This window comes from Gluconobacter vitians (assembly GCF_015244565.1).
Lineage (GTDB): Bacteria > Pseudomonadota > Alphaproteobacteria > Acetobacterales > Acetobacteraceae > Gluconobacter > Gluconobacter vitians.
In genome coordinates, this window is the sequence record NZ_JABCQG010000016.1 from 1 (window position 1) to 57,671 (window position 57,671).

The 57,671-nt window shown below is 60.2% G+C and carries 42 protein-coding genes and 1 riboswitch (1 of these 43 running past the window's edge); of the genes, 13 read left to right on the forward strand and 29 right to left on the reverse strand.

Annotation, left to right across the window (positions count from 1 at the left end; translation table 11 throughout):
• Positions 1 to 254 precede the first annotated feature (254 nt).
• Together HKD24_RS11695 and HKD24_RS11700 are read left to right on the forward strand one after the other, a co-directional pair.
• Complete coding sequence (locus HKD24_RS11695; RefSeq protein WP_194260440.1) at positions 255 to 737, forward strand: MarR family winged helix-turn-helix transcriptional regulator; 483 nt, start codon at positions 255 to 257, stop codon at positions 735 to 737.
• A 15-nt stretch (positions 738 to 752) separates the two neighbouring features.
• A complete protein-coding gene (locus HKD24_RS11700; protein ID WP_194260441.1) occupies positions 753 to 2,924 on the forward strand; it encodes an FUSC family protein in 2,172 nt (723 codons plus the stop codon).
• Between the two features lie 3 nt (positions 2,925 to 2,927).
• On the opposite strand, the gene HKD24_RS11705 is transcribed toward HKD24_RS11700, so the two are convergent.
• The 12 genes from HKD24_RS11705 to HKD24_RS11760 form a co-directional block, all read right to left on the reverse strand.
• A complete protein-coding gene (locus tag HKD24_RS11705; protein WP_194260481.1) occupies positions 2,928 to 3,620 on the reverse strand; it encodes a GntR family transcriptional regulator in 693 nt (230 codons plus the stop codon).
• 71 nt (positions 3,621 to 3,691) lie between these two features.
• On the reverse strand, positions 3,692 to 7,300 hold the full coding sequence (putA, locus tag HKD24_RS11710; protein WP_194260442.1) for a bifunctional proline dehydrogenase/L-glutamate gamma-semialdehyde dehydrogenase PutA: 3,609 nt from the start codon (positions 7,298 to 7,300) through the stop codon (positions 3,692 to 3,694).
• Between the two features lie 89 nt (positions 7,301 to 7,389).
• A complete protein-coding gene (locus HKD24_RS11715) occupies positions 7,390 to 8,403 on the reverse strand; it encodes a P1 family peptidase (RefSeq protein WP_194260443.1) in 1,014 nt (337 codons plus the stop codon).
• Positions 8,404 to 8,416: 13 nt separating this feature from the next.
• Positions 8,417 to 9,181: an ABC transporter ATP-binding protein gene (locus HKD24_RS11720; protein WP_194260444.1), complete on the reverse strand. Its 765-nt coding sequence runs from the start codon at positions 9,179 to 9,181 to the stop codon at positions 8,417 to 8,419.
• A complete protein-coding gene (locus tag HKD24_RS11725; RefSeq protein WP_194260445.1) occupies positions 9,178 to 9,996 on the reverse strand; it encodes an ATP-binding cassette domain-containing protein in 819 nt (272 codons plus the stop codon). The genes HKD24_RS11720 and HKD24_RS11725 overlap by 4 nt, the downstream gene beginning before the upstream one ends.
• Entirely contained in the window at positions 9,993 to 10,829 is an 837-nt protein-coding gene (locus HKD24_RS11730) for an ABC transporter permease (RefSeq protein WP_194260446.1), read from the reverse strand. The genes HKD24_RS11725 and HKD24_RS11730 overlap by 4 nt, the downstream gene beginning before the upstream one ends.
• Entirely contained in the window at positions 10,826 to 11,779 is a 954-nt protein-coding gene (locus HKD24_RS11735; protein WP_228124364.1) for an ABC transporter permease, read from the reverse strand. The genes HKD24_RS11730 and HKD24_RS11735 overlap by 4 nt, the downstream gene beginning before the upstream one ends.
• Complete coding sequence (locus tag HKD24_RS11740) at positions 11,776 to 13,272, reverse strand: ABC transporter substrate-binding protein (RefSeq protein WP_194260447.1); 1,497 nt, start codon at positions 13,270 to 13,272, stop codon at positions 11,776 to 11,778. Before HKD24_RS11740 ends, HKD24_RS11735 begins: the two co-directional genes overlap by 4 nt.
• 83 nt (positions 13,273 to 13,355) lie before the next feature.
• Positions 13,356 to 13,931: a PqiC family protein gene (locus HKD24_RS11745; RefSeq protein ID WP_194260448.1), complete on the reverse strand. Its 576-nt coding sequence runs from the start codon at positions 13,929 to 13,931 to the stop codon at positions 13,356 to 13,358.
• Positions 13,932 to 13,987: 56 nt separating this feature from the next.
• Positions 13,988 to 14,950, reverse strand: a complete 963-nt coding sequence (locus tag HKD24_RS11750) for an MlaD family protein (RefSeq protein WP_194260449.1) — start codon at positions 14,948 to 14,950, stop codon at positions 13,988 to 13,990.
• Positions 14,950 to 15,717: an ABC transporter ATP-binding protein gene (locus HKD24_RS11755; protein WP_194260450.1), complete on the reverse strand. Its 768-nt coding sequence runs from the start codon at positions 15,715 to 15,717 to the stop codon at positions 14,950 to 14,952. The genes HKD24_RS11750 and HKD24_RS11755 overlap by 1 nt, the downstream gene beginning before the upstream one ends.
• A 5-nt stretch (positions 15,718 to 15,722) precedes the next feature.
• Positions 15,723 to 16,889 carry an MlaE family ABC transporter permease gene (locus tag HKD24_RS11760; RefSeq protein WP_194260451.1) on the reverse strand — a complete coding sequence of 389 codons (1,167 nt, stop codon included), beginning with the start codon at positions 16,887 to 16,889 and terminating at the stop codon, positions 15,723 to 15,725.
• Between the two features lie 296 nt (positions 16,890 to 17,185).
• Here HKD24_RS11760 and HKD24_RS11765 point away from each other — a divergent pair, with 296 nt between their 5' ends.
• Entirely contained in the window at positions 17,186 to 18,112 is a 927-nt protein-coding gene (locus HKD24_RS11765) for a glycosyltransferase family 2 protein (protein ID WP_194260452.1), read from the forward strand.
• Between the two features lie 36 nt (positions 18,113 to 18,148).
• Here the strand turns inward: HKD24_RS11765 and HKD24_RS11770 are convergent, their stop codons facing one another.
• Positions 18,149 to 20,239 (reverse strand): DUF6311 domain-containing protein, encoded by a 2,091-nt coding sequence (locus HKD24_RS11770; RefSeq protein ID WP_194260453.1) that lies wholly within the window; start codon positions 20,237 to 20,239, stop codon positions 18,149 to 18,151.
• Positions 20,240 to 20,425: 186 nt separating this feature from the next.
• Between HKD24_RS11770 and HKD24_RS11775 the strand changes: the two genes are divergently transcribed.
• On the forward strand, positions 20,426 to 21,592 hold the full coding sequence (locus tag HKD24_RS11775) for a serine hydrolase domain-containing protein (protein WP_194260454.1): 1,167 nt from the start codon (positions 20,426 to 20,428) through the stop codon (positions 21,590 to 21,592).
• Here HKD24_RS11775 and HKD24_RS11780 read toward each other — a convergent pair.
• From HKD24_RS11780 to HKD24_RS11795, 4 genes are all read right to left on the reverse strand, one after another.
• Positions 21,589 to 22,179, reverse strand: a complete 591-nt coding sequence (locus tag HKD24_RS11780; protein WP_322783313.1) for a hypothetical protein — start codon at positions 22,177 to 22,179, stop codon at positions 21,589 to 21,591. The two genes, HKD24_RS11775 and HKD24_RS11780, sit on opposite strands and share 4 nt — an antisense overlap.
• A 35-nt stretch (positions 22,180 to 22,214) precedes the next feature.
• A complete protein-coding gene (locus HKD24_RS11785) occupies positions 22,215 to 22,964 on the reverse strand; it encodes a C1 family peptidase (protein WP_194260456.1) in 750 nt (249 codons plus the stop codon).
• A 78-nt stretch (positions 22,965 to 23,042) separates the two neighbouring features.
• Positions 23,043 to 23,543, reverse strand: a complete 501-nt coding sequence (locus HKD24_RS11790; RefSeq protein WP_194260457.1) for a hypothetical protein — start codon at positions 23,541 to 23,543, stop codon at positions 23,043 to 23,045.
• Between the two features lie 98 nt (positions 23,544 to 23,641).
• Positions 23,642 to 23,977, reverse strand: a complete 336-nt coding sequence (locus HKD24_RS11795) for a hypothetical protein (RefSeq protein ID WP_194260458.1) — start codon at positions 23,975 to 23,977, stop codon at positions 23,642 to 23,644.
• Positions 23,978 to 24,192: 215 nt separating this feature from the next.
• Between HKD24_RS11795 and HKD24_RS11800 the strand changes: the two genes are divergently transcribed.
• Positions 24,193 to 26,319, forward strand: coding sequence for a M3 family metallopeptidase (locus tag HKD24_RS11800; protein ID WP_194260483.1), 2,127 nt, complete (start codon positions 24,193 to 24,195; stop codon positions 26,317 to 26,319).
• 142 nt (positions 26,320 to 26,461) lie between these two features.
• Complete coding sequence (locus HKD24_RS11805; RefSeq protein WP_194260459.1) at positions 26,462 to 28,150, forward strand: M28 family metallopeptidase; 1,689 nt, start codon at positions 26,462 to 26,464, stop codon at positions 28,148 to 28,150.
• A gap of 20 nt (positions 28,151 to 28,170) precedes the next feature.
• Here HKD24_RS11805 and HKD24_RS11810 read toward each other — a convergent pair whose 3' ends face one another.
• The gene (locus HKD24_RS11810; protein ID WP_172493224.1) at positions 28,171 to 29,082 is read right to left on the reverse strand and encodes a LysR family transcriptional regulator; all 912 of its coding nucleotides are present in this window, start codon (positions 29,080 to 29,082) and stop codon (positions 28,171 to 28,173) included.
• 105 nt (positions 29,083 to 29,187) lie between these two features.
• On the opposite strand from HKD24_RS11810, the gene HKD24_RS11815 reads away from it, so the two are divergent.
• Positions 29,188 to 30,003: a DODA-type extradiol aromatic ring-opening family dioxygenase gene (locus tag HKD24_RS11815; protein ID WP_194260460.1), complete on the forward strand. Its 816-nt coding sequence runs from the start codon at positions 29,188 to 29,190 to the stop codon at positions 30,001 to 30,003.
• Positions 30,004 to 30,041: 38 nt separating this feature from the next.
• Positions 30,042 to 30,653, forward strand: a complete 612-nt coding sequence (locus tag HKD24_RS11820) for a YceI family protein (RefSeq protein ID WP_194260461.1) — start codon at positions 30,042 to 30,044, stop codon at positions 30,651 to 30,653.
• A gap of 61 nt (positions 30,654 to 30,714) precedes the next feature.
• Here the strand turns inward: HKD24_RS11820 and HKD24_RS11825 are convergent, their stop codons facing one another.
• The 4 genes from HKD24_RS11825 to HKD24_RS11840 form a co-directional block, all read right to left on the reverse strand.
• Complete coding sequence (locus tag HKD24_RS11825) at positions 30,715 to 32,007, reverse strand: MFS transporter (protein WP_194260462.1); 1,293 nt, start codon at positions 32,005 to 32,007, stop codon at positions 30,715 to 30,717.
• 131 nt (positions 32,008 to 32,138) lie between these two features.
• Positions 32,139 to 34,073 carry a hypothetical protein gene (locus HKD24_RS11830; RefSeq protein WP_194260463.1) on the reverse strand — a complete coding sequence of 645 codons (1,935 nt, stop codon included), beginning with the start codon at positions 34,071 to 34,073 and terminating at the stop codon, positions 32,139 to 32,141.
• Positions 34,074 to 34,376: 303 nt separating this feature from the next.
• Positions 34,377 to 36,017, reverse strand: a complete 1,641-nt coding sequence (locus HKD24_RS11835) for an ABC-F family ATP-binding cassette domain-containing protein (RefSeq protein ID WP_194260464.1) — start codon at positions 36,015 to 36,017, stop codon at positions 34,377 to 34,379.
• A 109-nt stretch (positions 36,018 to 36,126) separates the two neighbouring features.
• Positions 36,127 to 38,763: a M1 family metallopeptidase gene (locus HKD24_RS11840; RefSeq protein WP_228124365.1), complete on the reverse strand. Its 2,637-nt coding sequence runs from the start codon at positions 38,761 to 38,763 to the stop codon at positions 36,127 to 36,129.
• 169 nt (positions 38,764 to 38,932) lie between these two features.
• Positions 38,933 to 39,011, forward strand: a riboswitch (Fluoride riboswitch).
• 34 nt (positions 39,012 to 39,045) lie between these two features.
• On the opposite strand from HKD24_RS11840, the gene HKD24_RS11845 reads away from it, so the two are divergent.
• Entirely contained in the window at positions 39,046 to 40,386 is a 1,341-nt protein-coding gene (locus HKD24_RS11845; protein ID WP_194260466.1) for a voltage-gated chloride channel family protein, read from the forward strand.
• Between the two features lie 7 nt (positions 40,387 to 40,393).
• On the opposite strand, the gene HKD24_RS15310 is transcribed toward HKD24_RS11845, so the two are convergent.
• Positions 40,394 to 41,410, reverse strand: a complete 1,017-nt coding sequence (locus tag HKD24_RS15310; protein WP_228124366.1) for a superinfection immunity protein — start codon at positions 41,408 to 41,410, stop codon at positions 40,394 to 40,396.
• Between the two features lie 819 nt (positions 41,411 to 42,229).
• On the opposite strand from HKD24_RS15310, the gene HKD24_RS11855 reads away from it, so the two are divergent.
• The 3 genes from HKD24_RS11855 (at position 42,230) to HKD24_RS11865 (ending at position 53,137) form a co-directional block, all read left to right on the forward strand.
• Positions 42,230 to 50,653 (forward strand): GH36-type glycosyl hydrolase domain-containing protein, encoded by an 8,424-nt coding sequence (locus HKD24_RS11855; protein ID WP_228124367.1) that lies wholly within the window; start codon positions 42,230 to 42,232, stop codon positions 50,651 to 50,653.
• A 100-nt stretch (positions 50,654 to 50,753) separates the two neighbouring features.
• Positions 50,754 to 51,620: a DNA/RNA non-specific endonuclease gene (locus tag HKD24_RS11860; RefSeq protein WP_194260468.1), complete on the forward strand. Its 867-nt coding sequence runs from the start codon at positions 50,754 to 50,756 to the stop codon at positions 51,618 to 51,620.
• 164 nt (positions 51,621 to 51,784) lie between these two features.
• The gene (locus HKD24_RS11865) at positions 51,785 to 53,137 is read left to right on the forward strand and encodes an inorganic phosphate transporter (protein ID WP_172493232.1); all 1,353 of its coding nucleotides are present in this window, start codon (positions 51,785 to 51,787) and stop codon (positions 53,135 to 53,137) included.
• A gap of 86 nt (positions 53,138 to 53,223) precedes the next feature.
• Here the strand turns inward: HKD24_RS11865 and HKD24_RS11870 are convergent, their stop codons facing one another.
• The 3 genes from HKD24_RS11870 to HKD24_RS11880 all read right to left on the reverse strand — a co-directional run bounded on the left by HKD24_RS11870 (position 53,224) and on the right by HKD24_RS11880 (position 55,098).
• Positions 53,224 to 54,234: an MYG1 family protein gene (locus HKD24_RS11870; RefSeq protein WP_194260469.1), complete on the reverse strand. Its 1,011-nt coding sequence runs from the start codon at positions 54,232 to 54,234 to the stop codon at positions 53,224 to 53,226.
• A 95-nt stretch (positions 54,235 to 54,329) separates the two neighbouring features.
• Positions 54,330 to 54,710 (reverse strand): VOC family protein, encoded by a 381-nt coding sequence (locus HKD24_RS11875; RefSeq protein ID WP_194260470.1) that lies wholly within the window; start codon positions 54,708 to 54,710, stop codon positions 54,330 to 54,332.
• A 55-nt stretch (positions 54,711 to 54,765) separates the two neighbouring features.
• The gene (locus tag HKD24_RS11880; protein WP_194260471.1) at positions 54,766 to 55,098 is read right to left on the reverse strand and encodes a hypothetical protein; all 333 of its coding nucleotides are present in this window, start codon (positions 55,096 to 55,098) and stop codon (positions 54,766 to 54,768) included.
• Between the two features lie 173 nt (positions 55,099 to 55,271).
• Between HKD24_RS11880 and hpxZ the strand changes: the two genes are divergently transcribed.
• Positions 55,272 to 55,673, forward strand: a complete 402-nt coding sequence (gene hpxZ / locus HKD24_RS11885; protein ID WP_194260472.1) for an oxalurate catabolism protein HpxZ — start codon at positions 55,272 to 55,274, stop codon at positions 55,671 to 55,673.
• A gap of 11 nt (positions 55,674 to 55,684) precedes the next feature.
• Here the strand turns inward: hpxZ and HKD24_RS11890 are convergent, their stop codons facing one another.
• The 3 genes in view from HKD24_RS11890 to HKD24_RS11900 are tightly spaced (at most 1 nt apart) and all read right to left on the reverse strand, a layout consistent with a single transcriptional unit that may run on beyond the window.
• The gene (locus HKD24_RS11890; RefSeq protein WP_194260473.1) at positions 55,685 to 56,509 is read right to left on the reverse strand and encodes an ABC transporter permease; all 825 of its coding nucleotides are present in this window, start codon (positions 56,507 to 56,509) and stop codon (positions 55,685 to 55,687) included.
• A 1-nt stretch (position 56,510) separates the two neighbouring features.
• A complete protein-coding gene (locus tag HKD24_RS11895) occupies positions 56,511 to 57,335 on the reverse strand; it encodes an ABC transporter permease (RefSeq protein ID WP_194260474.1) in 825 nt (274 codons plus the stop codon).
• Positions 57,332 to 57,671, reverse strand: partial view of an ABC transporter ATP-binding protein gene (locus tag HKD24_RS11900; RefSeq protein ID WP_194260475.1) — the 3' portion only. The gene runs 641 nt beyond the window's last position; 340 of the gene's 981 nt are visible here — the last part of the coding sequence; its start codon lies beyond the right edge, outside the window; it ends in the stop codon at positions 57,332 to 57,334. The genes HKD24_RS11895 and HKD24_RS11900 overlap by 4 nt, the downstream gene beginning before the upstream one ends.

Sequence of the window (57,671 nt, forward strand, 5' to 3'; positions counted from 1 at the left end):
CAGGTTGACTTCAGCCAGCATCAGAAACCGACCCCAACGCCAACCGCCAGACTGCCACACGTCAGACTGTACGCCAATTCGTCCACAACGCTCCTCGCTCAACCTCACCGAATCCCCTTCAGGTCAGGGGGCGTCGGCAGGTGATTTCGATCAAAAACTGAACTTCCTGACGGAAATGTCAACCTGATCTGTTTTCAATTCTGATAGTGTCATGTAATCAGTTGATCTGTCAACAGATGAGGTGTCACCAGAAAATGGCTGTTCAGTATGATCCATCCATCCTTCGGGACAGCAGTTTTCATGACATGGGGCTGACCTTCCATGTTCTGCGCCTGTCGAGCCTGTGGCGGGCGCAGCTGGACCGTCTCCTGCGGCCCGAAGGCATGACGCTCGCGACCATGCGCCCCATGGCGTATCTGATGGTGATGGGAAACGGGATGAAGCAGAGCGATCTGGCCTCCGTCATGGGTGTGGACAGCTCGGCGCTTGTGCGGGTGCTGGACCATCTGGGTGCAGAGAACCTGATCTCGCGGGAGCCCGATCCGCAGGACAGGCGGTCCAACCTTCTCACCCTTACAGCGGCCGGACGCGAGCGGTGCCGTCAGTTTCACCGCATTGCGGCGGAACTGGAAGCCCGGCTGACCGAAGGGCTTCCCGACGATGCGGCCGAACTGCTCCGCAGCCAGCTCGGCATGATGGAAGGGAGAGTTTCCCTGTCCGGTTTTTCTTCCTCCTGACTTTCCGGATCGGCCATGCGCAATCCTTTTCGCCAGCTTCTTTCTTTCGACCGCAACAGCCTGCGGTGGCGGAATTTCGTCTCCACGGCGGCTTTTACGGCCAGGGTGTTTCTGTCCCTCGGGATTGCGCTCTTCCTCGCCTTCATGATCCAGCTGGAATCGCCGATGAGTACGGTCACGACCGTCCTGATCGTCGCGAACCCAACTGTGGGCGCACTTGTCTCCAAGAGTGTGTGGCGTATGACCGGGACGGTGATCGGCGCGGCCCTGAGTACGGCGGTCATGGCGATGTTCGTACAGTCCGCCGTCCTGTATTTTATGGCGCTGTCGGCCTTTGTGGGGCTGGCCTGCATGACGGCGACGTGCCTGCGCTATTTTCGGGCCTATGCGGCGGTTCTCGCTGGCTACACGATCATCATCGTGGCCGTTCCCGCGTTTGCGCATCCCGAAAATATCTTCATGTCCGCCATGATGCGCGTGTCGGACGTAGCACTTGGGATCGTGGTGACGGCGGCGGTGTTCATGGTGACGTCGCCACGTCGGCGTCAGGGCACGATAGACGCGCTTTCGGGGGCGTTCCGCGAGACGATCCGCCATGCCCTGGTGTTTCATGAAGGACTGATGAACCGCTCCGGGGCGCAGGGTGCTCCGGGCTCGGAACCTGTGGGCACTGAAGGGGCTTTCCGGAGCCTTCCGCAGACAATCTATGACGGGCGGCAGCGACTTCTGGGGCAGCTGGCACGGCTTGGACCTGCCATTGAATACGCTGCAACAGACAACCCCGACATTCATGCCGGCGTGCGGGGATACCGGCTCGCCGTCAGTCGCATGACGGGGCTTGTGGCGTCCTATCATCCGTACTGGCGCAATCTGGGCGTGGCAAATCCGCTCTCGGCGCCCGTTCATCGCGAAATCCGCGATACGCTGAACGAGCTTCTCGCACTGACGGAAACCGCCGGATGGATCGAGCGGCCGCAGGGCGTTTTGGCCTGTCTGGAAGAGTCGCTCGGGCGGCTTGAGGTTCTGGAGGGGGCGGCGACTTCGCCTGCGGTTCAGGCATCTGTCGATAATGTCCGCGATATTCTCCTTCAGCTTCGTGAGACGGTCCTGGACCTGTCCAGCCCGCGCGGCCCGCATGTCCGCGTCCGGGTGCTGCATTATCTGGAATGGATGTCGGCGATCTATAACGGGCTGCGCGGGATGCTGATCGCCTTTCTGGCCTGCATGATCTGGTACATCACCTATTTCCCGACCGGGCCGATGATGATCATGTATGTCGTGGCGGCGTCGAGCCTGCTGTCCACGGCACCTTCTGCGGCACGGGCCAGTCTGCCGATGGCAATCGGGACGGCGCTGTCGGTTCCGGCCTGCTGGCTGTGCCATATCGCCGCAATTCCACGCGTGGATGGTTATCCGATGCTCTGGCTGTCGGTTTGTGCCTGCATGCTGCCGGGCGTGTGGCTCCAGTTTCATCCGCGTTATGGGGTTGGGGCGTTCGGCTATACGGTCTTTCTGGCCATGCAGTTGATGATAACGAACAGCATGGTTCCCGACGATATCACGCTCATCAACACCTGGCTCGCCATCCTGATGGGCTGCGCGCTGCTGGTTCTGGTGTTCCGCGTAATCATGCCGGCCGATCAGCGGCTTTATGCCTCGCGGCTCGTCATTTCCCTTGGCCGCAGCCTCCAGAACCTTTCGGCCCGGCCTGCCGCGAAGGTGCCGTCCTGGATGGTGTGGGAAGGGACGCAGATTCAGAAGGTTTCCATCCTGCTCATGCGGCTGTCTCTGGTAGCGTCTCCGATCGACCGTCAGGGCTATGTCGATGGCGCGTTTGCCGCCCTGTCCCTCGGGCGTCTGCTGATCCGCCTGCGGCAGGCCGTGGAACCGGCGGGGCTGAATGCTCGTGAAAGGGAGGCGCTGGATGTGGCGCTTGCGTCCTTCAGGACCCTGCGACGGGATCCTGTCGGGACGGCTGCGTCTCTCATGTCAGCCGCAGGGTTAATCGGGGCTGGCGAGGCTTCCGGAATGGAAGGGCTGTACCGTGTCCGTCTGGTGTCATGTCTGGAGCAGAGTGCTCATATCATCGACAGTATTCCGGGCTTCTTCCATGCGGATGGCCCGCTGCATCTCTGGTATGACGAGCGGGGGCCTGCGACGCTGGTTGCGGTTAATCCGGTACGGTGAGGATCAGGGCGTTGTCCGCTCGCGGATGACGTCCAGCGAGAGGGACGCGGCTTCGAGAATATGCTGCTTCGTCAGGCGGCCAAGTTCCTCGCCGTCGCGGGCGCGACAGGCCTGAAGGATCTGAAAATGTTCGGCGTCGGTGGCGGCTTTCCGCCCCGGCAGTTCCAGATGGGCGCGGATGTAACGGTCGAGCCGGGAATGCAGGTCATGGATCATGCCGTACAGCCTCGGGCGCTGTGCCGCGGCATAGATGGCACCGTGAAATTCCCAGTTCAGACGGCCGGACTGCTCCATGCCCTGTGCGCCGCCCGTTCCGCTGACAAAGGCCTCATAGGCGTCCTCAATCCGCGCCAGATCGACACGGGTGAGGGATGTCATCGCCAGTCCGGCCGCCATGCTTTCCAGCGAGGCGCGGATGTCCGAATATTCCAGAATGTCTGCCTCGCTCAGCCCGGTGACCACGGCGCCCCGATGGGGCAGGAAGGCGATCAGGCCTTCTGCCTCAAGCTGTTTGAGGGCTTCGCGGACCGGGATGGTGGAGACGCCAAAATTGCGGGCAAGCTCCGACTGTCGCATCGGCTGACCATCGGTCAGGATGCCGTCCGTGATGGCACGGCGCAGGGCGTCCGCGATTTCGAGCGAGGCCGAGCCGCTTTTCGTATCAACAGGTGTAAACTTCGGCTCGGCAGCGCGCATGGGGTCGTCCGTCAGTTGGGGGGCAATCCTCTTAGCATGGCCGGCGCGAACGGCCATGCCGGACAGGACCGTTATCCGATGGTCATCAGGCTGGCATTACCGCCCGCGGCCGTCGTATTCGTGCTGACGACCTTTTCCTGAAGTACCCATTCAGGCCGGATCGGGCTTTTCGCGTCAAGCATGTAGAGCTGCACGATCATGCCCGAACGCGACAGAGCCGCACGGGCCTGTTCCGCCATCTGCTTTTCTTCCGGAGACGCAAGGATCGTCCGGCATCCTGCAACACGCCCGCCCTGCGTGCGGCGGATATGCAGCGCAAGCGCATCGGGAAGGTCGGAAACCCAGTCCGAAGCCACATTCGGCCCCTGAACGAAGGCCGTGTTTCCACCGCTCAGAGCGAGGCCCACGGCGCGGAGCATGGTCTCGCGGTCGCTGGCGATGCACAGGACGGCGCCACGCGGCAGAAGCTGGTACAGGTTGGTTTCGCCGACCGGGCCGGGCAGTTCGCGCGTAGTGCCGCACATGCCATGCTGCATGGCGTCCACGATCGTCTGATAGAGCGGAAAGCTTGTCCGCATCAGCCAGGACAGAAACAGTCGTGCGGGCTCTGGCAGTTCCTGGTTTTCCCAGTCCGTATGGGCCGGGGCGGTGCTCATCAGGCGACGCAGGATCATCGGACCACCAGCTTTCGGACCCGTGCCCGACAGCTTTTCGCCGCCAAAAGGCTGGCTACCCACAACCGCGCCGACCATGTTGCGGTTGACGTAGAGGTTCCCGGCCTCGATGCGGGAGGTGACATGCGCCATGCGGCTTTCGATCCGGGTATGGAGTCCGAATGTCAGGCCATAGCCGGACTGGTTGATCGCGTTGATCAGGGCCTCGAAGCCGCTGGCTTCAAAGCGCAGGACATGCAGGACCGGTCCGAAGACTTCGCCCTGAAGGTCCGCCAGACTGTCGATCTCGATGATCGTCGGGGCGATGAATGTTCCGTTCGATGTCGTGTCCGGAAGGGGAAGGGACCAGACGGCACGGTTCTGCGCACGGGATGCGTCGATATAGGCCTGGATTCCGGATTGGGCTTCGGCGGAAATGACCGGGCCGACATCCGTGTGCAGTTCGGCCGGATTGCCCACGCGCAGTTCTTCGACCGCACCACGGAGCATGGTCAGAACGCGATCGGCACAGTCTTCCTGCACGCACAGGACGCGCAGGGCGGAGCAGCGCTGGCCGGCACTGTCGAAGGCCGAGACCAGAACATCCGCGACCACCTGTTCGGTCAGGGCGGAGCTGTCCACGATCATGGCGTTCTGGCCGCCGGTCTCGGCCACGAACGGAACGGGCTGGCCGTCTGCGCCGGTGCGTCCGGCCAGAGTGCTGGCGATCAGGCCCGCCACGGCGGTGGAGCCGGTGAACATCACGCCGGCAATCCGCGGATCGGCCACGAGGGCCGCGCCGGTCTCGCCAGCACCCGACACCAGCCGGAGAGCGTTTTCCGGAACACCCGCTTCGCGCAGAAGGGCAACGGCGCGCAGGGCAATGAACGGTGTTTCCTCGGCCGGTTTTGCGACGACCGTGTTGCCAGCCGCCAGTGCGACCGAAATCTGTCCCAGGAAAATGGCGAGGGGGAAGTTCCACGGGCTGATACAGGCGACAACGCCGAGCGGCACGCTGCTGCCTGCCTGGGCCGTTTCGCGGGCCTGAACGGCGTAATATCGCAGGAAATCAACGGCCTCGCGAACTTCAGAGAGTGCATTGGCATAGGACTTGCCCGCTTCGCGGACCAGAAGGGCCATCAGTTCGCTCTGATGCTCTTCCAGCAGATCCGCTGCGCGATCGAGCTTTGTGCTTCGTGCGTCGGCGGAAAGAGCCGCCCATGCTGTGCCTTCACTTTCGGCGGCATCAATGGCCTTGCGGACATCCTCTTCGGTTCCGAAACGGACACTGCCGATCCTGTCCGAATGGTTGGACGGATTGCGGATCTCCTGCGTCTCACCCGAGCAGGACAGGTCTTCCAGCGTCTGTTTTTCGGAGGCACAGACGGCTTCGGCCAGGGCCGTGACGGTGTGTTCGTCGGTCAGGTCCAGTCCGCGGGAATTGGTGCGTTCGGGCGCGAACAGGTCTTTGGGCAGGGCGATGGCCGGATGCGAGGCGCCCGGCGGCTGAACGGCTTTTGCGAGCGCGACCGGATCGGCGATCAGGGTCTCGATGGGCAGGCTCTCGTCGCCGATCTGGTTGACGAAGGACGAATTGGCGCCGTTTTCCAGCAGGCGGCGCACCAGATAGGCCAGCAGCGTCTCATGCGAGCCGACCGGGGCATAGACCCGGCACGGGCGGTTGAGCTTCTGCGGGCCGACGACTTCATTGTAGAGCGTCTCGCCCATGCCGTGCAGGCACTGGAACTCGTAATCACCGATCTGGAAGTTCAGGCCAGCCAGCGTGTAGATCGTGGCCAGCGTGCGGGCGTTATGGGTCGCGAACTGCGGAAAGACGACATCACGCGCCGCAAGGAGCTTTTTCGCGCAGGCGATATAGCTGACATCGGTGTAGCATTTGCGCGTATAGACCGGGAAATCCGTCTGGCTTTCAACCTGCGCTTTCTTGATTTCGCTGTCCCAGTAAGCACCCTTCACTAGGCGGATCATGAGGCGGTGTCCGCTGCGGCGGCCGAGGTCGATCAGATAGTCCAGAACCTTCGGCGCGCGGCGGCCATAGGCCTGCACGACGATGCCGATTCCGTTCCAGCCGTCCAGTTCCGGGCAGTGGCACAAATCTTCGATCAGATCGAGTGAGAGGTCCAGACGCTCGCTTTCTTCGGCGTCGATATTGATGCCGATGTCATAGCGGCGGGCCTGGATGACGAGGTCTTTCAGCGTCTGGCCGAGCTCTTTCAGCACGCGCTCGCGCTGGGTGAAGGCATAGCGCGGGTGCAGGGCCGAGAGCTTGATGGAAATTCCGGCCTTCTCATAGACATTCGCGCCGCGTGCGGTCTGGCCGATCACGTCGATTGCTCGCTCGTAGTCGCGGCGGTAGCGCAGGGCGTCGGCTTCCGTCATCGCCGCTTCACCGAGCATGTCGTAGGAGTATTTGAAGCCGCGGTCTTCGGGTTCGGTGCTGACCTTGCGGGCTTCCTCGATGGTTTCGCCAATGACGAACTGCTCGCCCATCATGCGCATGGCGATGTCGAGCGCACGGCGGACGAGCGGCTGCCCGCCACGTCCGACCAGGCGGAACAGCGCGGCGGCGAGGCCTTCATCCGTATCGTTGGTCAGCTTGCCCGTCAGCATCAGGCCCCATGAGGCCGCATTCACGAAAATGGATTTCCTGCCGCCGACATGAGAGAGCCAGTCCCCTGTGCCGATCCGGTCGCGGATCAGGGCGTCGCGGGTCGCGGCATCCGGAATACGCAGGAGGGCTTCGGCCAGACACATCAGGGAGACGCCCTCGGCGGAGGACAGCGAGAATTCCTGCACGAGTGCTTCGACGCCGCCCGGACGACGCTGCGTCCGCAGCGTACGGGTCAGATGGCGGGCGACGTCAAACGTGTTCTGCTGTTCCGTTTCGGTCAGCGTGGCCTGTTCGATCAGGGGAAGGATGCACTCCGCTTCGGGTCTGCGCATGTCTGCGGCGATGGCCTGACGAAGGGAGGAGCGGACAGGATAGGACGACACAAAAGTTGACATGGACTCAGCCTCGGACACGACACTCGGTCTGAGTTCTATAATCGTATACGATCCTAAGTAAAATATATGAAATGAGGGTCAGATCATTTTTATGACGTATCTTTGGATCCGAAACGTTCGTGCCATGTCGGGAATGCGGCGCCACCGGGAAGAGGGGATGCCTCGTACACGCCCCGGGCGATGGCGCGGGCCGTGACCTGCGTGGCGGCATGGAGGATTTCGGTCCATTCCTGACCAAGGGGAGCAGGCTTTTCGCAGGTCGAGACCCCGATCATGGCGTCCCCGTCCAGAGGCAGATGGGCTGGAAACACACCCCGTGCCACGCCGTCCTGCGCCAGAATGGAGAGGCGTTTCGCCTGTGTCTTGGTGAGAGTCGCATCCGTGGCGATAAGGCCGATCGTGGTGCCGGTGACGGAAGCCCATTTGGAACGCAGGCGCAAATCTTCTGCGCTCAGATGCGCGGGCATGCCCAGACCGCCGAATTCGTCACCCTGCTCGAAAGGTGCGCTCCAGAAATGGGGTCCGTCGCCGATCGTGGCGGTTCCGACGGCATTGACGGCGACCAGTGCGGCCACGCGGTGCCCGGCGGGGGTGATTGCGCTCGCCGAACCGAGCCCTCCGCGCAATGTGGCGGTTGTCGCGCCGGTGCCTGCACCAGCCGTGCCCAGTGCGAAAGCGCCGCTTCGGGCGCTGGTCGCGGCCTGATAGCCCAATTCGGCATAAGGCGAATAGCGGTCCCATGTCGTCTGTCCGCCCTGCGGCAGATCGTAAAGACTGGCCTGCACCACGATGGGCACGCGGATGGTGCCCGGCGGCAGAGGCACATTGTCGAACTGCTCGCGCAGCCAGGCCTGAACGCCGGTTGTCGCGTCCAGCCCATAGGTCGAGCCGCCTGACAGGACGACCGCATGGATATGCCCGATCATGTTTTCCGGCTCCAGCAGCGCACTTTCCCGCAGGGCTGGTGCGCCGCCCGGGAAACTGCCGGAAGCGATGACGGGGCGATCGAACAGGACCGCCGTCACCCCTGTGCGCAGGGTCAGGTCCTGACAATGGCCAACGCGGATGCCGGGAATGTCGGTAAGGAGGTTCAGGCTGGTCATGACGCCTCGCGGGTCAGTAGGTGTTTTCGAGAAGCGCCCGTGTCACAGCGTGCGTGGGGGCATTCAGAACTTCGGATGCCGGACCGGATTCGACGATCCGGCCTCGGTCGAGAACGGCGATATGGTGCGACAGGTGCCGGATGACGGCCAGATCGTGACTGACGAAAACATACGACAGTCCATGCCGCTTCTGCATATCCAGCAGCAGGTTCAGCACGATGGCCTGCGTGGAGACATCCAGCGCCGAGACCGCTTCATCGGCGATGATGACGGAAGGCCGGGTGATCAGGGCGCGGGCGATGGCAATCCGCTGCCTCTGGCCGCCGGAAAAGGCTCTGGGATAGCGATCGGCCATATCGGCAGACAGGCCAACTTCTGCGAGCGCCGCCAGAATGCGGGCGTCCCGATTCGGCGCGGGATCGAGCGGTTCGCCCACGATGTCACGGACAGTCTGGCGCGGATCGAGGGCGCCGTATGGGTCCTGAAAGATCATCTGGATCGCGGGTCGGATTCTTTTCCGGATTTGCGCCGGGGCTGTTGCGAGATCCTGACCCTGATACAGAACCTGGCCTTCATCGGGCGCAACAAGGCCGCTGAGGATGCGGCACAGCGTGGATTTTCCGCTTCCGGATGCACCAATGATTCCAAGCGTCTGGCCTGCGGACAGATCGAGGCTGATCTCTTTCAGAATCGGGCTGCTTTTTCGCCGCATGAATGGAAAGGCGCGGCGGTCCGTTCTGCCGTATGTCACAGCCCGCGCCTGCAGGATCGGACTCATGCTGTTGCCCTGAAGACGGGAAGGGGCGTCAGCGGGGTGCGTGCCGCGCCGTGAAGGGACATTGCAAGCAGTGCCTGTGTGTAGGGATGGGCAGGCGCGTCGAATACAGATGTGGTCGGGCCCTGCTCGACGCAGATCCCGTCTTTAAGGACCAGAACCTGATCGGCATGGCGGCGGACCAGCCCGAGGTCATGGGAAATCATCAGGACCGCCATGCCATGCGTCTCGCAACGGCGGGTGACGAGCGCTATCATGGCGGACTGGGTGCGGGCATCAAGGGCTGTGGTGAACTCATCTGCGATCAGGACACTGGGCTGGCAGGCGAGTGCCATGGCCAGCAGCACGCGCTGTCTCTGGCCGCCGGAAAGCTGATGCGGATAGGCCCGCTCGCTGACGCCCGCGTCCAGTAGACCGGTCTGCTCCATCAGGGCATGTGTTTCCGCACGGATTTCGGACTTGGACAGCGGTGTATGAAGGCGGAACGTATCGGCGATCTGCGACCCGATACGTCGGGTCGGGTTGAGCGCCGTCATGGGTTCCTGAAACACCATGCCCAGTTTTCTGCCCCGGATGCGACACCATTCCGGTTCGGACAGCGCCAGAAAATCTGTTCCTTCAAAATCAATCTCTCCGCGCGCCTGAAAACCGGGTGGCAGCAATCCCATCAGGGCGAGGGCGAGCGTCGATTTTCCTGAACCGGACTCTCCTGTGACGGCGAGAATTTTTCCCGGCTCAAGTCTGAAAGATATCGGATGGAGGATCGGACGTACGGCGCTCTGAACATCGAGCGCCCTGACGTGAAGCACGGCGGTCATGGGTTTGGCTCCTGATGCGCAGCGTCCAGACTGTCCCGCAATCCGTCACCGAAAATATTGAAACCCAGAACGAGCAGCATGATCGTCAGTCCCGGTACGGCGACCAGCATTGGATGATCGAAAACGTGGATCTGGTAGGACGCCAGAGCCCGTCCCAGATCAGGGAGCGGCGGGGGAGCTCCAAGACCAAGATAGGATAGTCCGGCATCGGAAAGGAGGGCCAGCGCCAGTGAGGATGTGGCCTGTACCGTAAGCAAAGGCAGGATATTGGGTAGGACGTGCGTGCGCAGGATGGTGAGCGTGCCGCGTCCGGCCAGTCGGGATGCGGCGATATAGTCCTGGATCAGGATGGAGCGCGCGGCCTGTCGGGTGATCCGGATCTGGGCGGGAAGGCCAAACAGGGCGATGGCGAGGATTTCGCCAGATGCGGAGGCTCCGAGGGCTGTAACGAGCAAAGCAGCGATCAGGACGGGTGGAAATGCCAGTCCCAGATCGGCAATCCCCATGATGATGCGGGTCGATCCGGACGGAGATGCTTCGGGATGTCCGGCGGCAATCAGCCCGAGCGCCGTTCCGGCAATCGTCGCAAGGGCAACGCCCAGTGCAGCGATCATCATGCTGTTGAATGCGCCCAGAAGCACATAGACCATGAGATCACGACCGAAAGGGTCTGTGCCCAGCGGATGCGACAGAGACGGTGTTGCATAGCGGTGCATGACGTCAATGCCGGGAGCATGATCGCCATTGAACACTACAATGACAACGGCGGGAAACAGGACGGCGGCAAGCAGAATGCCGCCCGCCCAGAGAGTATAATTCCGCCGTGCCATCATGAGCATTCTTCCCCAAGGCGCGGATCCAGCCAGCGCACAAGGGCTGCCATGAGGACGTTCAGGACCATTATGGCGGTCACGATCATCATGACAAGGTTCTGCACGACGGGAATGTCCCGCTGGTTGACGGCTTCCAGCAGCAGTTTTCCGCAGCCGGGAAGGCTGAAGACACTCTCGACGATGATGCTGCCCGTTACGAGGACTGGCAGCTGGATGCCAGCCAGCGTCAGGACCGGGATCAGTGCGTTGGGCAGGGCGATGCGCCAAAGGGCACTCCGTCTGCTGTAGCCCTGGGCGCGGGCCGTGCGGATGAAATCCTGCGACAGCGTTTCGATCAGGGATGAGCGCATAAAGCGGGCGGTAATGGCCGCCTGCGGGATAGCCAGGGCGATGGCGGGAAGGATCAGCGCTCTGATTGCCGGGAAAAATCCGTTCTCCCATCCCGGAAAACCACTTGCAGGCAACCAATGCAGGGTCAGGGAGAATAGGAACGTCATCATCATCGCCAGCCAGAAATCGGGGATAGATTTGAAAAGCTGCAGCATTCCCATCAGGCCCAGATCAAGCGCTTTTCCCCGGTTTGCGGCTGCGATGACGCCGATGGGGATACCCGCTCCAAGGGAGAGCAGCATGGCAAGGAAGATCAGAGGCAGACTGCTCTGCAGACGCTCGACGATCAGGCTGCTAACCGGAACATCATAGATATAGCTCCGGCCCAGATCTCCATGCAGAAATCCGCTGATCCAGTGCGCATATCGTGCGGGCAGGGGCGTATCCAGCCCCAGTTGATGATGCAGCGCCAGAAGGCTCTCCGGGCTCGCATCCAGCCCGAGCATGACAGTCGCCGGATCGCCGGGCAGCAGGTTCATGGCGGCAAAGATGATGAGGCTTCCGACAAACAGCAGCACCACGCGCCCGGAGACCATGCGCAGGATTGTGACTCCGATCATGGTGCCCAAAACACGTCAGCAACCGGGAAGCCGGCAATGGGCTGGCTGGCCCATATCCCCCTGATGCGTCTATCCATCACGCTCTGGCGAGGGATCGAGAACAGGAAGACATTCGGCTTATCCGTGGCGAGCTGTTTCTGCATCTGTACGGAGAGCTGATGACGCCGCGCCGTGTCTGCGGTGTCTTCATACTGCTCCAGCAGATCGTGAAAAACCGGGTTGTGATAATGGAAATAAACGGGTGTGCGGTCATAGATGTTGATGTCATGCGGTTCGGTATGGGCAATGACGGTCATGTCGAACTGGCCCTGTCCGTAAACCCGGCCCAGCCAGGCCGGCCATTCTACGGGCTGGAGCGTCACGGTCAGCCCGACCTGTTCCAGATAGGCGGCAATGAGTTCGCTGCTGTCACGGGCATAGCCGATTGGCGGGAAGGTCAGGGTCAGATGCGTGCCAGGACTGACACCCGCCTCTTTCAGGAGCGCGCGGGCATGTTCCGGATCATACGGATAACGGTCGGGCAAGGAGACGTAATCCGGATCGTCCGGGGCCATATGCGATTGGAGAACGGTTGCGTCGCCCTCTGCCACGGCCTGGATCAGGGCCTTGCGGTCGATGGCCTGTGCAATGGCCTGCCGGACACGCGGATCATTGAATGGGCGGCGGGCATTGTTGAGGGCCAGAATCGCCTTGAAGGGAAAGCTTCCCCTGACGACCTCAAGCCTTCTGTTTCCGGAAAAGCGGCTCAGAAGTTCGCGGGACGGGAAGGATGGATAGACGTCGAGTTCTCCGGCCAGAAGCGCGTTGCTGGCCGAAAGCGGGTCGGGCATGAAGCGGAAGGTGACGGAAGTCAGCGCCGGTTTGCTACCCCAGTAATCCGGGTTGCGACGCAGGGTCAGGTGATCTCCCCGACGCCATTCGCCAAAAACGAATGGTCCGGTCCCGACCGGGTGGCTGATGTTCTGATCCACGGATGCCGGTGAGAGAATGGCCGCGTCGTTCCAGGCCAGCTGATAGAGGAAGCTGCCATAGGGATGCTGGAGCCTGATCCGGACGTGCAGGCTGTCCGGGCAGGATATATCGGCAATCCGGCTGAAAACGGCGGCGTGGGGATTGATGCTTCCCGAGGCGCCTGCACGGAGTAGGGAAAACTTCACGCTCTCGCAGGTCAACACTGTCCCGTCGTGAAAATGGACGCCCTCATGCAACGTGAAATCGTAAGTCAGGCCGTCCGGAGACAGGCTCCAGTCCCGTGCCAGAAGTGGTTTAAGTGCGCCATGTTCATCCAGCCGCATCAGGCCTTCATAGATATTGCCATACGTCACCATCCCGATGGCTTCACTGGAGCCGCGTGTCGGGTCCAGTCCGGGCGGTTCGATCGCCAGACCAACCGACAGCGTATCGCGTGCGCCTTCGGCCCGGGCTGAAGCCGGGCAAAGCAATGCCGAACAGCCGGCTGTGAGAACGGCCATGAAGATGGGCAGGTTTTTCATCAGGCGCTCCGCGAACATGCAGCCTCAGGGCGCAGGATCACGGAAAATAGGGCGTTCACTGCCTCGGAGGAAGGGTCTGTCGTTCAGGGACGCGGAGGCGTGCTGGCAATCCGCGCTGCAAGCTGTTCGACAAGGGCACGCGTCAGGGTGACCTTGCCGGCATCCGTCGCAATGCTGCCCTGTGCCGTGAAAGAGCCCCGGCTGCGCAGGACAGGCTGATGTTCATCGGAAGGGATCATCGCCCAATCAGCTTCCAGCGCGCCCTGACCGCTGCTGTCGAGATCCAGCCGGCTGATATTGACTGCAAGGCGCAGGGCTGGCGTCTCGGCAAGCGGTTGTGTGGTCACGATATAGCTGGACCAGTCTCGCCCCAGATGGGCTGCCAGAAGGTCCGTCACGCCCTGCGACAACCTGCTTCCCCAGCGCCCGTTGGGACTGCGGTTAAGCTGGTCGCCATGACGGGTCAGGATGTCCTGATTGTCCAGATAATCCGGCAGTGTCACATGCGACACGTCCAGGACCGGAGCCGTGGCCGGAAGCGCAGCATTCATCTGTGCAATGGCCGGTGCCCCAAGCGTATAGAACTGCATGGGCGGCGCAGCGCAGCCTGACAGGGCGGCAAGGGCCAGCAGAGCGAAAGGAGCTGCGGATCGTGTCATGAACCGTGTCACGGGGCGGATCTCCGGAAAAATCTGGGGGAGGCGGAACTGTCGGTTCATGGACGCCGTCCCGTCAGCAGGAGCTGTGGATTGCGCTCGACATCTGTTGCAAATCCGCGCAGGGCAGAGGCGGCCGCGGCAATGTCCCGCAGGCTTGCTTCAAGATTGGCGCGGTCGGTAGAGCGCGGAGAGGTCATGTTCTCAAGATTGGCAAGGCTTTTCGTGGCCTGCTGAACGGCAGCGTTGCTGTTCAGCAGAACAGCGTGCAGCTCGCGGCCGCGCGCATCAAGCTGGTTCGTCCCGGTGCTGGCCAGCCGGTCCACACTGACGAGCGTGCGGGTCAGCGTAGGCTCCAGATCCGTCACCATCTTGCGGGCGGCATCGACCATATCGCGGCTGTGATCCGAGGTTTCGTGAATGCTCTGCACCAGTGCCGGCAGATCCCGGTCGAGCTGGTCCGACAGCCGGCGCACAGAGGCCAGGGTGGCATCTGCGTTTTCGCCAATCTGCTTCAGGGGCAGGTCCTGAAGGCTCTTGGTCATGGCCTCGATCGTGGACTGCTTGGTCGGGATTTCCGTGATGTGGGCAATTTCGGGATGCAGAACCGCAGGAGTATTGGGGGCAAAATCCAGATCGATTTCGGATGTACCGGTGACGAAGCTCTTGAGGTTCATTTCACCGCGCAGACCCTGCTGGACAAGATCTTCCATGCTCGGGCGATGATGAAGGCTGCTGTTTGTCAGGACGATGTTATCCGGACGCATCGTGACGAAAACCGGAATATAGGCGTCTTTCGTCGTTGGATTGTACTCGATGACGACGCGGTCCACGGCGCCGACCTGAACGCCCCGGAATGTAACCGGTGATCCCACGGCCAGTCCGGACGAGGCGCCATGGAACACCAGAACGGCTTTTTCCGTCCGGGAAAAGGGGTGGAAATTGCCGAACAGGACGAATGCCGCGACAATCAGGCCCGTCCCCCCAAGGACGAAAGCGCCGACAAGAGCCTGCCTGTTCATCACGTGTTTCCTTCTTCGTCGCGTTCACGGTGCATGAAGGCATGCACCTGTGGATCGGTACAGTGATCGCGCAGATCACGGGGCGAGCCGTGGGCGATCGGGGTTTTTGTCTTGGCGTCCAGAAAGATGCCGTCATCCGCGATGTGGAACAGGCTCGACAGCTCGTGGCTTACGATGATGATCGTCGCGCCAAGCCCGTCCCGCAGGTTCAGGATCAGGTCATCAAGCCGGGCGGAGGTGATCGGATCGAGGCCGGCGGAGGGTTCGTCGAAAAACAGAATGTCCGGATCAAGCGCAAGCGCGCGCGCCAGACCGGCACGTTTGCGCATCCCACCACTGATTTCCGACGGGTAGAGATCAATCGCCTGCAACATGCCGACAAAACCCAGTTTCAGCTCCACGAGCCTGCGGATGACATCGGGTTTGAGGTCCGTGAACATCTGCAGGGGCAGGGCGATGTTCTCGCCGATCGTCATGGAACTCCACAGCGCGCCACTCTGGAACAGCACGCCGAAGCGATGGTTCAGATCCGTGCGGTGCGCTTCGTTTCCGGCCCAGTAGTTCTCGTCACCGACATGATATTCGCCCGCCGAGGGGCGCAGCAGGCCGATCATGCTCTTGAGGAGCGTGCTCTTGCCGCAGCCCGACCCGCCCATGACGGCAAAGATGCTGCCCTTATGGACGTCGAGCGAGATGTTCTTCTGGATGACCTTCGGGCCAAAGGAGAGCGTGATGTCGCGAAGGGAAAGGACGGTCTGGTCAGGCATGTCTGTCAGATCCCCAGCACATCGGCGATGACGGCGAAGATGGCATCAATCGCAATGACGCCCACGATGCCGACGACAACGGCCCGTGTTGCGGCGATGCCGACATCCGCGGCCGAGCGTCCGGCCTTGAGACCGATCCGGCAGCTTGTCAGCCCGATGAAGGCGCCGAAAACGAGACTTTTGGTAAATCCGAAAATGAACTGGCCGATCCCGAAGGCGGTCACGGTCTGATGGAAATACCCTGCCGGTGTGATGTCGAGCATGGAGATGGCCACGACGAACCCGCCCAGCATGCCGATGAGACATCCATAGAGGTACAGGAAGGGCATCGTAATGATGAGCGAGAGGACCGCCGGCAGGATCAAGTAAGTCGAGGTCGGGATGCCGAAAACGTTCAGGGCATCGATTTCCTCATTGCCCTGCATGGTGGAAATCCGTGCGGCATAGGCGCCGCCCGTTCGTCCGGCCATGATGATGGCGGTCATGACGGCGGCCATCTCGCGCACCATCGCAATCCCCACAAGGCTTGCGACGTAGATGCCGGCGGCAAACTTCTGGAGTTCGACGGCGCCGACGAATGCCAGAATGGCACCGATCAGAAAATTGACGACGCCCACAATGAGCAGGGCGTAAGGGCCCGCATCGGCGGTATTGGTCAGAAGGTCAATCAGGCGCATCCGGCTGCGGCCGAGAATGGTCTGGACCGCGCCTTTTACTGTCAGGGCACCGAGCTCGGACACCACGCCGACTTCGGTCACGGATGCGATGGTGTGGCTCCCGATGGTCTCCAGAAACGGTTGGCGGAGTTTCTTGTGGTGGACAGGTTCGTCAGGTGCCTCGGGCAGAAGCTCCAGAAGCTGCCGCATCGGGCCCGGGAGCGTCTGTATGTCCAGACTGATGCCGGCATCATGGGCGACGCGCTTGAGATCCCACAGAAAAGCGATCAGCCCGGTGTCCCAGCCCTGAACGTCAGATGTCTGAAAAGAGAGATGGGCGCCCGGGGCCTTTTTCAGCCCGTCTTTCGGAAAGACCGGAATATTGCCGGTCCGGGCCTGCCATGTTCCACTCAGGACCATGACGGGCGCGTTCTGCTCACCCTGCAGATGCCATTGGGGCGTCCGGTCGTTTCCTGACTGCGTGGCTGGTGATCCCGTCTCGGTCCTGTCTGTCATGAACTCTGCATTTCGGGTCCTGACATTTCCTGATGCTGCAAAAGAGCGGAAAGACTGGCAGGACGTGACACCTGAAAACAACTGGCTGGGGGTTAAGGACGGGTTCGGATGGGACCCATCGGACCACCCTGAAACGGCACCTTATCGGCTGGGGGCAAAAGATCAATGCTTATGAGTGTCCGGACAACCGGTGCATCATAATCGCGCTTGCGTTCTTTTCCCGAAGTGATGACTGCATGTCACCCGCCCGTTTCTGATATGATCCCGGTGTTACGATTTGGAACCAGAAAACCTGTATGACCAGCCAGTTCTCCCTGATCGTCCCTTTCTATAACGAAGAAGCTGCCATCAGCCATTTCGTGGGCAGTATTCTGCCATTCCTTGAGGGAATTCCCGATGCGGGCTGGGAAATCATCTGTGTGGATGACGGCAGCAGCGACGGGACCCTGCGTGAACTGATTGCACTTTCAAAAACCGACAGACGTTTCAGGGTACTGGAACTGTCGCGCAATTTCGGCAAGGAAGCGGCGCTGACCGCGGGCCTCGATGCTGCGACCGGAAATGCAGTCATCATCATCGACGCCGATTTGCAGGACCCGCCCGAAATCATCCCCCAGATGGTACAACTCTGGCGCGATGGTGCAGAGGTCGTGCTGGGAAAACGGATCGACCGGGCCACTGACAGTATGCTCAAGCGCAAGACGGCATCATGGTTCTATTCGCTGCATAACTGGCTTGCCCATATTCAGATACCCGAAAATGTCGGAGATTTCCGGCTGATGGACCGATGCGTCGTGGAGGCTCTCAAAAGATTGCCTGAGCGTCAGCGCTTCATGAAGGGGCTGTTTGCATGGGTGGGGTTCCGGACAGTCACCATCGACTATGTCCGGGCTCCGAGAGCGGCGGGGATGACAAAGTTCTCGGGCTATTCCCTGTGGAACTTCGCGCTTGAGGGCTTCACCAGCTTTTCGTCCGTGCCCATTCGGCTCTGGACCTATCTCGGAACGATCGGTGCGCTGATCGCCATTCTCTATGCAGTTTTCATTGTGTTCCGGACGATTGTCTGGGGCAATCCCGTGCCGGGTTATTCATCCCTGTTTGTTGCAATCATCTTTTTCAGCAGCGTGCAGATCATCAGTATTGGCATGCTGGGCGAATATATCGGCCGGATCTATATGGAGACGAAACAGAGACCGATTTATGTGCTGCGCCGGACGTACTGAAAAAACAACAGTCTCAGGATTACATGAAACGCAATTTCAGTTCAGCTTGTGGACCCTGAACTGAAGAAGCCCAATCCCCAGAAGGCGCGGATCCTGCCCGATATGAACCGGATTGCCGATCTGCAATTGCAGGTCAGCAGCGTGAGTTTCAGGGGATACCGTAAGGCTGGCTTCGTACTCTGCATCACCGGGCTGGACATTCCATTCGGTGATCTGCGTTCCATTCTGGAAAACGCCGACCCGCTGGGGCACGCCGGGTGTTGAGCGCAACTTCAGGACAAGCTTCGCCGTGTGAATATCCGTTGGCAGATGGAGATAAAGTGCGGGGGCGGGGGTCTCACTCCACACCCCCCAGCTTTCCGGCGTGGACCATCCGCTTTTCAGGATTTCTTCGTTTATCACCTGTGCCCCTGACGTCATGACATCCCGATCAACGGGGACGATGGCAGGTTCCATCAAAGGCGATAGGACCGAAGGAAGCGGAGTGTCGGGCGAGACGCAAAATGTGACGCTGTCGCTGACACCACACTGCACATGTTGCAGACGTGTCCAGCGTAGTGCCTGAACCCGCTGCGACATCCCGATCAGGATGACAAGGGTCTGCTGATCCAGTGGATGAGGATGCTCTGCCCCGGGATGGCAGGCCGTTTCGGGCGTGGTCCTTGCCGTATACATCGTATTGGTCAATGCATTCTGTCGCGCCGCAGCGTAAAGGAAACGCATGACCTGAGGAGCGTCCGAAGCGTCGCATTCCAGCCGCGGATAGATTTCGATGCTGTCAAAAGGTCGCATCAGCGAAAAAAGCTGATCATCTTCGCGGGTCGCAAGCGCAAGGAATGCCAGTTCTTTCCGGTGATCACCGACGCGGACGCCATGTGTATCCTGCCACTGAAGTGCAATTCCTGCGAGCAGAACGAGAGGCCAGGCTCGTGGCCAGGCGCGGCACAGACCATAGACGGATCCGAGCATGATCAGATACGCAACCGGCCAGAACATCCGGCCTGAAGAGCGCATCTGTTCTGCTCCGGGGACTTTGAAATGCGTCAGCAGAACCGGGACATGAAAGAGATAGACCCGGTTTGACACGGCAATAACAGTCAGTGCCAGACAGGCCAGAAGAAGACCGGCATGCTGCCCTGGAAGCTTAGTAAGGAGCGCAATTCCCCTGCGGCTGGGCAGAACCATCGCAAGCAGCAGCAGGACACCGGCGCCAAGATACTGGTATCCTTCATATTGCCCCCCGGTCGCCTCCACCCATGTCTGTGGAAGGGAAGGAAAAAGGCTGGAATGGACCGGCCAGAAGGGGGAGGCGAGGTTCATGGAATAGAACCCGTACCCGCCATCGCTTGCCCCGCCCCAGTAACCAAGAACAGAGCCGAGAATGATGATGCCTGATCCGGAAGCAATGGTAGCGATCAGGGCCGGTGCGCTGGTCTTCCAGTTTCTGTTCCGTAAGAAGAGTGTCAGGGGAACGGCCCCGAGAATGGCGCCTGTCATGACCATGAGATAGGGATGCACCAGCAGGGTGAGGACTGTCAGAACAGCCAGTATCCGCACCGCCCTGGGGCCCGCACCGGGTCGTGTCGCCCTGAAATAAAGCCCGATAGCCAGAAGCAGGATCCAGTGCCCACACAGCGCCGCATGACCCAGTCTGACGAGGAAGGTCGGAAAGCACGCGCTGAAAACGGCCACTGCAAGTGCGGGAAGCAGTCGTTTTTCACCCAGCGATCGTAAGGCAAACACAGCGCAGACGGGTTGAAGCGTCCAGCAAAGCGCAAGATAGAGCGTCACGCCCTGCAGCATGTCCGGGAAAAGCGGATGGACAAGCTTCAGAAGCAGGGCTTCCAGCGGGATACTGTCCGTCATGGCAATGTTGGTGCCGGCCGGCGCATCAAGTCGCCAGGCCATCAGGAGCGGCCAGTGCCATCCCTGTTGCAGATAATAGATCTGGCCAATGATATGCTGGAAGAAATCGTCACGGCCATCCTGGAGAGCGGCAGGAATACGACCCTGGATCAGTGACAGCGGAAAGCATTCCAGAGCCTGGAACAGACCAAAGATCAGTGAAAGGGCATAGGCCGGAAACCTGTTTGTGAATGGTCCCGGGATCAGACGCTTTTCAGGCAAATGACAGCACTCTCACTGAAGACCTACCGGTATGGGGAAGGGGTGTTCATACAGGAGAAATTTGCCAGAAACCATGACCAGTGGATCGGGAGGGCAATCTGTTGCGCGCCCGAAAAAAACAGTTAGTCTTCTGAAAAAGAGTATCAGGGTCAGGATGAAGTAGTGACTGTGTCGAACATGCCTCCGATGAAGCAACATTCTTTTGTGCAGAGACGCCGTTTTCTGCTTGGAGGCGCGGCCCTGTGCGTCACGCAGGTCGCCGCCTGTGCCCGATCAGAAGGGCGGTTCGACGAAGTTGATGGTCTGGTTCGTAATACCATCCGGAAAGGGGAAGCGCCGGGCGCTGTTGTCGCCATCGGCCACGACCAGCAGATCATGCACCGGTTCGTTTACGGAAAGCGGGCCCTGGTTCCGGCGCCCGAACCGCTGACATGGGACACCCGTTTCGACATGGCCTCCCTGACCAAGCCTACCATGACGGCGCTGGCGGTCATGCAACTGGTCGAGCAACAGAAACTACGGGTCGATGACCAGGTCAGCCAGTATTTTCCGGAGTTTGCCTGCAACGGGAAGGAGGACATTTCGGTCCGTCTGCTTCTGACCCATTATTCCGGGCTGCCGCCAGACGTCCCTCTGACCGATCCCTGGACCGGCAAGGCCGAGGGCGTGAAGCGCGCCATGACGTCTCCGCTGATCAATCCGCCGGGCGCGAAATTCGTCTATAGTGACATCAATTACATCATGCTGGGTCTGCTGGTCGAGAAACTGGGAGGCCTGCCGCTCGACCAGTATGCCCGGATCAATATTCTTGAGCCACTGGGCATGACGGAATCCGGCTATCTTCCGGCGGCCAGCCTGCGTCCCCTTATTGCCCCGACACAGTATGACGAGCAGGGAAACATGTTGCGGGGCGTTGTTCATGATCCGACGGCGCGCAGAATGGGCGGGGTGGCTGGTCATGCCGGGCTGTTCTCGGATGCGCGGGACATGACGCTTTATGCGCAAGCTCTTCTGGACCGTCTGAAGGGACGTCCAAGCCGCTTTCCGCTGCGACAGGACACATTGGTGCTCATGACCACGCCGCAGCAGCCGGCAGGAAAAACGGAACTCCGCGGATTTGGCTGGGATATTGACACCCATTACTCGTCCCCGAGAGGCAATGTTTTTTCCCGCCGGTCCTTTGGCCATACGGGCTTTACCGGAACCTCACTGTGGATTGACCCGGAGAGTGACAGCTATGTGCTGATCCTGACCAACCGGGTTCACCCTTCGGGGGGACACAGCGTCGTGCAGCTCAGGCACGATATTGCTACGGCCGCAGGAAAGGCGCTGGGCCTCTCAGCACCCGTCTAGACTTTATGATGAAGGCCGACAAAAGGATGAACGGGCTCCTTCGGGCATGATCCAGCAAAAGTGCCGATCAGCTTGCGTACGTGCTGTGCCAGTGTATCACGGCTGGCCATGATGCGCGTCCCTTCGGCCAGACGGACAGTATCGCTCTGGGCGAGAAGATCCCCGGCATATCCGACTTCCCGGGCCATTTCCGCATCAGGCAGCGCAGACAGCGGTGCAAACTGGATCGGCAGATCCAGTGTCTGGGCTTTCGTCCGGCTTGCATCCGCCTGAAGGCCGAAGACGGGCATCGCGCCTGAACTGCTGACGGAAAAGCTGCCGGAAGATGTGAAGCTTCCGGACAGTGACAGCGTGACCGGACCCGAAATCATGGCGACGACCGGATCCGATAAATGCTGACTGCATTGCAGGGCATGGACGTTCGTGTCGAACAGGCTGATCTGTTCCGGCGTCCAATCCTGGATATGGGACGTGCTGACAACACCCGTCTTCGTCAGATCAGCCTGAATTCCCGAAATGGCTTCACTGATCGTGACAGGGGACGGGGAGCCAGCGGAGCATGCACTGAGAAGAAAGAGCGCCAGCACAGAGGCTCCAGAACGACCGGGAAATAACCCAAGGCTCATACACCCCTCATTTCCGCAAGAAGCGCGTCAAAACCCTCACCATTTGGCGACGTCCCGGGAATGCCAAGCCAGTTCTGGCGCGAAAGCAGCCCATAGGCTTCGTCGGCAATTTTCGTGAACGTATCCCAGGGCATGAAGGTCCGGGTGCCCCAGGTATTGAAGAAAAGCCCTTCAGGATTGTACCCGGTCACTGCAATCGCATGGCCGCCTACCGGCGTTCGGTCGGAAATGGCGTTCCAGTCCCATGTCGCACCCAGTGGGAGATCCATGAATCCCTGCGGCACCTGAATCCCTGCAAGAACGCCTCCCAGATAGCAGATGCCCCGCCGGATCCCGTCGCAGTCCTGCGGATCGATCGAGCCGTAGGCCGTCAGGTAATCCAGCGTCTGCCCCGGACGGTGCAGCCCGTCCCGCAGCCAGAAATTCAGCTCATCCAGCAGGACCGTACCGTTATCGCGCGCGCCTGTCTGTGGATCAAAGCCGGTGACGGCCGCGTAATTGTTCAGCACCATATCCGTGGAGAGGACGACCAGCCCCTGTGCGGCATGGGTCCATGTTGCCGTCAGTGCCGCATGGGCCGCAAATGCACAGCAGCCATACCGGTCATTTCCCCACATCTGATAGGGCACCCCCTGCGACCAGTCCTTCTGCGGCGGGACAGCGGGCAGGCGTGAGGCCAGCATGGGGGCCAGACGATAGGTTCGCAGATCATGCTTGGGCGCACGTTTTCCAAGGCATCGGGACATGGACAGCTCCGGAAGAAAGACAGGAAAGGAGCGGTTCGTGATGAACCGCACCTGTTGGAAAAAGGATAAAAGGGAAGGTCAGACGCCCTGATAGATCCGGGCGCGGATGAGTTCCGGAGACTGCGCGGATGCTGCAAACGGGGTGGCCGTCACACCGGCAAGGGCTTCGATCAGCGGGATCATGGCCTGCACGGTGCTCATGTAGGTCGCAGCGGACGGCGAATAGGCCTTTACGATCGGCGTTGCGATGGCCAGCAGGGTCTGGAGATCCGTCCCGAGGCTCTTGGCCCAGTCCTTGCCGGTGGACACCGTAATAGAGCCGTTCGAATTGGCAGCGACCTGAGCCGTGACGCTTTTGATCTGAGTCACCAGATTGTCGAATTTGGCCTTGTCCGTGGCGGACAGGTGGCTTTCCAGATCCGGAATGCTCTCGATGGCCTGAACCGCGTAGGCGATCGCCGCGGCATCATTGTTCAGGGCCTGCGTGTTGAAGGTGGTCGTGCTGCCGGTCGTGGTGCAGGCGCTTGTGGAGACGAGAAGAACGGTGCCAAGGCTCAGGGCAATAAGACGGTTACGCATCAAATAGGGCTCCGGAAATAAAAAAGGCCGCTCATAGGCGGCCGTGAAATATGAAAATGAAAATTGCGTTCAGGCAGACTTTCCCATCTGCCGGAAAATCACTCTGTCCGACGGGGAGGCTCACCGGCTTTCGGATGTGTCGAGACCGTGTCCAGCCCCAGTTTCGCGGCCTCTTCGGCGCGTGATGATCCAACCGGCACCATGATGGCTTTTGCGCCAGGCTGATAGGCGCTGGTGTTCCAGCCCCTGGCCTGTGCCACAGCGCTCACGATGCGAAACAGCGGCAGCAGTTTCGATGTGCTCGCAGGTGGCTTCCAGAAACGGAGAGCCAGCGCGGCCGCCGCAATGAGGAACGTGATGATTGAAACAATATCGCCTGCGTACTGCGCAGGCAGATAGGGTAGGATCGTCTGGAACAGCGATGTCCAGTCCATTGTTGTCTCCGGTTATGAAAAACCGCCCCGGGGAGGCGGCTGTGTCAATACACCCTGCCGGTCTAGGGAGGCGCGTTCGCACGCACCAAGGAGAAAATGGCGTCAAGCAGCAATTGGCAGGTTTTCCAGCGCTTCAGGGCAGGAAATCACCTGTTTGACGACACGTCATGAACACCATACGGTTCGGCATCATCACGTTTGTTACAGGCGATTTCATGGCTTTCAATTTCAGGCTTGCCGCAGTTCTTGCGGTTTCGGCATTTTCCCTTTCCGCTGAAGCACATGCCGCTTCTACGAACCCGTTCTTTTCGGCAAGCACGCTGCCCTATCAGGCTCCCCGTTTCGACCAGATCACAGACAGCGATTATGCCCCCGCCTTCGAGCGCGGAATGGTTGAGCATCTGCGCGAGATCAAGGCGATCGCCAACAACCGCGCAGCGCCGACCTTCGACAACACCATTGCCGCCATGGAACGCGCGGGCCAGACGCTCAACCGCGTGCAGATGACGTTCTATGGCGTGTATCAGGCCAACACCGACGATACGCTGGACAAGGTGCAGAGCCAGGAGGCCCCGCGCCTGACCGCCCATGAAGATGAGGTCTATCTGAACGCAAAGCTCTTCGCCCGCGTGAAGTCCCTCTATGACCGCCGCGAAAAGCTCAACGTGACACCCGAGCAGGCGCAGCTCCTCGATATCTATTATCAGCAGTTCGTCCATGCCGGCGCCCAGCTCTCCGCAGCGGACAAGACGAAGCTGCGTGCGATCAATACGCGCCTTTCCAACCTTGAAACGCAGTACGAGCAGAAGCTGATTGCCAGCGCCAAGAACGGCGCCCTGATCGTCGACAGCAAAAAGGCGCTAGCCGGTCTGGATGACAACACGATCGCCTCGGCTGCCAAGGCCGCGCAGGAGCGTGGACTGACCGGCAAATGGGTCATTCCCCTTCAGAACACGACGCAGCAGCCCGCCCTGTCTTCCTTGACGGACCGTGAAACCCGTCAGGCCCTGTTCGAGCAGAGCTGGACCCGTGCCGAGAAGGGCGACGAGAACGACACCCGCGCCACAATCGCCGAACTGGCAGAACTCCGCGCACAGAAGGCCGCGCTCTTCGGCTATCCGAATTTCGCCGCCTATACGCTGTACGATCAGATGGCCAAGACGCCGGAAGCTGCGGAAAACTTCATGCAGCAGCTCGTCCCGGCCACGGTTGCGGAACAGAAGCGCGAAGCCGAGGTCCTTCAGAAAGCCATCCGCAAAGATGGCGGGAAGTTCGATCTGAAGCCCTGGGACTGGGAGCATTATTCGGACAAGGTGCGCCGCGCGAAATACAACCTCGATCAGGATGAAATCAAGCCGTATTTCGAGCTCAAAACGGTCCTGACGGATGGCGTGTTCTTTGCCGCCAACCAGCTTTACGGGATTACGTTCCAGCAGCGGACGGATATCCCCGTCTATCAGCCTGATGTCATGGTCTTTGAAGTCCATGACAAGGACGGCTCTCCGCTGGGCCTGATGTATTTCGATTACTTCAAGCGGGACAACAAGTCCGGCGGTGCGTGGATGTCCAACTTCGTTGGGCAGTCCAAGCTGCTTGGCACGAAGCCCGTCATCTACAACGTCGCCAACTTTACCAAGGCAGCCCCCGGCCAGCCGCAGCTCATCACGTCCGATGACGTGACGACCATGTTCCACGAATTCGGCCATGCCCTGCACGGTCTGTTCGCAGACCAGACTTATCCATCGCTGTCCGGCACGAGTGTGGCGCGCGATTTCGTGGAGTTCCCCTCGCAGTTCAACGAGAACTGGGCGCTGGATCCGAAGGTCCTGTCGCATTATGCCCGGCATTACAAGACTGGCGCTCCGATGCCCAAGGCTCTGGTCGAGAAGATTCGCAAGGCCGCACATTTCAATCAGGGTTATGCGCTAGGCGAAATCGTGGCCTCAGCCGAGCTGGATATGAAATGGCACAGCCTGCCCGCGACGGCACCGCGTCAGGACGTCGACAAGTTCGAAAGTGACGCTCTGAACAGCACGGGGCTGGACGTTACAGCCGTTCCGCCGCGCTATCGGTCCAGCTATTTCCTGCATATCTGGTCCAACGGATATTCCGCCGGCTATTACGCCTATCTGTGGACGGAAATGCTGGATCAGGACGTGTTCTCCTGGTTCCAGGAGCATGGTGGTCTGACACGTGAAAACGGACAGCGCTTCCGTGACATGATCCTCTCGAAGGGACATACCATGGATTACGGCCCGATGTTCCGCGCCTTCTATGGCCGTGACCCGGACATCACCCCGATGCTGGCGCATCGTGGTCTTGTTTCCGAACAGGGCAAGTAATCACAGTCGGGAAGGAGGCCGTTTCTTCCTTCCTGACTTTTTATTTCAGGGCGGGACATCTGTCGTCGTGACCGTCAGGCTCAGGGGAAACCCGGAACCGGTATTCCACCCCTGAAGCTGCAACAGAAAGGACTGTCCCGTCATGAAACAGAAAACATCATCCCATCGCAGTCTGCTCTTCACGACTATTCTTGCGGCTAATCTTTTTGCGCCTCTTACGGGATATGCCGAACCGACCGCTGATATCAGCCCGTCACGCATGTCGGAGACGATGAAGATCCTGGCCTCCGACCGGTTCGAAGGCCGTGCTCCCGGAACGGAAGGGGAGAAGGTCACGGTTCCCTGGCTGATCGCGCAGTACAAGGCTCTGGGGCTTGAGCCGGCTGGTGAAAACGGCGGATGGACGCAGACTGTCCCCATGATCCGCACCAGAACTGCCGCGAACGGTTCCATCAGCGCCCGGACCGGCGCCAAAACGCTCCCCCTGATTCAGCTACAGGACATCTATCTCGCGACCCTGCTGCCGGAGGACCGACTGCGGGTCAAAGACGCTCCGATGGTTTTCGTGGGCTATGGCGTGCATGCGCCGGAGCGTCACTGGGATGATTTCAAAGGCGTCGATCTCAAGGGCAAGGTCGCGGTTTTCCTCGTCAACGATCCCGATTTCGATGCGGCTCCCGGTGAACCTGTCGCCGGTCGCTTTAGCGGCAAGACCATGACGTATTACGGCCGCTGGACCTATAAATACGAGGAAGCCGCCCGCCGTGGCGCTGTTGCTGCCCTGATCATTCACGAGACTGCGGCTGCATCCTACCCCTGGAGCACGGTCGTGGCACCCGGTGGTGAAGCCTATGACGTGGAACATGCTGCCACCGAAAGTCGCCCCGTTCCCGTGCAGGGCTGGCTTGAGGGCAAGGCCGCTACCGCGCTGTTCCGGCAGGCCGGGCTGGATCTTGAGGCCCTGCGCATCAAGGCCCGTTCCGAGAGCTTCCGTCCTGTCACGCTGAAGCACACAACGTTCTCAGCCGATCTGCCGGTCACATTCGATCGTCTGCAGAGCCAGAACGTGCTCGCCAAGATCACGGGCGCGAAATATCCGGATGAGACGGTCATGTTCGGAGCGCACTGGGACGCTTACGGCAAGAGCACCGATGCGCAGGGCCGTACCGTCATCCGTCGTGGCGCGATCGACGATGGCTCGGGAATTGCGGCGCTGTTCGAAATCGCCCGCGCCTTCAAGGCCGGACCGAAGCCCGATCGCACTGTCCGTTTCGCCGCATGGACCGGGGAGGAGCGCGGTCTGCTGGGATCAGGCTGGTACGTCGCCCATCCGCTGGCACCGCTGGACAAGACGGCTGCCAATCTGACGATGGACGTGCTTCAGATGGCTGGCCCCGCACATAACGCCTTCATCATTGGGGCAGGACAGGACACGCTTCAGGAGCAGTTTGCGGACGCCGTCGCTCTTCAGGACCGCAAGGCGCAGCCGGAAGCGATGCCCGAGCGTGGTGCCTTCTATCGTGCGGATCATCTGCCTTTCGCGCGCGCGGGCGTGCCGGTCCTTGCTGTCATGGACATGGCCGGCAAGTTCGACCTTCTGAAAGGCGGGACGGAAGCCGGTGGCAAATGGCTGACGGCCTACATGGCCTGCTACCATCAGGCCTGCGACGCCTGGAGCCCGGACTGGGATGTGCGTGGTGCCGCGCAGGACGTCTGGGCCGTGTGGAAAGTCGGACATGACGTGGCCTTCTCGCATGACTGGCCACAATGGAAGGCCGGTTCGGAGTTCGCCGCCATCCGCCAGAAAAATGCCCCGGCCACGGTTCAGTAAGAAACGTTTTCCCGGTTCCGTCAGATCGTCCAGGGCGGAACCGGCCCATAACGTTCAACCAGAAAATCGATCATCGCCCGGATCTTGAGCGGGACATGAGGTGTCGGAGCATAGACAGCATGCAGCTCCGGCCCCGTCATGACAGGCACATCAAGCGGCAGCGGAACCAGCCGACCTGATTTCAGCTCATCCGAGACGATGAATGTCGGCTGATAGATGATGCCCTGTCCGGCCACGGCAGCTTCGCGCAGGATATCGCCGTTATTGGCATGCATGGGGCCGCTGACCGGAACCGTGCGCTCGCCGTTCGGACCAAAGCTCCAGCGCGCGCTGCTGATTTCGTCACCGAGCGTGTAACCCAGACAGCGGTGGTTCGGCAGGTCGGCAACGCTGCGGGGCGTGCCACACTCTTCCAGATAGGACGGCGCCGCGCAGACAACGAAATCGACCTGCGCCAGTCGGCGTGACCGCAGCGCGCTCGATGGCATTCGTCCGATGCGCAGCGTCAGGTCCCATCCTTCCGTAATCGGATCGATCCTTCGGTCATCCAGACCCAGTTCAACCGTAACGAGAGGATGGCGTCGGCTGAATTCCGGCAGGATCGGCCCGACATGCCGGATGGCGAACGAGACCGGCGCATTCAGGCGCAGCAGCCCGCGCGGCTCCTGGTTTTCCGCCGAGACTTCCTGCTCCATCTCTTCCAGATCCGTCAGGATTTTCTGACTGCGGATGAAAAAGAGACGCCCCGGTTCCGTCAGCGACAGTCTGCGCGTGCTGCGATGGAACAGCGAGATCCCCAGCCGGCTTTCCAGAGCGGCAATATGTTTCGTGACCATCGTCTGCGACAGACCCAGTGAGCGCGCGGCTCCTGAAAAGCTGCCCTGAGCCACGACCTTTGCAAAAACCTGCATGCCCGTGAAGCGATCAAGCATTCACCTCACACTCCTGGTGTCAGATCCTATCCCGGATCAGGGAATTATTCTTTTTGGGTGAGGGTGGCAAGATCAGTCCCATCGCACGGAACGGAGGCACTCACCATGAGCCTGAAAGATCAGGACACTATGCGGCAACCCGTTCTTTTCCTGCCGCATGGTGGCGGTCCGTGCTTCTTCATGGAGTGGGGGACGACATGGGATCGCATGGCAGCCTATCTCCGGTCTGTAGGGTCCTCCCTGCCACGTCGTCCGGATGCCATTGTGGTTATGTCCGGCCACTGGGAGACACCGGACATGGTTGTCGGATCAACGGCCCATCCGTCGCTGATCTACGATTATTACGGCTTTCCGCCTCACACCTATCAGCTTGAATATCCCGTACCCGGAGCGCCGACCGTGGCAGGGAAAATTTGTAGTCTCCTGCGTAACAGGGGCATGCCCTGTACGGAAAATGCCACGCGGGGGCTGGATCACGGGGTCTTCATTCCCTTCATGCTCGCATTTCCCGATGCGGATATCCCGGTCGTGGAGATTTCCCTGCCTGAATCGCTGGATGCCGCAGGCGTCCTGCAACTCGGGGAGATGCTGGCGCCTCTGCGGGACGAAAACATCCTGATTGTGGGTACGGGTATGACTTACCACAACATGCGCCATCTGATGCGACCCGATGCCGTGTCGGATGCACAATCCGTCGCGTTCGATACTTGGCTTCAGCAGGCGGTCGAGGCTCCGCCCGCTCGTCGCACACAGAGTCTGCTGGACTGGGAGCACGCCCCGTTTGCGCGGGAGTGCCACCCTCAGTCGGAACATCTCCTGCCGTTGATGTTCGCCGCTGGCGCCGCGGGAACCGACGCGGGCCATCGCGATTACAACGATATCGTCATGGGGAAGGCCCTGTCCGGTTTCCGGTTCGGCTGATGTCCTCAACTCGCTTCACCTAGAAAGATCATGACATCATGAAAACACGTCTTCTCAAGAGCGCAGGCGCTGCATTCGCTCTCGCACTCCTGTCTTCTACGGCTTATGCCGCCAACCCTGCGGATGTGCAGTCCGGTGCCTATACGGTCGAGACCAGCCATACGCAGATCGGCTTTTCCGTGCTGCATTTCGGCTTCACCTATTATTCCGGCCAGTTCTCCGGCGTCACCGGCGCGCTTCAGCTTGATACGGCCCATCCGGAGGCCTCGCACCTGAACGTGACCATCCTGGTTTCAAGTGTTTCAACCACCAGCACGGTTCTGACCGGCGAACTCAGGAACAGTGAATGGTTCGATGTCGCGAAATATCCGGACGCGACCTTTGTCTCGACGCAGGTCCGCCGTACAGGCACGGATGAGGCCCTGGTGACCGGCAACCTGACGCTGCATGGCGTCACGCACCCGGAAGTCCTGCACGTCCATTTCGTGGGCGCGGGCGTTAATCCGATGGACAAGGCCTATACGGTCGGCTTTCAGGCTGAAGCGACGATCCATCGCAGCGATTTCGGCGTGAAGAAATATGTTCCCTATGTCGGCGATGACGTGACGCTGACGATTGCCGGGGCGTTTGAAAAGACTGCCGCCAAATAACGCGCATAAAAAAACGGCCCACGGAAGTGGGCCGTTTTCTTTTTCGGACTGTCCGGAAAGATCAGGACGTCTTGCGGACTTTCCAGCCGGTTTCCTTGAGCAGGAAACCGAGCACAATGGCAATTCCGATACCGACGACCAGCGGCAGAAAGGCGGTATGGAACTGTTCCATCGTCTCCGGCGCATCCTTGCCCATCAGGGCGGAAACGAGCGGCGACATGATGCCGGTCGTACCGAACACGAGGAAGTTCATGACACCCGCAGCCGTTCCCTTGACCTCGGGCGGATTGACTTCCTTCATCGAGGAGAACGGGATCATGGCAGCGCCAGACGCAATGCCCATAACCAGGGCTACGGTATAATGCGGCAGGACCCCGACCGGGACATAGAGTGCACAGAGGGATGCCGCCAGCAGCACCAGAGCACCGCCGATCAGGACAGGCTTGCGACGGCCGATCTTGTCGGAAATCCAGCCCAGAAGCGGACAGCCGATGACCCAGCCAATGGGGACCATTGAGACGTCCGTGGCGGCAAAGCCCATCGTCGTGTGCTCGCCCTTGCTCAACATCAGAGCACCCCATCCCAGCGCACCAATCGTGGTCGGCACGAAGAGCAGGCCACCAGCCAGACCGGCAATCCAGCTCTGCGGGTTGGAGAAGATGATTTTGAAGGGACGAAGCAGGTTGGCCACGGAGAAATCGCCGTGATGCTGGGCGCTGTCGCCCGTATCACGCGGCATGACAAAAAAGACCGCCACAGCCAGCAGAAGCCCGATGACACCAAAGCCCAGCCAGACCGACTGCCAGGGGATATGGAACGAACCATGCGGATCAATCAGGATGCGCGTCGGCTTGGAACCGAAGGCGGCCCCGGCCATACCCATGCACTGCGTCAGACCGACGAAAAGCGCCAGCGTCCGGGCCGGAAGATAGCGCGCGGCAACGTAGGATGCGCCCACGAAGGCACAGATCGCACCGATGCCCTGAATGATGTAACCGCCAATACCCGCAACCAGGCTGCCCTGACCGAAAATCAGACAGCCCACGCCCGTGATGGCAATGAACATCGGCATGATGGCATGGGCGCCGTAGCGGTCCAGCAGTACGCCCACGGCAAGGGCCATCAGCGCGTAGACAATGTAATAGGACGCGATCATCAGGCCGAGATGGCTATTGCCCCAGGCCTGCGTCAGTTCATCCTGCATGATGCCGGGAGCGGAACGGATGGCATACTGATAGAAATAGAACAGCGCGCACAGGAACCAGGACAGCACATAAAGTGGCTGAAGTTTCTGTGGTTGCGATGGTGACGGATTCAGGGGCTTGGGAGGCGCCTGTGTTGTTGTGCCAGACATGAAATTCTCCAGTGTGTCATGGATGGTCTGTCAGACCGGGAACCATGACTGTGAGGGCGCAAAAGTCTTGGAAAGATAGTTGTCCGCTTGATGGAATGATTTTTCAGGTAATCTGAATGTTTCACCAGATCTTATTGCTGGAAGGGATAATAACGGAAGGTTACATACACCGTATGTCCATAAGTCGTGGGATCGACGGCATGATCCGCGCCATCATTGCCCTTGAAGGCGAACTTCCGGATATAGGTATACTGAAGCCCGCCCATGACACTGCCGTAATGGCCGTCCAGAAAGTGCCACCAGCCGCCTGTCGTCAGGGAGGCGAGTGTTCTTGTCTGGGCAGAACATGTTCCGAACTCGTATTCACAGCCGGACAGGTTCAGGTCTGTTGCGCCATAGCCATGCTGGAAGCCATCGGCGCCCAGATAGGTACGGCGTCCCGCGCTCTCCACACCGCCATAGGTATAAAGCAGCACGGACTTCGCCGGATGCCCGACGAGCCCAAGCGAGCCCATGATTTCCGGAACCGGGCTGGGATTGCCGTTGTGATCGAACGTCGTATCAGGAATAAGGCTGGGCCCATAGCGCCCGACACCCTGACCGGCAAGCACGTTTCCGGTTAGCTGAAGCTTGCCGGTTCCAAGCGGCACGGTCATGCCAGCCCCCACGCCACCACCAAACTGGGCGCTTTTGTGGGTATGGTTTTCGCCTGCCGGCTGCACAAGATCACGGAACCAGCGGGCCAGACCGAAGACTTCATAATGGCCAAATGACGTATCGACCGCCGTTTTGAGCACGATATCAGGGGCCGGATTGTAGCTGTACTGCGTATTCGGGTTCAGAAGGACCCCGCCGCTATTGGCATAATAGACACGCGGCCCGGCCAGACGTCCGTAACTGGCGGGCAGGGTTCCGCCGGAACTGAGTGCATCAGAGAAGCCCACCGTCGCCTGGGGATCTTCGATCGACAGCGCGATCCAGTATTTCCTGTCCCAGTCCTTGGCAATGCGGATCTGCGGCACACGGGTGAAGGTGATGCCCGGGATCTGGTTATTATCCGTCACGGCCGGAAGCTGTTCCTGCCGGGGAATAACGCCCTTGGCGTAATTGGTTGTCAGGCTCCAGGCCTGGCCCATGAGAACATGCAGTCCCCAGTTTTTCTCTGTGAACGTGAAATATCCCTGTCGCAGACGGGGCGTATAGCCGTTGATCTGCACGCTGTTGGTCGTGCCGCCAGAACCGCCAAAATCACTTTCAACATAAGCCTGAAGGCGAACGGATTTGGTCGGATTAGCCTCCAGAAGCGTGGAGAAACGCGTAAGCTGTGCCGAGAAACGCTCTTCGCTCAGCCCGTGATTGGGACTGTTGGCATAGGGAAAATTGTTCCAGGCCGTCGCGGGCCCACTTGTCATGTTGGAGCTTCGCCAGATGTTGGAGAAGTCAACAAATCCGCCCAGCCGGACCGTCAGATTGCCGATCTGGAAAATAGGCGGAAGATGGTCCACTTCGGTCTGGGTAATCGCGAGCGGACTGGATGATGACAGGTCAATGGACGTCCGGTGCGCTTCATTACGCTGATTGCCCAGCCACTGGAAAAGTGGGGGCGGCGTCTGATGAACATCAGTGGCTGCTGGAGCAGGAGTTGAAGGAACGGTTGCGGCTCTTCCGGTAACGGCTGCAGGAGCAAAGCCGGCGGTTGAGACCGGCATAATCCTGCTGCCAGCAGGCGCAGCAGGGTAAACGGGGGTGTTCCTGCCTGAAGTGTGCGGTGCCGTCCCGACGCGTGCCGTTTCAACCCGAGGCGCAGACTTGCGGATAACGGATGATTTTGCCGAGGCCGAGTGGGCTGTCTGTGTCGCCGTGGTGACATGGCGGCGTTGCTCGATGGCCTGAAGGCGACCTTCAAGCATCCGCATCTCGGCCTTGATTGCGGCCAGTTCCTGATCGTCTGCGCTCTGTGCAAATGCCGTAACGGGGGAGCCGATGAAGAATACGGCGCCCAGTAGCAGTCTGTATCGTCTGGGTAAGCGATTTCCCGCGATTGTCAGGCCACCAAAAGGAGACACATTCCGCCCTTCCTAAAGTCCATTCAAGGAATTCTTCCAGCTTCTGCAAAGGCATGCTGATCATGCCATCAGAAGCTGTCCGTAAGGCAGAAACTTACGCTTTCACGGAAGTTTGAAAATTGATTCACCTCAAAAATAATGAAAATTACATATTATTTATGTAATGGAATGCCAAATTATCACGTCCGTTAAGAGTATATTCAGCCTTATATGTCCCATAATTCACTCTGGTATGCGAGAAATGGGGCGACCGGATAAAATTGTTCAAATACAGACAGTCTTGATAAAGATCCCGCTATTTTCTTATTTGGCCTTCTTTTTCTTGCCTTTTGAACGCTTTTCCTTTGCCGCGCTCTGGGATGGCGCGGATGTTCCGCCGCGGGCGCGCTCAATAACAAACTTTGCGTAATCATCCATGTCGCCATCGAAGGGGACGATCTGATTGTCCGCAGCAAGCCACAGACGGTCCGCGACCAGTTCCATGAGCGAGCGGTCATGGGTGATGAGGATGACCGCACCTTCGTAACTGTTCAGGGCGTCCAGCAGGGCGCGCCGGCTGTCGATGTCCAGATGGTTGGTCGGCTCATCGAGGATCAGCAGATGCGGTGCGGCCATGGCGACCATGTTCAGCAACAGGCGTGCGCGCTCGCCACCGGACAGGGCCTCGACCTTGGTGCCCTGTTTTTCAAAATGGATGCCGAACTGCGCCAGACGGGAGCGATGGGACTGATCGCTGTCCGTCGGGCGTGCCTCGCGCATGATATCGAGCGGGGTCTGTTCGGGATCGAGCGCCTCGATCTGATGCTGATGGAACCAGCCGACCTCGATGCGGGGGGAGCGGGAGACTTCCCCGGAGCGGACTTCGAGAGCGCCAGCGATCATTTTCGCAAAGGTGGATTTGCCGGCACCGTTGACGCCTAGCAGACCGATACGGTCATCCACGTCCAGCCTGAGGTTCAGATCGCGCAGGATGGCCGGATCGTCGCCATAGCCGACTTCCACATTCTCCAGCCGGATCAGCGGCGGTGCCAGCGGACGAGCGGGCGAGGGCAGCAGGAACGGTGAGACCGAAGCCTCGATCGTGGTTTCGATCGGGGCCAGCTTGGCGAGGCGTTTGACGCGGCTCTGCGCCTGTGCGGCTTTGGCGGCCGAGGCCTTGAAGCGGTCCACGAAAGACTGCAGATGGGCGCGCTCGGCTTCCTGCTTGGCGCGGGTGGCGCTTTGCAGGCGGATCTTCTCGGCGCGCTGGCGCTCGAAATCGTCGTATCCGCCGGTATAGAGTTCCAGCTTGCCTTCCGTGACATGCAGCGTGAAATCGACGGAATTGTTCAGCAGTTCGCGGTCATGGCTGATGATGAGCGCGGAATGCGGATAGCGGGCAAGGCGCGCTTCCAGCCACAGGGCACCTTCGAGATCGAGATAGTTCGTCGGCTCATCGAGCAGCAGCAGGTCAGGTTCGGCGAAAAGTGCGGCGGCGAGCGCCACGCGCATCCGCCAGCCGCCGGAGAATTCGGCCATCGGGCGATCGAGGTCGGCTGTGGAGAAGCCCAGACCGTTGAGAATTTCCGCAGCGCGGGAAGGGGCGCTGTCGGCATCGATTTCGATCAGGCGCATCCAGATATCGCCCATCCGCTCCGGATCGGCCGTTTCCAGCTCGGCCATGAGGGCCGCGCGTTCCGTATCGGCCGCGAGGATCGTGTCGATCAGGCTGATGGGGGTGGCGGGGTGTTCCTGATCCACGGTCGCCACGCGGGCGGCGCGGGGGATGACGATCTCACCGGAATCCGGCTGAAGCTCGCCCTTGATCAGTTTGAAAAGTGTGGATTTCCCGACGCCGTTCCGGCCGACCAGAGACACCTTGGACGGGTTGGGCAGGTTGGCGCTTGCACGATTGAAGAACTGTCGTCCCCAGGCGTTGAAGACAAGGTTTTCGATCTGAAGCATGGGGCAGGATGGTCCGGTGGCGGTAAAACGGGAGCGCCATCCCTATAACAGTTTGACCGCCCCGGACAGGGACGAGGCGGATCTTTTCCGCCTCGTCTGGGTGTTGTTGTCAGTGGGTGTGGGCGGCAAGCCAGTCATGGATCTGGCTCTGGGTCGCCTGAACCGCTTCCTGACGGGCGGCAACGGTGTTGAGGGCATGGGCCGTGGCAATCTTGGCGCCGGTCGTCTTGCTGGAAGACGGATCCTTCTGAAGCTCAGTCAGGATTTCCGGATTGTTGGAATGTCCTGCGATGGCCGGCAGGAACCCGTCCTGTGACCAAGGGGCCAGATGCGTGCGGATCTCGGCCTCATGCTGGCGGACCAGCTTCCAGACGAGGTCCGGATTTTCGCTGGCAGAGGCGACCTGTGACAGTGCCATGGAAATACGGCCGTTCGGAATGGCGCCGCTATAGGCCAGTTCCACATTGCGACGGATCAGGTCAGGATCCGTGGCGTTGGCGAGGGCCTGGAACAGGCGGAGCTTGAGTTCGGTCGCCTGGGTGTCACGGACCTTCTTGGCCATGATCTCGTAGGTTGCGGCGTCGGTATGCTTCATCGCAAGGGCCGAAACCGTACCGACCAGATCGGGACGCAGGGAGGCCGGGTTTTTCAGCCAGATTGCGAAACGGCGCTTGGCTTCGGCCAATACGGCCGGATCATTGAAGGTGCCGAGTGCCGAGATGACGGACGGGCGCAGCATTGTGTCCAGCACGCTTTCATGCGGCTTCTGGTCCCAGCCGAGACGCTTCAGAACCGGGGCAAGGCGGCTGCGGGCATAGGCCTGGAATGCAGGGCGGTCCGGGCTGCCGATTTCATAGAAATCGAGCGTTTCCAGCTTGCCGATGATTTCCTCGAGCGTGGCAATGTCGGTCTCATGCGCGGCGGTCAGCCGGTCCACGAGGTCGAAATAGGAAGACAGCGCGCCATGCCCGGCCCGGAACTGCGCGAACTGGTCGCCAAGAATGTTGGCGCGGTCCACGGGAGCAAATTTTGAGATCGATGCGGCGATCGGGGCGAAGGCAGCATCGTCGTAATGCACGCGGTAATATCCGCTCTCGCCCAGATCGAGCTTGAGGGGCGCATTGCAGCGGGACAGGGTGAAGGTGGCGGGTTCCGCACCCAGCACCAGCTTCCTGGTCTCAAGGCCGGGGCCGCCTGCGACAACCGGAATGTTCCAGGTCAGGGCCTTCGCATTCGGGTCGTGGATCGTAAAGCGGCTCTGCGTCAGGGTGTAGGTCGTCTGGCCGTTCTTGCAGATTGCCGCGACATTGACCTGCGGAATACCGGGCTGTTCGGTAAAGCTGCGGGCAACCTTGCCGACATCCTGTCCCGATGTGCCGGAGAGCGCGTTCCACAGATCCTGACTGGTCGCGTTGCCGAAGGCATGGGCCTTCATATAGGCGCGCATCCCGTCGCGGAAATGGTCTTCACCAAGCCAGCCTTCCATCATGCGGATGACCAGTTCGCCCTTGCCGTAGCTGATCCCGTCAAATGCGGAATTGGCTTCGCTGACATTGTGGATGACCTGCTGGATCGGATGGGTCGTGGACAGGGCGTCCGTGGCCATCGTGGCTTCGCGGGTTTCGTGCTGGCGCGGCCAGATGTCCCAGTCGGGGTTCATCTTGTCGGTCGCCTTGATCTCCATCCAGGAGGCAAAGCCCTCGTTCAGCCAGATATTGTCCCACCAGCCCATGGTCACCAGATCGCCGGACCACTGATGCGCCATTTCATGCGCAACGACTTCATAGATCAGCTCGCGGGTGCGTGGCGTGCTGTTCTTCGGATCGAACAGCAGGACGTTGTCGATATAGGTCAGCGCGCCCCAGTTCTCCATCGCGCCAGCCTGATAGTTGCCGGGGATGGCCAGCATATCCATCTTCGGCAGCGGATACTTGATGCCGAAATAGTCGTTGTAATAGGGCAGGATCTTCTCTGCGGCGCCCAGTGCATAGGTCCCCTGGCTCTCGAGACCGCTCGGCGCGAAGACGCGGATTGGCGTGCCGTCCGCCTTGCCGTCAACGGAGGCCATGTCACCGGCCACCAGCGCGAGCAGGTAGCTCGACATGCGCGGGGTCGGGCTGAAGGAGACGCGCTTCGTCTTGGCGTCCTGCTGCGTCGTGCCGATGATCGGCATGTTGCTGACAGCCGCGTATTCGAAGGGCAGCGTGACGTTCAGCTGGTAGGTTGCTTTGAAGGCTGGCTCGTCCCAGCCCGGGAACATCCGACGTGCGTCTGCGACTTCGAACTGCGTGACCAGCATCCGCTTCGGCTTGCCGGCCGGGTCGGTGTAGTCGTCAATATAGATGCCGTTCGGTGTTTTCAGGATCGGCCCGGAATACTTGATGGCCAGCGTGTGGACACCGGCCGGAACGGGGGCCGGGAAATGCAGGGTAACGGTTTCCGCGGCATCATCCTGACGGATCTCGGCCTTCTGCGAATTGTCCAGAAGCGCGCTGGCCAGTTTGAGGCCTGCCTGATTGAGCGTGACATCCGCAGTCGGGCTCTTAACCTCGACGCGGACAATTTCATCGCCCTGAAGCGTCAGATGCTCCATGTCCGTCGTCAGATCAATGATGTAATCCGTCGGTACGACAGTCTTCGGCAGCTGACCCGGTGTGGTGTCGAAGGAGAACGTGCCTTCGGCATGGGCGGGAAGCGCGAGGGGCAGTCCTGCAAGCAGGGTTGTCAGAACGAGAAAGCGGCGCATCAAACGCAATTCCTTGAAACAGTCGGATGGGGCAACGGAACAGGCCGTTCGCTTTTGTTACGGTTACGGTGGCATAGCCCTGTCATGCGGGAAAGTGTCCGTCCCTAAAAACCTTGTCATCTGGGACGCTCTCCAGACTTGACAGATCAGGGAGCGCCGGGCTCTTTTGGACGCAGAGGGCAATGGATTCTGCCTGACCGGTCCCGGTCAAACCGCTTCACCCGGAAGCTGATGATTCCTGTCAAACGTCCATTAGGACATGACAGGAGAATTGTGTCCGTTATGCGTGAAGTTCAGACTCAGCCCGTACTGTCCCGTATCATCGCACTGTGTTGCCTGAGTGGCATTCTGGCCGTGCTCTCGGTGTGCATCGGCAGTGCCTGTGCCCTATTTCTCTGGCTTCTGGAACTCGCCACATCCTGCCGGATCGACCATCCGGCCCTGCTGTTTGGCCTTCCGGTCGCCGGTGTGGCCGTCGGGCTGTGTTATTTCTGGTTCGGGCGGAATGTTGTGGCCGGTGCGAACCTGATTGTGGACGAGATCCATAAGCCGGGGGCGGGCGTTCAGCTCCGGTTGGCGCCGCTCGTTCTGCTTGCAACGGTCGTGAGCCATCTCTTCGGAGCTTCTGTCGGGCGGGAAGGGACGGCGATACAGGTTGGCGGCAGTCTGGCCAGTGCCACGGCCCGGCTGTTCAGGCTGCGGGGTCCGGAAACCTGCGTTCTGCTGACCTGCGGTATTGCCGCGGGGTTTGGCGCTGTGTTCGGAACACCCATCGCAGGCGCGGTGTTCGCGCTGGAAGTCCTGACACTGGGACAGGTTGACTACCGGTTCCTTGTTCCCGCCGCCCTGTCATCCATCATTGCGGACTGGTCCTGCCGTGCGTGGGGGATCCATCATGCGTCTTATCCCCTCGTGTTTCAGGGCACCCTGAATTCGGATGGTTCGGTTTCTCACGTCGATCTTGGACTGATGGTACGGATTGCGATAGCGGCGGTGGCGTTCGGCCTGATGAGCCGGATTTTCGCCGAGAGTGTGCACCGTCTGGCCGCTGTTATGAAAAAAATTTGTCCTACGGCATGGCTGCGTCCGGCCATCGGCGGCATCCTGACCATCCTGCTGGTCGCACTGGTTGGAAGCCGGGATTATCTGGGGCTGGGCGTCCTGCCTCCGGAGCCGGGCGGAGCATCCATTGTCACCTTCTTCGGCCCTGACATCTATCCCTGGTCCTGGTTCTGGAAGCTGGTCTTCACGGTCACAGTGCTGGCGACAGGGTTCAAGGGCGGGGAAGTCACGCCGCTGTTCTTTCTTGGTGCAGCAACAGGAAACGTTCTGGCGCCGCTTCTGCATGTACCGGTCGATCTGCTGGCGGCTGTTGGCTTTGTGGCGGTTTTTGCCGGTGCTGCGAACACGCCGGTGGCCTGTATGCTCATGGGTGTCGAACTGTTTGGCGGGGCGGATATCGTCTATTTCGCGACCGGCTGCTTCGTGGCCTATGTCTGTTCCGGCCATACCGGCATCTACCTGTCCCAGCGGATCGGCACTCCCAAAAGCCGCTTCAGGGATGCGATCTGCGGTATGACCCTCCGTGAGGCCAGAGTACCGCAGACCGGCAAGGAAAACTGACTGACGCTTACCTTTTGCGCGCAGGCTGCGAAAGCGCCATGACCAGTGCCGCAATCCAGCCGATGACGGTCCAGCCCAGCAGGATGGTGATCATGGCAACACGGTGCTGATTGGGCGTGTTGCGGCGATAGGCAATCAGGAGCGGGACGAGGTACAGCACCAGACCGAGGCCTGCGAGAACAGGAAAAAGTGCTCCCGATTTTGCAACAAGTCCCGAAGGTGGGACTGCCTGATCCGTTTCAGGGGGCTTGGCCGCGGCAGAAGACGGGGACGAATTGCCGCTCTGTGCTGATTCAGAGGTGGGAGGCGCAGGCACCGGCTGCGGTTCGGCTGGGACGGGTTTTCGGGTTTCGGTTACAGAGGCGACCTGTTCTGGCGTGATGTAGCCGTTTTGCTGGAGGAAGGCCGCCAGCGCCTGCGGGAAAGGCAACAGCTCTTTCTCCTGCGAGGAGCAGGCATGGCCGTTCTGTTTCTCTGCGGCAGGTTTGAGGTCGCATGCTGACAAGCCGAACCCGGACGCTTTTGTGGACTGTGCATGCGCCAGCATGTCACGCCAGCCCTCGGCAAATTCTCCCAGATTGGCTCTGGTCGCGACTTCATAAGCCAGGAATCCATTGGGTTCGAAACGCCCTGCCTGGATCCATTTGCGCCGTCTGTTCGACAGATCGTCTCTCAGATAATTCCGGTAAGCCGGGTCGCGGGTGACGTTCTCAAGCACCCCGTCATGATACCGTGAGATCACGACAGGCGCTTCCGATCCGGCATGGGACGCAAAAGCATAAAGAAAGGACTGATCGACCGTCAGGATTTCTTCCTGGCCGTTACCGGCAATATCCACGACATCCGGTTCGCCATCTCCATCCAGTGCTCCCAGTTCAAGATGGGCCCAGCGCCCGTCTGGACGCAGATCGAAAATGGATGTGAGCGAACAGCAATGGGCACCGCCCGTGTAAGCGGACACCATGACCTGAGGGAACGGGGAAGACGCGTCCAGTTGACGGAACGACATTTTCAGCTGCGCCATTCCATCATCCTCAGTGCCGTAAGGAGACAGCGGAAAGGAGACGGGGCGGGAATGAGCATTGCCAGGTGTACGAAGTGTCAGGAATGCCAGGCTGCAGGGCGAGGTTGGATTGGAGTCAGCATCACTCCAGATCACCGGAATTTTGCATTTCGCAGTACGCCTGACATCCAGGGCTGCAACGATCCCATGTGTAGAAAGAGCGGCATGCGAACCGTTTTCCAGTTTCGTCTGGGCAATGGGGGACAGAGGTCGGGGTGCCGCGGCACATGGCAAGACACCAGCCAACGCAACTGTCAGAGCAGCACCCGTAACCAAGTTTTTTGGCGTAATAATCGGTTGTCCCCTGTCGTATTGTGTAATGATTGATCGGTCTGAATTCAGATAAATCTGAGTGTCCGGTAACAACGTTCCGAGCACAATCCCGGTTTTCGCCATCTGGCAGGAACGTTTGCAGGATGTTCTTTTTCTTCTGTGTGGCGGGGTGGCTTGAAATGGAAAGACATGAAACACTTAAATAAAAATGCAAATGTTCGTATGTAGAGCACTTTCGGAAAGAAAAAGTGATGAGGGTTTGGAAGGGAATATAAGAACTTACCCTCTGTAATATTGTTCTGACGTCTGGTTCCGGCACCTGGATGGTTTTCCGTCCTTTATGTGAGGGCAGTACAGATGTCGAGCATGATAAAAATTAACAGCATTTCGGACGCATGGGCGTCAGTCAGGGCCCGGTTTCTGAAATCAACGGCTCGCGAGAATGCTCCGCGCAATTGCTGGAGGGATGAAACGCCCATCCGGGCGGACCTGTTTGGACTGGATCGCATGCGTTTGCATGCTCACAGTCTTGCTGCCTCACATTCCAGGACTGCGTTTTCAGGTTACGGGAACCCGCTGATCGCGCGTCTGAACGACAATGCGCGCGTTCTGCAGAAAGCCAATATTGCCCTGTCCCATGCCTCCGAGCAGGGAGAGCAGCTGACGCCCGCCGCTGAATGGCTGATCGACAATTATTACCTGATGGACATGCAGATCCAGACCATCAAGGTGGAACTGCCGTCCGGATATTACCGGGACCTCCCGAAACTTGTGGAAGGCGTGTTTGCTGGGTTGCCACGGGTATTCGAAATCGCCTGGGCTCTGGCGGCCCATACTGACAGCCATATCGATACCGCGACAATCCGCGGGTTTCTTGAGACATATCAGCAGACCCAGCCGCTTCTCATCCGTGAACTCTGGGCGGTGCCGATCAATATCCGCATTGTGCTGATCGAGAACCTGCGTCGCATCTCCCGGAAAATCAGCGACGATTTGCAGGCGCGTGAGAAAGCAGACGCGCTGGCCGATACGCTGACGGAAAATGGCGGCTCAGGCGGCCCGCAGACCATGCGGGTGCTCGCAGGTGTGGAAACGGCGTCGCTTACGCCTGCATTTCTCGTCCAGTTTGCACATCGCCTGCGGGGACATGATCCTCAAAAGGATCTGGCATTTCTGTGGCTCGAAGGAGTGCTTCAGGAAAGAGGGACGGATCTTGAAACAGTCGTTCATGCCGAAATGCAGGAACAGGGCGCGCTGAATGCGACGATCCGCAATATCATCAACAGTATCAGACTGACGACAACCACTGACTGGAATGATCTGGTTGAAGAGGTCAGCCTCGTCAGCCGTATTCTGGCGGCGCATGGCGACTTTTCGGGAATGGATTTCACAACGAGGCATCTGTACTGCCGCGCTGTTGAAAAACTGGCGAAGGGATCGCGTTTTTCAGAATGCGATATTGCCAGCCTCGCCGTTGCAAAAGCCCAGGATGCGCGACTTGGAGAGAGCATCGACCCAAGGCGGACCGATCCGGGATATTATCTGATTGCTGAAGGGCGTTCCGGCCTGGAAGAAGAACTGGCTTTTCGTGCGCCTTTGCGTGTGCAGATCGGAAAAGCCAGCCGGCGACTGGGGATTACCGGATACAGCGTTGCGGTCACGCTCCTGACGCTGCTGCTCCTGTCGGGCTTCCTGTCGCTCATGAACGGCTATCTGCCAGGGCGCGCTTTCCTGCTGCTGCTCATACTAGGGTTTATCCCGGCTTCGGATGCCGTGGTGTCCGGAATGAACCGGTTCCTGATGTGGGCCATCACGGTGTCCGAACTGCCGGCGCTTGAGCTCAAGGCGGGCATTCCCCCGGAACTGCGGACGATGGTTGTGGTCCCGACACTTCTGACCCGGCGTGAGGCCGTCGCGGAAATGGTCGATCGGCTGGAGAAGCACTATCTGGCCAGCCGGGACGGGGACATCAGCTTTGCGCTCCTGACGGACTGGACAGACTGCACAACCGAACACCGGGCAGGCGACGAGGATCTGCTGGAACAGGCGGTACAGGGGATCGCGCGGTTGAACCGGACTTATGGTGCGCCGGGTCAGGAGGCGGATCGCTTCCTGCTTCTGCACCGCCGTCGTATCTGGGCTGAAGGTGAGGGGAAATGGATCGGCTGGGAGCGTAAACGCGGCAAGCTGCATGAGCTGAACCGGCTTCTGCGCGGGGCGTCCGATACGAGTTTCATACCGCTTGCAGGACAGCGCATCCCGCAGAACGTACGATATATTGTCACGCTCGATAGCGACACGCGACTGCCTTATGAAGTGGTGCGCCGTCTGGTCGGAAAACTGGCCCATCCTCTCAACAGGGCCGGATTTAATGCCGAGCTTGGGCGTGTCGTCGAGGGATACGGCATTCTTCAGCCGCGTGTGACGCCTTCGCTGCCGAAAACGCGGAGCAGCACGCTGTTCCAGCGGGTTTTTTCGAGCCCCAACGGGATCGAGCCTTATACGGCAGCCGTCTCCGACCTGTATCAGGACATGTTTTCCGAAGGCTCGTTCGCGGGTAAAGGAATCTATGACATCGATGCCTTCGAGGCAGCCCTGGCAGGCCGCGTACCGGAAGGAACGCTTCTGAGCCATGACCTGTTCGAAGGTGTTTTCGCCCGGGCCGGGCTTGTCACCGATGTCGAGGTCATCGAGGAATTTCCGACGGACTATCTGGTATCGGCGTCCCGGCTGCACCGCTGGACGCGGGGAGACTGGCAGCTTCTGCCGTGGATCTTTTCGTGGATGGGAAAGCTTCCAACGATCGGAATGCGCCCCAATCCCATGACCGGGATTGCGCGCTGGAAGATGCTGGACAATCTGCGGCGCAGTCTCTCGGCACCGATGGCCGTGGCGGCGCTGTTCGCCGGGTGGATGCTCGGGGGGCATGATGCGTTTGTCTGGACGTCATGCATCGTCGCAACCGTGGCCATTCCGGCCGTTCTTCCCCTCCTGATTGATGCCCTCCAGCATCGTCAGGGCGAGACGGTGGACAGCTATCTTGCCCTGCTTGGCGCAGACCTGAAACGGACCGTTCTGACGACCGGGCTCTGCCTCGTATTCCTGGCCGATCAGGCGTGCCTGATGGGGGATGCGATTGTCCGCACGCTTGGGCGCGTATTCGTCACGCGCAGGCATCTTCTGCAATGGGTGACGGCTGCGCAGGCCGCGGAAGCACCGCGCGAGAGCATCGTGGGATATGTGCGCCAGATGGGCGGTGCCATCCTTCTCGGGATCATCGCGTTCGGATTGATGCCGCTTATGGCACCGCAGGTGTGGCTCATCATGCTGCCCTTTGCCTGCGTCTGGGTTCTGTCGCCACTCATGGCATGGAAAGCGAGCCAGTACAGCGTATCCGCCCGCAGGCTTGAGGCGACTGCTGAAGAAACCACGTTCCTGCGCATGCAGGCCCGACGGACATGGCGGTATTTCGAGACTTTCGTCACCGCATCCGATCATTTTCTGCCGCCCGATAATTTTCAGGAAGAGCCGAAAGGTCTGCTGGCCCGCAGGACGTCCCCAACGAATATGGGGCTCTATCTCCTTTCCGTTGTTGCAGCGCATGATTTCGGCTGGATTGGTATGTCAGAGGCCGTGGACCGGGTCCGGGAAACGCTCGGCACGATGGCGCGGCTTCCACGCTTTAAGGGGCATTTCTACAACTGGTACAGCACGGAAAATCTTTCCGTCATGATGCCGGTTTATGTCTCGACCGTGGATAGTGGCAATCTGGCCGGGCATCTCATCACGCTGGGCAGGACGCTTGCGGAATGGGAGCGCAGGGGCCGGTCCCATGACGGCTGGAGGCAGGGTGTTCAGGATGCCCTGAATCTGGCGCAGCACGAACTGACCTCCGGCAGCGATGTGTTCCGCGCGGAGGACATCACACAGGACGTCCGCGCACTTCTTCATGAAATGGCGGAAAACAGCGCGGGACAGGCCTTTGTCGAACAGAGGCTGGGCGTTCTCGTCACGCATGTCGAGGCAACACTCCGGCATCTGAACGGGATGGCGGAACGCCGGACGTCCGAGAAGGACATGGCTTGCGTAACGGGCGCCGAGAACATCCTGTTCTGGCTCCATGCAGCCCAGCAGGCCATACGCAGCGATCAGAGGGATGACGGGGCCGGAATACGGACCGCCAGACTGTTGCAGGACCTGGCTACGCAGGCACGGAATATGGCGCTGGAAATGGAGTTCGGCTTCCTGCGCAACCGCGAACGCGGTCTGCTGTCGATCGGGTTTGTCGTCAATGATGGGACGTTGGACGAGAACTGCTACGATCTGCTGGCCTCGGAAGCCCGGCTTGCCGTGTTTTTCGCGGTAGCGAAAGGCGACATTCCGGCCCGGGACTGGTTCAGGCTGGGGCGGCCCGTAGCGGCCGTGGCGCGCGGAGAGGCTCTGGTGTCCTGGTCGGGCTCCATGTTCGAATATCTCATGCCATCGCTGATCATGGCAGCGCCGTTTGACAGCCTTCTTGAAGGAACCAGCCGACAGATTGTCAGACGCCAGATCGAGTATGGACAGGCGCGTGAAACGCCCTGGGGCATTTCGGAATCCGCCTATAACGCCCGCGATCTGGAGTATAATTACCAGTATTCGAATTTCGGCGTGCCGGGCCTTGGGATGAAGCGCGGGCTCGCCCAGAACCTCGTGATTGCACCCTATGCGACGGCTCTGGCCGCAATGGTGGATGCCCGTAAGGCGGTGACGAACTTCTTCCGTCTGGAAGGGCTCGGGGCTCAGGGGACTTTCGGGTTTTACGAAGCGCTCGATTACACCAAGGAACGTCTCCAGCCCGGAGAGAAGGTCGCGATCGTCCAGTCTTACATGGCGCATCATCAGGGGATGTCCATTCTGGCATTCGCCGACAGCGTGCTTGAAGGGATCATGCGCAGGCGCTTTCATGGGGAACCCATGATCGGTGCAGCTGAACTCCTGCTGCAGGAGCGGGCCCCGACCGGGGGCGCGATTACGAGACCCATGAAGGAGGAAAAACTGCTCCCGCCGCCCGTCTCCACGGGGCAGGCGCCGGGAGGGCGGCACATCACGCTGGATGTCCGTACCGCGCCTGTTACGCATCTGCTGTCCAATGGCCGGTACAGTGTCATGCTGACAGCGGCAGGCTCCGGTTACAGTCACTGGGACGGGCAGGCGGTCACGCGGTGGCGTGGGGATGGAACGCTGGATAACCGGGGCTCTTATATCTACCTCAAGGACATCGGTCGCGGGCGCGTCTGGTCGGCGGGGTTCCAGCCCTGCGGTGTTGCCGCGGATCACGCCAGCGTCGAGTTCCGGGAGGACCGCGCCACGTATCTGCGACAGGATGGCGAACTGACGACAGCAATGGATGTGCTGGTCTCGGCAGAAGATGACGCCGAACTGCGCCGCGTTGCCGTCAGCAATACGGGACTGGCGCCGGTCGAAATCGAGGTGACGTCCTATGTCGAGCTGGCCCTGTGTCCGCCAGACGCTGATCTGGCGCATCCCGCGTTTGCGAAGATGTTCGTCCAGACGGAGTATCTTCCCTCACGTCGCGCCATCATCGCGACGCGGCGTCGCCGCAGTCCTGGCGAACAGGAAATCTGGGCCGCCTGCCTGATCGTCGGAGGTGGCGCACTGTCAATCGAGACGGACCGGGCACGGTTTGTCGGGCGGGGGCATGATCTTCGGACACCCTGCGCCTTGCAGGGACGGACGGAGCTCTCTGGCAGCACGGGAACCGTGCTGGATCCCATCTTTGCGGCACGGTGCAGGTTGAGTATTCCGTCGCGCGCAACACGCAAGCTGTCATTCTGGACTATTGTCTCCTCCACACGGGCCGGGCTGATGGAGAGCATCGAGCGGCATCAGGATCCGGCGGATCTTGACCGCGCACTGACCTTGGCTTGGACACATGCGCAGGTTCAGTTGCGGCATCTCGATATCCGGCCGACACAGGCGGATCTGTTCCAGCAGCTGGCAGGGTCGCTGCTTTATGCAGGGCCAATGATGCGGGCGTCTCCCGAACGTATCAGACGCGGTGCGGGGCGGCAGACCGATCTGTGGGGGCAGGGCATCTCCGGCGACCTGCCGATCCTGCTGCTCGTCGTGAGCGAAAGCGAGGATTTCGAACTCGCCCGCATGGTACTCAGGGCACATGAATATTTCCGCATCAAGGCTCTGGCCGTTGACGTGGTCATCCTGAACGAGCATCAGACGTCTTATGCTCAGGAACTCCAGCAGGCGCTTGAAACCCTTGTAAGATCGTCGCCGATGGGTGGCGGAGCAGGCGCGATACGCTTGCTCCGGGGCAGTCTGATGTCAGTTGCCGTGAAGGAACTTCTGTTTTCTGCAGCGCGCGTGGTGCTTTCGGGCAAGGGCGGCAGCCTGCAGTATCAGCTCACACAGGCCGAGGCAGCCCGTTACGGAACTGCGGAGACTGGACGGGTGTCGGTTGGCAGGGCCTACAGGGCTTCTGGTGAGGCACCCCCTCTGCCTGAACTTGAGCTTGCGAATGGCTATGGCGGATTTACGGCCGGGGGCATGGAGTATGCTGTGATCCTGCGGGGACGGCGCACGACGCCAGCTCCGTGGATCAATGTGGTTTCAAACCCGCATTTCGGATTTCAGGTCTCCGCAGAGGGCAGCGGTTATACCTGGTCGGGAAACAGCCGCGAGAACCAGCTGACACCCTGGAGCAACGATCCGGTCAGCAACCCGACCGGAGAGGCGTTTTACCTGTGCGATGAGGAAAACCGGGTTTTCTGGTCACCGCTTGCCTCTGTCTGCCATGACGAGGCTGCGGTTTATGTCGCATATCACGGGCGGGGATACAGCCGGTTCGAACGGGTCGCAGGCGGGATCGCCAGTACGCTGGTGCATTATGTCCCGCAGGAAGAACCGGTCAGGATTTCGCGGCTCCGTCTGGTGAACCGGTCCTCTCATACCCGCACGCTCCGTGTGACGGCTTATGTGGAATGGGTGCTGGGACGCGCCCGCATGTCAGCCGCGCCGTTTGTCTCGTCAGAGCGCGATGCACAGACCGGGGCTGTTCTGGCGCGGAATGTCTGGGGAGACACGTTTGGCGACTGCGTGGCTTTTGCGGATTTTCAGGGCCGGCAGACATCCTGCATGGATGACCGGGCGGCCTTCATAGGCCGCAATGGCAGTCTGTCTGCGCCTCTGGCGATCGCCCAAGGGGGGGATCTGGCAGGAATCGTGGGTGCAGGTGTCGATCCATGCGCGGCCCTGCAGACCGTCATCACTCTGCCGCCGGGCGAGGATACCGAACTCGTCTTCCTGCTGGGGCAGGGGCAGAATGCCGAACATGCCCGGGAACTGGTGACGAAATACCGGACCGCTGATCTGGATGCCGTGCTGGACGAGGTGAAGCAGGGCTGGCAGTCGGTTACAGACGCCATTCAGGTTCGCACGCCTGACCGGGCGATGGACATCATGCTCAATGGATGGCTGCTGTACCAGTCCCTTTCGAGCCGAATCTGGTCGCGGGCCGGCTTCTATCAGGCGAGTGGAGCCTACGGGTTCCGGGACCAGCTTCAGGACGGAATGTCGCTTGTGACGTCCGCACCTGCGCTGGTCCGGGAGCATCTGCTGCGTGCGGCATCCCGGCAGTTTCTGGAAGGGGACGTGCAGCACTGGTGGCTGCCGCAGAAGGGCAATGGTGTGCGGACGCGGATTTCCGACGACTGTTCCTGGCTGGCCTTCACGGTTGCACATTACGTGCGTGTCAGCGGTGACAGATCCGTTCTGGATGAAGCCGTGTCATTTCTGGAGGCTCCCGTGCTTGCTCCGGATGAGCATGAACGGTTCCTCCAGCCGGAAACGGCGGAACGGACGGCATCGCTGTACGAGCACTGTGCCCTGGCGCTGGATCACAGCCTGAAATGGGGCGCTCATGGTCTGCCGCTCATGGGAACCGGAGACTGGAATGACGGGATGAACCGTGTTGGCGAAGCAGGGCGGGGAGAGAGCATCTGGCTCGGCTGGTTCCTGTCATCGGCGCTGAAGGCATTCCTGCCACTGGCAGAGGCGCGGGATGATCAGGCTCATGTGGCGCTGTGGGAAAAGGCGCTGACGGATTTGAAAGTCGCGCTCGAAAACGCCTGGGACGGGGACTGGTACCGTCGTGCCTATTTCGATGACGGCAGCCCGCTGGGAAGCCGTCTGAACCGGGAAGGGCGGATTGACGCGATCGCGCAGTCCTGGGCGGTGATCTCCGGAACGGGCGATCCGGACAGGGCGCAGCGGGGCATGCAGGCTGTCCGGGAACAACTGGTCCGGCTGGATGATGAAATCATCATGGTGCTGACGCCGCCATTTGATACATCAGAGCCTGACCCCGGCTATATCCGCGGCTATCCGCCCGGCGTGCGTGAGAATGGCGGGCAATACACTCATGCGGCGCTCTGGACGGTCATGGCGACAGCGCTCCTTGGTGACGGGGCAGCCGCTCACGCCATGTTTGCGACGATCAATCCGGTACATCACGCCCGTGATGGCGCTGCCGCCGAAAAGTACAGGCTGGAGCCATATGTGGTTGCCGCAGATGTTTATTCCGCCCCACCGCATGTCGGGCGCGGTGGATGGTCCTGGTACACCGGATCAGCTGGCTGGATGCAGCGTGTGGGCATGGAGATCCTGCTGGGCGTGCGGATCGAAGATGGCAGGCTGTTCGTGTCACCCTGCATTCCACCGGAATGGCCAGGTTTTGAGGTGACGCTGCGCTGGAAGACGGCCACCTACAGGATCGAGGTCACCAATCCCGATCATGTCAGCCGCGGCGCAGTGGAAATTGTCGAGAACGGGAACGCACTTGCAGACGGCGCGCCGATCATTCTGCAGGATGACGGAGGCCAGCATGTTATCGGGGTCATTATGCGAGGTCCATGAAAACGGATTGTAAAATCAACTGGTTGTATGAAGGGGGATGATCCATTAACACCGGGCCAGCCCGGGACGGATGGTATGAGACCGGGCGTGTGAGACGCTGTTGAAATATTTTCTGTATCTTCCGGTTCTGTCTTTTCTTCTCGTATTGCCGGCGCAGGCCGATACGTGCCCGGCAATCTTTGCCGAAGGAACGCCACCTGCGGTATTGCGGGAGACAGCCCGGATCGGCACGGTTCAACTCTGTAATTCCGGTTATGCCGTTCTTGCTTCGGAAGCCAGTAAAGGCCCTCTCTGGTCAGCCGAGGATCTGACGGAAGAAAATCTGGAAATTGCGGACCGGACACGCCGTCAGGGCAGTTTTTTCGTCGATACACGGCTGCCTTTCAGCATGCGCGCCTCGCTCGAGGATTACCGGTCTTCCGGATATGATCGTGGTCACATGACCCCGAGCGGGGATGAGGCGGGCCTTCATGCGCAGCAGCAATCCTTCCTGCTTTCCAACATCGTCCCGCAAACAGCGGAATTGAACCGCGGGCCTTGGGAAGGGGTCGAAAGTGCCGTGCGGGGATGGGCCCGGCAGGAAGGGGAGATCTTTGTCGTAACCGGTCCCGGCTATGATCCGGAGCACGTCCGGACCATTGGAAAGGGCCGTATTCCGGTTCCGGCCGTGACCTGGAAGGCGATCTACGATCCGGCAGCCAACGGGACAGGTGCATATGTCTGTCTGAACACGCGCCACCCAACCTGCAAGATCACGAGCGTGGCGCTGCTGACCCAGCTTGTAAATATCGATCCGTTTCCCGCGCTTCCGGCTGCGTTGAAAGATCATGTCAGCGCAATGCCCCCGATCCGCGAGACACCGGAAGCGCTTTCAAGACAGCCACAGGCCAAGGAACTTCTGCGGGAATGGGGCTCGAAGGCCGCGCAGAAAGCCCTCAAGGCTCTTGTCAAAGCGCTTATCCAGTAAGTGACGTCGTGTAGCGGCCTGAAGGCGTCAAAAATGGTGTCAGCTCTTATACTTTATATGTCCCCGGCTCCTACTGTGAACGTTTTATGAAAAGCAGGAATGTCACAATCAAAAAGGATTAAGATGGATTAAGGCAAGGTTCAAAATAACGGAAACCGGACCTTATGCTCCATTTTGACCCGTCTTCGGCGACATCGCTCGTCGCGCTGTGCCTCTGTTTTGTTTTGGTCTGTGTCTTTGAATTTGCCAATGGCTTTCATGACACGGCCAATGCTGTCGCAACTGTCATCTATACCAATTCGCTCAAGCCGACCGTTGCCGTTGTCTGGTCGGGGCTGATGAACCTTCTGGGCGTGATCCTGGGCGGCATTTCCGTCGCTTATGCGCTCGTGGAACTTCTGCCCCCGGACGTTCTCTCGCCGCCAAGCGGAAATCCGGCCGTTCCGATGCTGGTCGCGCTGTTCGGGACCGCCCTGGCCTGGAACCTGATGACCTGGTGGTTCGGAATTCCGAACTCGTCCTCGCACTGCGTTATCGGATCTCTGGTCGGCATCGCGATCGGTGACTCCTTCGTTCATGCCCGCGAACTCGGCCACAGTGTGGACTGGAGCCAGATCTGGAAGGTGCTGCGCGCGCTTGCCGTGTCTCCGCTGCTGGGGTTTGTGGGCGCGCTTTTGCTGTATTTTCTCATCAAATCCCTCGTGAAGATGCCGGAAATGTACAAGGCACCCACGCCGGAGCAGAAACCGAACCCGATCGTGCGGGCTGTGCTGGTTCTGACCTGCACGCTGGTCAGCTTCTCGCATGGCAGCAATGACGGTCAGAAGAGCATCGGCCTGATTATGCTCACGATCATCGGCATCATGCCCGCTGCCTTCGCGCTCAACCCGGCTTCTCCGGTCAGCATTGAGCAGATCCGCCAGGACGCTCATCAGGCCCTGCCACTGGTCACGCAGTATGACCGTTATTCCTTCAAGGGCGATGCCGTCGCTTCGATCAACCGTCTTTCGCAGACGGAAGGTCCAGCCGAAGCGCCCTCCGAACTGCGCGGTGATGTTTATCAGGTTCTGTCCGGTCTGCGGTCGGTTGCGGCCAACCCGGCAGCATCGGATTCAGACAGGAAGCTCGCATCCCACCTTGCATCCGAACTGCGTCCGACCGTTGAATATGCGCCAGGCTGGGTACGTCTGCTGAGCGCGCTGTGCCTCGGGATCGGGACCATGGTTGGCTACAAGCGGATTGTGCGGACGCTGGGTGAAGGTATCGGCACGACCCATCTGACACCGGCGCAGGGTGCTGCATCCGAGGTCGTTGGCGCGGGTCTGATCATGACGGCGGGCTATACCGGTCTGCCAGTTTCCACGACGCATATCATCACGTCGGGCGTTGCCGGAACGATGGTGGCCGCAGGCTCCGGCATCAATAAAAAGATGCTGACGAAGATCGTGATGGCCTGGCTGCTGACCCTGCCGGTGACGGTCTGTGTTGCGGCGGCAGTCTTCTACGTTCTGGCCTGATAGGCGGAACTCTTTGACCGGAACATGATTGCTCCGGCCCTGATCGGGAAAGGGACTCGATATTGCTATCGCGTCCTTTTTTTATTTCAGACCCCGGCGATCTGCAGAGCCAGCTGTGCCATGCGGATGGCGCCTTCGCGGCTGCCTGCACCGCAGATGAAGCGGGCAGGGTGGGCAAACACGGCGTCGGACACGCCGGAGACAGCGGCCAGCTTTTCACGCTCCAGTCCGCCCCAGGCTTCGGGAAGGGAGACGCGCTGCCCGAAATCCCCGCGCACGGGCGGGACGGCCTTGACGTTCCACTGCTCCGGCCCGGCAGGAGAGACCACGTAGACGACCGGCAACTCGTGCTCGAAAATGACTTTCTCGGTCGGCATGCCGGTTCCCATGACGAGGATGCGCTTGTCTTCGGCATTTTCATAAGCTGCCAGAACGCGGTCCGTCGCCTTGAGGCTGGCGCGGACGCGGTCCACGACATTGGTCAGGTGGGATGCGACGGCTGTGGCGGCATTGGCGAAACCAAGCGATTCACGGGCGCGCGCTTCCTGCCGTCCATAGACTTCGGCCGTGTCCCAGGGCGGGCTGCACGCGGAGACGATGTCCGCCAGCGAGAGCTTGCCCATTTTGACCACGCCGTTGTCGTCCTGATCGATCGGCAGAATCAGGGACTTGTCAAGGCTCTTCCAGATCAGATCCACAGTCGCGTCATCAACCGGGGTCTTCAGGATGTTGCGGATGGCAGCGTGGCCGTAATCCTTCCACAGAAGGCCGGCGGCGCTGTAGGGCGTGCCGTCTTCGCGCAGCGGCTTGTCCTTCATGTGGTGATCGTAGCGGCCATGCGGCGGGTCGTAGAGACCACCCACGTCAAAGACGATATCGGCTGACTTGATGATGTCCGGATTGCGGGTCCGGATGAATGTCAGGCGATCGGCGGATTTTTCGTTAAGGATGCGTGCGCGCAGGTCACCATGCGGGGCGAGAGCATAGTGCAGGATGACATAACCCATGGTCTCATCGACGTGGAAATTGCCCGAATGGGTGAGAGCCGTGACCGGCGCTGCACCGTTTTCGAGACCAATGGGAGTATGTTCAGACATCTGGAGAAACCTGCGGCAGGGAAAAGGGACGTGTTGGCCCCTTTCATGCCGCAGGGCAGCCCGGCAGACAACCTTACTGCCGGGATTGGTTGGTTTCAGGCGGCCTTGTACATCGCGCAGAGCTTGTTGCCATCCGGATCGCGCAGATAGGCCAGATACAGGTCGCCCATCGACGTGTGACGCATGCCGGGCGGATTTTCGATGGCTTCGCCACCGTTTTCCACGCCAGCCTTGTGCCAGGCATTGACCTGTTCGGCGCTGTTCATCGCAAAACCGATCGTCCCGCCATTGGCGGCCGTAGCGGGCTCTCCGTTCAGCGGCCTGGTGATGATCAGACGACCGCCGGCATGAACATAAGCCAGACGACCCTTGTCGTTGGGATCTGCGGGTTTGCAGCCGATGACGCCAAGGGTTGCATCATAGAATTTCTTGGAGCGGGCAATGTCGTTGCTCCCCAGCATGATGTGGCTGAACATGAAAACTCATTCCTCCAAGGGGTATGGCGGCCAGCGGAAACACCGACCTGCGCCTTCAGTCGATATTGATGTTGCGGATACCGCCCGGAATGCGGGTCTTTGAATTGCGCGGCACGAATGAAAGACTGGTCGTGTTGTAATCCGGATTTTCTGCCATGGCCTGAAGCGTCATGTCGTCGCGTACGTCGAGCGGGCGGTCATGGCCACCATTATCCTTGCGAACCTTGGCCGCACAGATATTGGCGGCGGTTGCGAAGGGATGGTCATTGCCATTGGCGCCGGTCAGCATCTGCTCACGGATGCATTTGCTGTCCGTATGTCCTGTCACCCAGGGCGCTGCGGAGCAGGAGGCAAGAAGAAGCAGGCCGGGAAGAAGGACGTAACGCATGACAGAAACCTACTCGTGACGGGAAGGGGAGTAAAGCGCATGGAAATGCAGGGTCTGACCGACTATTGGCTCCCGACTTCCGGAAAGGTCAATGGCTTTGATCGTTTCGCGGGATGGTGGTTCTTTTGAACGATCTGGTGTTCTCTTATGGACATGACTTGCGGAGAATGAGCATGAACCCAGCCGAGTATCCCGTTCTGAACGATCCGGGCGTCCTCACCGAAGTGACAGCCATGTCGGACCGTTACGAAAAAGCCCTTGGAGACAATGCGCTACTGGAGCTCGACGCGCTTTTTTACAATGGCGCCGAGACGGTGCGTTATGGGGTTGGCGAAAATCTTTACGGATTTGACGAGATCCAGGCCTTCCGCCGGAACAGGACTGGCGGTTCTCCGCCACGCGAAGTCCTGCGGCGGCTGGTGACCGCCATTGGAAAAGACGTGGCGACGGTTGATCTGGAGTTCCAGCGGATCGGGTCAGACCGGATCGGGCGACAGAGCCAGACATGGTTCCGGTCGCCCGAGGGCTGGAAGATCATCGCAGCCCATGTGTCGCTGATGGGGACGACATCGTAACCCTGCAAAGATCAGCTTCCGCTGGAGACATATCCGGCCACGGCCCGCTGCCAGGCGAAAACCATGACGCCGAGAAACGCGAATCCCGCGGATGGCGAGAGGGCACCGATCCAGATTGGCAAACCTAGCGGGTCCGGATGGCGGAGGCAGAACAGGGCCGGGTAGTAGCAGACGGCAGCGAGCGGCAGAACGAAGGTGATGAAGCGCCGCAGCCAGCGGCCGAACATGGTCAGCGGGTACTGTCCGGCTTCCACACCGCCATAGGTCAGGACGTTGACGACTTCCAGACCTTCAACGGTGATGAAGCAGAGTGCGGCCTGTCCGATCAGGACGCCAAGGAACATGGCGGCCCCGCCCGCAACGGCCCAGGGCAATACGAGCAGCGCGCTCCACTGCACATGCGGGGCGAGCCACAGACCGGCAACAAGCACGAACAACCCCTGAAGGAAGCGTCCGATCGGCCGCAGGCGCAGTTCATGGCCAAGAAGCAGGAGCAGTGTTGAGCGTGGACGCAGAAGCAGGCGGTCGAAACTACCGGTCCGGACATATTCCCCGCCAAAGACCTCGAACCCACGTCCCAGCGTCTCGGCCACGGCAAAAGCCACGTTCACCAGACCGTACAGGACGGCGACCGTGCCGATGTCCCATCCCGCGATGCTGCCGAAGCGGTGAAACAGGCTCCAGATACCGAAGAAGCTGAGGAGCGTCGTAACGAAATTGCCGATGGCCTGAATGATGAAGGTGCCGGGATAGCGCAGCTGCGCCACGATCGAAGCACCGGCCATCCGCCGATACAGTCCGACCGGGCCAAGCGTGCGGGAAGGGGAGTGTGGCATGTCAGGCACCCTGCACCTCCAGTCGGTTCACGGTCTGACGCATCCACAGCCGCCCAAGGAGCGTCAGGGCCGCAAGCCAGAAGATCTGCAGGCCCAGACCTGTCGCAACGCCACCGGGAATGGGCGTTCCGAGATAGATGCGGATCGGGATATCGGTAATGCCGGCGAAGGGTTGCACAAGCAGGAACGGGCGGATCCAGTCGGGATAAAGCGGCAGGGGCAGCAGCATCCCGGACAGCAGGACGGCCAGAGGTGTTCCCACCGCGTAGCTTCCCAGCGGGGAAAGCGTACGGGCCGTGAGGATGTTCCATCCCATGACGATGGTGGCGGAAAGCAGCGCACCGAGCGTAATGGAAACGAGGGCAAGGATTGCGGATATCAGGCTCGCAGGGGGGGCAAGGCTCCAGGCTCCCAGACCAACAAGCATGGCAAGCGGTCCGGCCACGCAGGCCAGCAGGACCGCACGGGGCACGGCGTTCCCCAGCAGTCGCGCCAGACTGGCAGAGAGCCACCAGTTCCACATATCGACTGGCCGAAGCAGGTCATAGACGATGGCGCCTGTCCGGGCCGCGTCTCCGATAGCAGGCAGACAGCCCAGCGGCAGAAGCGTGAAAAGCGACTGCTGGATCCAGGTATAGGTCATGGCCTGTCGCAGCGAGAGCGGTGCCTGCACATCCGGAGCCGCATGATAGACGGAGGCATAGGCCATCAACGTCACGGCCCCGAACCACATCTGCGCCACCAGTCCGGCGACGACCGCGATGCGGTATCGCAGGCCGATCTTCCATTGCAGACCAAAGGCCGTGAGATAGGGACGCAGGCTCATGCCGCGTGATCCGCATAGAAACGCGTGATGATTTCGTCGATCGAAGGGCGGCTGATCCGCAGATCATCCAGACCCGGCAGATGACCCACATGCGCGACGAGAGCCGGGGCAGGGATCTGACGTGGGTCGAAAGTGATCGTGATACTGTGGGGCTCGCGCGCGGTTTCGCTGGCGCCGGCGGGGAGTGTCAGTTCGGGGGGCGTATCATGGAAATCGAGTTCGAGAATACGCTCGGACAGGGTTGTCGTCCGCAGGTCCTCGAACGGGCTGTCTGCGAGGATGCGGCCGTGACCAATGACGATCACGCGCTCTGCGAGAGCTTCAATATCGTGCATG

What these genes read in the sequence shown, in the direction of transcription:
- HKD24_RS11695 (WP_194260440.1), top strand. Translation starts at nt 255, where the DNA reads ATGGCTGTTCAGTATGATCCATCCATCCTTCGGGACAGCAGTTTTCAT.
- HKD24_RS11700 (WP_194260441.1), top strand. Translation starts at nt 753, where the DNA reads ATGCGCAATCCTTTTCGCCAGCTTCTTTCTTTCGACCGCAACAGCCTG.
- HKD24_RS11705 (WP_194260481.1), bottom strand. Translation starts at nt 3,620, where the DNA reads ATGCGCGCTGCCGAGCCGAAGTTTACACCTGTTGATACGAAAAGCGGC.
- putA (WP_194260442.1), bottom strand. Translation starts at nt 7,300, where the DNA reads ATGTCAACTTTTGTGTCGTCCTATCCTGTCCGCTCCTCCCTTCGTCAG.
- HKD24_RS11715 (WP_194260443.1), bottom strand. Translation starts at nt 8,403, where the DNA reads ATGACCAGCCTGAACCTCCTTACCGACATTCCCGGCATCCGCGTTGGC.
- HKD24_RS11720 (WP_194260444.1), bottom strand. Translation starts at nt 9,181, where the DNA reads ATGAGTCCGATCCTGCAGGCGCGGGCTGTGACATACGGCAGAACGGAC.
- HKD24_RS11725 (WP_194260445.1), bottom strand. Translation starts at nt 9,996, where the DNA reads ATGACCGCCGTGCTTCACGTCAGGGCGCTCGATGTTCAGAGCGCCGTA.
- HKD24_RS11730 (WP_194260446.1), bottom strand. Translation starts at nt 10,829, where the DNA reads ATGATGGCACGGCGGAATTATACTCTCTGGGCGGGCGGCATTCTGCTT.
- HKD24_RS11735 (WP_228124364.1), bottom strand. Translation starts at nt 11,779, where the DNA reads ATGATCGGAGTCACAATCCTGCGCATGGTCTCCGGGCGCGTGGTGCTG.
- HKD24_RS11740 (WP_194260447.1), bottom strand. Translation starts at nt 13,272, where the DNA reads ATGAAAAACCTGCCCATCTTCATGGCCGTTCTCACAGCCGGCTGTTCG.
- HKD24_RS11745 (WP_194260448.1), bottom strand. Translation starts at nt 13,931, where the DNA reads ATGACACGATCCGCAGCTCCTTTCGCTCTGCTGGCCCTTGCCGCCCTG.
- HKD24_RS11750 (WP_194260449.1), bottom strand. Translation starts at nt 14,950, where the DNA reads ATGAACAGGCAGGCTCTTGTCGGCGCTTTCGTCCTTGGGGGGACGGGC.
- HKD24_RS11755 (WP_194260450.1), bottom strand. Translation starts at nt 15,717, where the DNA reads ATGCCTGACCAGACCGTCCTTTCCCTTCGCGACATCACGCTCTCCTTT.
- HKD24_RS11760 (WP_194260451.1), bottom strand. Translation starts at nt 16,889, where the DNA reads ATGACAGACAGGACCGAGACGGGATCACCAGCCACGCAGTCAGGAAAC.
- HKD24_RS11765 (WP_194260452.1), top strand. Translation starts at nt 17,186, where the DNA reads ATGACCAGCCAGTTCTCCCTGATCGTCCCTTTCTATAACGAAGAAGCT.
- HKD24_RS11775 (WP_194260454.1), top strand. Translation starts at nt 20,426, where the DNA reads ATGAAGCAACATTCTTTTGTGCAGAGACGCCGTTTTCTGCTTGGAGGC.
- HKD24_RS11785 (WP_194260456.1), bottom strand. Translation starts at nt 22,964, where the DNA reads ATGTCCCGATGCCTTGGAAAACGTGCGCCCAAGCATGATCTGCGAACC.
- HKD24_RS11790 (WP_194260457.1), bottom strand. Translation starts at nt 23,543, where the DNA reads ATGCGTAACCGTCTTATTGCCCTGAGCCTTGGCACCGTTCTTCTCGTC.
- HKD24_RS11795 (WP_194260458.1), bottom strand. Translation starts at nt 23,977, where the DNA reads ATGGACTGGACATCGCTGTTCCAGACGATCCTACCCTATCTGCCTGCG.
- HKD24_RS11800 (WP_194260483.1), top strand. Translation starts at nt 24,193, where the DNA reads ATGGCTTTCAATTTCAGGCTTGCCGCAGTTCTTGCGGTTTCGGCATTT.
- HKD24_RS11805 (WP_194260459.1), top strand. Translation starts at nt 26,462, where the DNA reads ATGAAACAGAAAACATCATCCCATCGCAGTCTGCTCTTCACGACTATT.
- HKD24_RS11810 (WP_172493224.1), bottom strand. Translation starts at nt 29,082, where the DNA reads ATGCTTGATCGCTTCACGGGCATGCAGGTTTTTGCAAAGGTCGTGGCT.
- HKD24_RS11815 (WP_194260460.1), top strand. Translation starts at nt 29,188, where the DNA reads ATGAGCCTGAAAGATCAGGACACTATGCGGCAACCCGTTCTTTTCCTG.
- HKD24_RS11820 (WP_194260461.1), top strand. Translation starts at nt 30,042, where the DNA reads ATGAAAACACGTCTTCTCAAGAGCGCAGGCGCTGCATTCGCTCTCGCA.
- HKD24_RS11825 (WP_194260462.1), bottom strand. Translation starts at nt 32,007, where the DNA reads ATGTCTGGCACAACAACACAGGCGCCTCCCAAGCCCCTGAATCCGTCA.
- HKD24_RS11835 (WP_194260464.1), bottom strand. Translation starts at nt 36,017, where the DNA reads ATGCTTCAGATCGAAAACCTTGTCTTCAACGCCTGGGGACGACAGTTC.
- HKD24_RS11840 (WP_228124365.1), bottom strand. Translation starts at nt 38,763, where the DNA reads ATGCGCCGCTTTCTCGTTCTGACAACCCTGCTTGCAGGACTGCCCCTC.
- HKD24_RS11845 (WP_194260466.1), top strand. Translation starts at nt 39,046, where the DNA reads ATGCGTGAAGTTCAGACTCAGCCCGTACTGTCCCGTATCATCGCACTG.
- HKD24_RS15310 (WP_228124366.1), bottom strand. Translation starts at nt 41,410, where the DNA reads ATGGCGCAGCTGAAAATGTCGTTCCGTCAACTGGACGCGTCTTCCCCG.
- HKD24_RS11855 (WP_228124367.1), top strand. Translation starts at nt 42,230, where the DNA reads ATGCGTTTGCATGCTCACAGTCTTGCTGCCTCACATTCCAGGACTGCG.
- HKD24_RS11865 (WP_172493232.1), top strand. Translation starts at nt 51,785, where the DNA reads ATGCTCCATTTTGACCCGTCTTCGGCGACATCGCTCGTCGCGCTGTGC.
- HKD24_RS11870 (WP_194260469.1), bottom strand. Translation starts at nt 54,234, where the DNA reads ATGTCTGAACATACTCCCATTGGTCTCGAAAACGGTGCAGCGCCGGTC.
- HKD24_RS11875 (WP_194260470.1), bottom strand. Translation starts at nt 54,710, where the DNA reads ATGTTCAGCCACATCATGCTGGGGAGCAACGACATTGCCCGCTCCAAG.
- HKD24_RS11880 (WP_194260471.1), bottom strand. Translation starts at nt 55,098, where the DNA reads ATGCGTTACGTCCTTCTTCCCGGCCTGCTTCTTCTTGCCTCCTGCTCC.
- hpxZ (WP_194260472.1), top strand. Translation starts at nt 55,272, where the DNA reads ATGAACCCAGCCGAGTATCCCGTTCTGAACGATCCGGGCGTCCTCACC.
- HKD24_RS11890 (WP_194260473.1), bottom strand. Translation starts at nt 56,509, where the DNA reads ATGCCACACTCCCCTTCCCGCACGCTTGGCCCGGTCGGACTGTATCGG.
- HKD24_RS11895 (WP_194260474.1), bottom strand. Translation starts at nt 57,335, where the DNA reads ATGAGCCTGCGTCCCTATCTCACGGCCTTTGGTCTGCAATGGAAGATC.